The 57,671-nt window shown below is 43.0% G+C and carries 58 protein-coding genes (2 of these 58 cut by a window edge); 6 read left to right on the plus strand and 52 right to left on the minus strand.

What is annotated here, in order from left to right; translation table 11 throughout:
- The 44 genes from DESME_RS10700 to DESME_RS10915 form a co-directional block, all read right to left on the minus strand.
- Positions 1-212, minus strand: the 5' portion of a protein-coding gene (locus DESME_RS10700) for an aspartate-semialdehyde dehydrogenase (RefSeq protein ID WP_006718868.1). The gene continues 784 nt to the left of window position 1, outside the view; only the first 212 of its 996 coding nucleotides appear in the window; the start codon lies at positions 210-212; the stop codon falls past the left edge of the window.
- Between the two features lie 98 nt (positions 213-310).
- Positions 311-898 (minus strand): dipicolinate synthase subunit B, encoded by a 588-nt coding sequence (locus DESME_RS10705; protein WP_006718870.1) that lies wholly within the window; start codon positions 896-898, stop codon positions 311-313.
- 17 nt (positions 899-915) lie between these two features.
- Positions 916-1,830: a dipicolinate synthase subunit DpsA gene (dpsA, locus tag DESME_RS10710; protein WP_006718871.1), complete on the minus strand. Its 915-nt coding sequence runs from the start codon at positions 1,828-1,830 to the stop codon at positions 916-918.
- A gap of 85 nt (positions 1,831-1,915) precedes the next feature.
- Positions 1,916-2,719 carry a 4-hydroxy-tetrahydrodipicolinate reductase gene (gene dapB, locus DESME_RS10715; RefSeq protein WP_006718873.1) on the minus strand — a complete coding sequence of 268 codons (804 nt, stop codon included), beginning with the start codon at positions 2,717-2,719 and terminating at the stop codon, positions 1,916-1,918.
- A 116-nt stretch (positions 2,720-2,835) separates the two neighbouring features.
- Positions 2,836-3,117 (minus strand): YlmC/YmxH family sporulation protein, encoded by a 282-nt coding sequence (locus DESME_RS10720; protein ID WP_006718875.1) that lies wholly within the window; start codon positions 3,115-3,117, stop codon positions 2,836-2,838.
- 14 nt (positions 3,118-3,131) lie between these two features.
- Positions 3,132-3,434, minus strand: coding sequence for a hypothetical protein (locus DESME_RS10725; protein WP_006718877.1), 303 nt, complete (start codon positions 3,432-3,434; stop codon positions 3,132-3,134).
- Between the two features lie 83 nt (positions 3,435-3,517).
- On the minus strand, positions 3,518-3,976 hold the full coding sequence (dut, locus tag DESME_RS10730) for a dUTP diphosphatase (protein ID WP_006718879.1): 459 nt from the start codon (positions 3,974-3,976) through the stop codon (positions 3,518-3,520).
- 21 nt (positions 3,977-3,997) lie between these two features.
- A complete protein-coding gene (locus tag DESME_RS10735; protein WP_025248771.1) occupies positions 3,998-5,266 on the minus strand; it encodes a M16 family metallopeptidase in 1,269 nt (422 codons plus the stop codon).
- Between the two features lie 40 nt (positions 5,267-5,306).
- On the minus strand, positions 5,307-6,413 hold the full coding sequence (locus DESME_RS10740) for a D-alanyl-D-alanine carboxypeptidase family protein (protein ID WP_006718883.1): 1,107 nt from the start codon (positions 6,411-6,413) through the stop codon (positions 5,307-5,309).
- A 21-nt stretch (positions 6,414-6,434) separates the two neighbouring features.
- Entirely contained in the window at positions 6,435-7,190 is a 756-nt protein-coding gene (locus tag DESME_RS10745) for a polysaccharide deacetylase family protein (RefSeq protein ID WP_006718884.1), read from the minus strand.
- Positions 7,191-7,262: 72 nt separating this feature from the next.
- A complete protein-coding gene (locus DESME_RS10750; protein ID WP_006718886.1) occupies positions 7,263-9,461 on the minus strand; it encodes a polyribonucleotide nucleotidyltransferase in 2,199 nt (732 codons plus the stop codon).
- A gap of 272 nt (positions 9,462-9,733) precedes the next feature.
- Entirely contained in the window at positions 9,734-10,000 is a 267-nt protein-coding gene (gene rpsO, locus DESME_RS10755) for a 30S ribosomal protein S15 (RefSeq protein WP_006718889.1), read from the minus strand.
- 94 nt (positions 10,001-10,094) lie between these two features.
- Positions 10,095-11,057, minus strand: a complete 963-nt coding sequence (locus DESME_RS10760) for a bifunctional riboflavin kinase/FAD synthetase (protein WP_006718890.1) — start codon at positions 11,055-11,057, stop codon at positions 10,095-10,097.
- 34 nt (positions 11,058-11,091) lie between these two features.
- On the minus strand, positions 11,092-11,976 hold the full coding sequence (truB, locus tag DESME_RS10765; protein ID WP_006718892.1) for a tRNA pseudouridine(55) synthase TruB: 885 nt from the start codon (positions 11,974-11,976) through the stop codon (positions 11,092-11,094).
- A complete protein-coding gene (locus DESME_RS10770) occupies positions 11,960-12,940 on the minus strand; it encodes a DHH family phosphoesterase (RefSeq protein ID WP_006718894.1) in 981 nt (326 codons plus the stop codon). Before DESME_RS10770 ends, truB begins: the two co-directional genes overlap by 17 nt.
- Positions 12,930-13,307: a 30S ribosome-binding factor RbfA gene (rbfA, locus tag DESME_RS10775; RefSeq protein WP_006718896.1), complete on the minus strand. Its 378-nt coding sequence runs from the start codon at positions 13,305-13,307 to the stop codon at positions 12,930-12,932. Before rbfA ends, DESME_RS10770 begins: the two co-directional genes overlap by 11 nt.
- A gap of 22 nt (positions 13,308-13,329) precedes the next feature.
- Positions 13,330-16,269 (minus strand): translation initiation factor IF-2, encoded by a 2,940-nt coding sequence (infB, locus tag DESME_RS10780; RefSeq protein ID WP_025248773.1) that lies wholly within the window; start codon positions 16,267-16,269, stop codon positions 13,330-13,332.
- A gap of 46 nt (positions 16,270-16,315) precedes the next feature.
- Positions 16,316-16,612: a L7Ae/L30e/S12e/Gadd45 family ribosomal protein gene (locus DESME_RS10785; RefSeq protein ID WP_006718268.1), complete on the minus strand. Its 297-nt coding sequence runs from the start codon at positions 16,610-16,612 to the stop codon at positions 16,316-16,318.
- Complete coding sequence (rnpM, locus tag DESME_RS10790) at positions 16,609-16,875, minus strand: RNase P modulator RnpM (RefSeq protein WP_006718267.1); 267 nt, start codon at positions 16,873-16,875, stop codon at positions 16,609-16,611. Before rnpM ends, DESME_RS10785 begins: the two co-directional genes overlap by 4 nt.
- Positions 16,876-16,879: 4 nt before the next feature.
- The gene (nusA, locus tag DESME_RS10795) at positions 16,880-18,253 is read right to left on the minus strand and encodes a transcription termination factor NusA (protein ID WP_006718265.1); all 1,374 of its coding nucleotides are present in this window, start codon (positions 18,251-18,253) and stop codon (positions 16,880-16,882) included.
- A 17-nt stretch (positions 18,254-18,270) separates the two neighbouring features.
- The gene (rimP, locus tag DESME_RS10800; protein ID WP_006718264.1) at positions 18,271-18,729 is read right to left on the minus strand and encodes a ribosome maturation factor RimP; all 459 of its coding nucleotides are present in this window, start codon (positions 18,727-18,729) and stop codon (positions 18,271-18,273) included.
- Positions 18,730-18,967: 238 nt separating this feature from the next.
- A complete protein-coding gene (locus DESME_RS10805; RefSeq protein WP_006718261.1) occupies positions 18,968-20,689 on the minus strand; it encodes a proline--tRNA ligase in 1,722 nt (573 codons plus the stop codon).
- The gene (gene ispG / locus DESME_RS10810) at positions 20,690-21,775 is read right to left on the minus strand and encodes a flavodoxin-dependent (E)-4-hydroxy-3-methylbut-2-enyl-diphosphate synthase (RefSeq protein WP_006718258.1); all 1,086 of its coding nucleotides are present in this window, start codon (positions 21,773-21,775) and stop codon (positions 20,690-20,692) included.
- 12 nt (positions 21,776-21,787) lie between these two features.
- Positions 21,788-22,852 (minus strand): RIP metalloprotease RseP, encoded by a 1,065-nt coding sequence (gene rseP / locus DESME_RS10815; protein ID WP_006718255.1) that lies wholly within the window; start codon positions 22,850-22,852, stop codon positions 21,788-21,790.
- A gap of 50 nt (positions 22,853-22,902) precedes the next feature.
- Positions 22,903-24,051 carry a 1-deoxy-D-xylulose-5-phosphate reductoisomerase gene (locus DESME_RS10820; protein WP_025248774.1) on the minus strand — a complete coding sequence of 383 codons (1,149 nt, stop codon included), beginning with the start codon at positions 24,049-24,051 and terminating at the stop codon, positions 22,903-22,905.
- A gap of 18 nt (positions 24,052-24,069) precedes the next feature.
- A complete protein-coding gene (ytvI, locus tag DESME_RS10825; protein WP_006718251.1) occupies positions 24,070-25,176 on the minus strand; it encodes a sporulation integral membrane protein YtvI in 1,107 nt (368 codons plus the stop codon).
- A 6-nt stretch (positions 25,177-25,182) separates the two neighbouring features.
- Positions 25,183-25,971: a phosphatidate cytidylyltransferase gene (locus DESME_RS10830; RefSeq protein ID WP_006718249.1), complete on the minus strand. Its 789-nt coding sequence runs from the start codon at positions 25,969-25,971 to the stop codon at positions 25,183-25,185.
- An 11-nt stretch (positions 25,972-25,982) separates the two neighbouring features.
- The gene (uppS, locus tag DESME_RS10835) at positions 25,983-26,750 is read right to left on the minus strand and encodes an undecaprenyl pyrophosphate synthase (RefSeq protein WP_006718247.1); all 768 of its coding nucleotides are present in this window, start codon (positions 26,748-26,750) and stop codon (positions 25,983-25,985) included.
- Positions 26,751-26,815: 65 nt separating this feature from the next.
- The gene (gene frr / locus DESME_RS10840; RefSeq protein ID WP_006718245.1) at positions 26,816-27,373 is read right to left on the minus strand and encodes a ribosome recycling factor; all 558 of its coding nucleotides are present in this window, start codon (positions 27,371-27,373) and stop codon (positions 26,816-26,818) included.
- Positions 27,366-28,094 carry a UMP kinase gene (pyrH, locus tag DESME_RS10845; RefSeq protein ID WP_006718243.1) on the minus strand — a complete coding sequence of 243 codons (729 nt, stop codon included), beginning with the start codon at positions 28,092-28,094 and terminating at the stop codon, positions 27,366-27,368. Before pyrH ends, frr begins: the two co-directional genes overlap by 8 nt.
- Before the next feature lie 103 nt (positions 28,095-28,197).
- Positions 28,198-28,851: a translation elongation factor Ts gene (gene tsf, locus DESME_RS10850; RefSeq protein ID WP_006718241.1), complete on the minus strand. Its 654-nt coding sequence runs from the start codon at positions 28,849-28,851 to the stop codon at positions 28,198-28,200.
- Between the two features lie 161 nt (positions 28,852-29,012).
- Complete coding sequence (gene rpsB / locus DESME_RS10855) at positions 29,013-29,753, minus strand: 30S ribosomal protein S2 (RefSeq protein ID WP_006718239.1); 741 nt, start codon at positions 29,751-29,753, stop codon at positions 29,013-29,015.
- A gap of 191 nt (positions 29,754-29,944) precedes the next feature.
- On the minus strand, positions 29,945-30,391 hold the full coding sequence (locus tag DESME_RS10860) for a hypothetical protein (RefSeq protein ID WP_006718237.1): 447 nt from the start codon (positions 30,389-30,391) through the stop codon (positions 29,945-29,947).
- A 20-nt stretch (positions 30,392-30,411) separates the two neighbouring features.
- Complete coding sequence (gene codY, locus DESME_RS10865) at positions 30,412-31,200, minus strand: GTP-sensing pleiotropic transcriptional regulator CodY (RefSeq protein WP_006718234.1); 789 nt, start codon at positions 31,198-31,200, stop codon at positions 30,412-30,414.
- Between the two features lie 35 nt (positions 31,201-31,235).
- Positions 31,236-32,618: an ATP-dependent protease ATPase subunit HslU gene (hslU, locus tag DESME_RS10870; RefSeq protein WP_006718232.1), complete on the minus strand. Its 1,383-nt coding sequence runs from the start codon at positions 32,616-32,618 to the stop codon at positions 31,236-31,238.
- 11 nt (positions 32,619-32,629) lie between these two features.
- Positions 32,630-33,160 carry an ATP-dependent protease subunit HslV gene (hslV, locus tag DESME_RS10875; RefSeq protein ID WP_006718230.1) on the minus strand — a complete coding sequence of 177 codons (531 nt, stop codon included), beginning with the start codon at positions 33,158-33,160 and terminating at the stop codon, positions 32,630-32,632.
- An 88-nt stretch (positions 33,161-33,248) separates the two neighbouring features.
- Complete coding sequence (xerC, locus tag DESME_RS10880; RefSeq protein ID WP_006718227.1) at positions 33,249-34,145, minus strand: tyrosine recombinase XerC; 897 nt, start codon at positions 34,143-34,145, stop codon at positions 33,249-33,251.
- A 48-nt stretch (positions 34,146-34,193) separates the two neighbouring features.
- Positions 34,194-35,501 carry a methylenetetrahydrofolate--tRNA-(uracil(54)-C(5))-methyltransferase (FADH(2)-oxidizing) TrmFO gene (trmFO, locus tag DESME_RS10885; protein WP_006718225.1) on the minus strand — a complete coding sequence of 436 codons (1,308 nt, stop codon included), beginning with the start codon at positions 35,499-35,501 and terminating at the stop codon, positions 34,194-34,196.
- A gap of 12 nt (positions 35,502-35,513) precedes the next feature.
- Entirely contained in the window at positions 35,514-37,604 is a 2,091-nt protein-coding gene (gene topA, locus DESME_RS10890; RefSeq protein WP_006718223.1) for a type I DNA topoisomerase, read from the minus strand.
- A 107-nt stretch (positions 37,605-37,711) separates the two neighbouring features.
- Entirely contained in the window at positions 37,712-38,851 is a 1,140-nt protein-coding gene (gene dprA, locus DESME_RS10895) for a DNA-processing protein DprA (RefSeq protein ID WP_041483984.1), read from the minus strand.
- 76 nt (positions 38,852-38,927) lie between these two features.
- Complete coding sequence (gene ligD, locus DESME_RS10900) at positions 38,928-39,839, minus strand: non-homologous end-joining DNA ligase (protein WP_006718219.1); 912 nt, start codon at positions 39,837-39,839, stop codon at positions 38,928-38,930.
- Between the two features lie 21 nt (positions 39,840-39,860).
- The gene (locus tag DESME_RS10905) at positions 39,861-40,793 is read right to left on the minus strand and encodes an ATP-dependent DNA ligase (protein WP_006718216.1); all 933 of its coding nucleotides are present in this window, start codon (positions 40,791-40,793) and stop codon (positions 39,861-39,863) included.
- On the minus strand, positions 40,790-41,722 hold the full coding sequence (gene ku, locus DESME_RS10910; RefSeq protein ID WP_025248775.1) for a non-homologous end joining protein Ku: 933 nt from the start codon (positions 41,720-41,722) through the stop codon (positions 40,790-40,792). The genes DESME_RS10905 and ku overlap by 4 nt, the downstream gene beginning before the upstream one ends.
- Positions 41,723-41,876: 154 nt before the next feature.
- On the minus strand, positions 41,877-42,497 hold the full coding sequence (locus tag DESME_RS10915) for a DUF3786 domain-containing protein (RefSeq protein WP_006718212.1): 621 nt from the start codon (positions 42,495-42,497) through the stop codon (positions 41,877-41,879).
- A 292-nt stretch (positions 42,498-42,789) separates the two neighbouring features.
- Here DESME_RS10915 and DESME_RS15720 point away from each other — a divergent pair, with 292 nt between their 5' ends.
- The gene (locus tag DESME_RS15720) at positions 42,790-42,963 is read left to right on the plus strand and encodes a small, acid-soluble spore protein, alpha/beta type (RefSeq protein ID WP_006718210.1); all 174 of its coding nucleotides are present in this window, start codon (positions 42,790-42,792) and stop codon (positions 42,961-42,963) included.
- Positions 42,964-43,064: 101 nt separating this feature from the next.
- Here DESME_RS15720 and DESME_RS10920 read toward each other — a convergent pair whose 3' ends face one another.
- The 4 genes from DESME_RS10920 to DESME_RS10935 all read right to left on the minus strand — a co-directional run bounded on the left by DESME_RS10920 (position 43,065) and on the right by DESME_RS10935 (position 47,104).
- Positions 43,065-43,496, minus strand: coding sequence for an Hsp20/alpha crystallin family protein (locus DESME_RS10920; protein ID WP_006718209.1), 432 nt, complete (start codon positions 43,494-43,496; stop codon positions 43,065-43,067).
- Positions 43,497-43,606: 110 nt separating this feature from the next.
- Positions 43,607-43,804 (minus strand): CopZ family metallochaperone, encoded by a 198-nt coding sequence (locus DESME_RS10925; RefSeq protein ID WP_006718208.1) that lies wholly within the window; start codon positions 43,802-43,804, stop codon positions 43,607-43,609.
- A 98-nt stretch (positions 43,805-43,902) separates the two neighbouring features.
- A complete protein-coding gene (locus DESME_RS10930) occupies positions 43,903-46,800 on the minus strand; it encodes a heavy metal translocating P-type ATPase (protein ID WP_006718207.1) in 2,898 nt (965 codons plus the stop codon).
- Positions 46,801-46,816: 16 nt separating this feature from the next.
- Positions 46,817-47,104, minus strand: coding sequence for a metal-sensitive transcriptional regulator (locus DESME_RS10935; RefSeq protein ID WP_156922809.1), 288 nt, complete (start codon positions 47,102-47,104; stop codon positions 46,817-46,819).
- Between the two features lie 398 nt (positions 47,105-47,502).
- Here DESME_RS10935 and DESME_RS15925 point away from each other — a divergent pair, with 398 nt between their 5' ends.
- The 5 genes from DESME_RS15925 to DESME_RS10955 are packed head-to-tail and all read left to right on the plus strand — an operon-like array spanning position 47,503 to position 52,407.
- A complete protein-coding gene (locus DESME_RS15925; protein ID WP_006718204.1) occupies positions 47,503-47,760 on the plus strand; it encodes a hypothetical protein in 258 nt (85 codons plus the stop codon).
- Positions 47,733-48,596 (plus strand): 3-hydroxybutyryl-CoA dehydrogenase, encoded by an 864-nt coding sequence (locus DESME_RS10940; protein WP_202962881.1) that lies wholly within the window; start codon positions 47,733-47,735, stop codon positions 48,594-48,596. Before DESME_RS15925 ends, DESME_RS10940 begins: the two co-directional genes overlap by 28 nt.
- A gap of 52 nt (positions 48,597-48,648) precedes the next feature.
- Entirely contained in the window at positions 48,649-49,827 is a 1,179-nt protein-coding gene (locus DESME_RS10945) for a thiolase family protein (RefSeq protein ID WP_006718200.1), read from the plus strand.
- Positions 49,828-49,881: 54 nt separating this feature from the next.
- Positions 49,882-51,018, plus strand: a complete 1,137-nt coding sequence (locus DESME_RS10950; RefSeq protein WP_006718198.1) for an acyl-CoA dehydrogenase family protein — start codon at positions 49,882-49,884, stop codon at positions 51,016-51,018.
- A gap of 60 nt (positions 51,019-51,078) precedes the next feature.
- A complete protein-coding gene (locus DESME_RS10955) occupies positions 51,079-52,407 on the plus strand; it encodes an acetyl-CoA hydrolase/transferase family protein (RefSeq protein ID WP_006718196.1) in 1,329 nt (442 codons plus the stop codon).
- Positions 52,408-52,548: 141 nt separating this feature from the next.
- Here DESME_RS10955 and DESME_RS10960 read toward each other — a convergent pair whose 3' ends face one another.
- The 4 genes from DESME_RS10960 to DESME_RS10975 form a co-directional block, all read right to left on the minus strand.
- Entirely contained in the window at positions 52,549-54,093 is a 1,545-nt protein-coding gene (locus DESME_RS10960) for a YifB family Mg chelatase-like AAA ATPase (RefSeq protein WP_006718193.1), read from the minus strand.
- Positions 54,094-54,213: 120 nt separating this feature from the next.
- A complete protein-coding gene (locus tag DESME_RS10965) occupies positions 54,214-55,419 on the minus strand; it encodes an MDR family MFS transporter (protein WP_025248777.1) in 1,206 nt (401 codons plus the stop codon).
- Between the two features lie 158 nt (positions 55,420-55,577).
- Positions 55,578-57,413, minus strand: a complete 1,836-nt coding sequence (locus tag DESME_RS10970) for an ATP-binding protein (RefSeq protein WP_006718190.1) — start codon at positions 57,411-57,413, stop codon at positions 55,578-55,580.
- Between the two features lie 21 nt (positions 57,414-57,434).
- Positions 57,435-57,671 carry the end of a response regulator transcription factor gene (locus DESME_RS10975; protein WP_006718188.1) on the minus strand. Its footprint extends 456 nt past the window's final position, so the window shows 237 of its 693 coding nt (coding positions 457-693); its start codon lies off the right edge, out of view; the stop codon is at positions 57,435-57,437.

The following is a 57,671-nucleotide window of genomic DNA, read 5'->3' on the forward strand; positions in this document are numbered from 1 at the left end:
CCCGCGAATAAAGCGATATCGATATTTTTAAAGCTCTGATGAGTGGTCTCTTCCACCTCAATTTCTCGACCTTGCCAATTGATTTTTTTCCCGGCTGAACGTTTTGTTGCCAGAAGACGTAATTCATCAACTGGAAAATTTCTTTCTGCAAGGATTTTTAAGAATTCTTGTCCAACAGCTCCTGTGGCTCCGACAATAGCAACATTTGGCATGTAAGCCCCTCCTTAAGTATTATGTTCATATCTAGTGAAAAGGGTGCCGTGCTCTTATAAAAGCATGGCACCTATAAAATTAACCCTACCCTTAGATATTAATGATAATCGACTAATAGTGGTTGAATTTGTTTTCCTTCACACGCTAAGAGAATCGTATCTGGAACCATATTCATATGCGCTACTAAAGAATTCGCTTTATTGACCGGGCTATCCTGCCCAAATGGAACTAAATATACATTTTTTGTATTAAGTAAAGTTCCAATATTACGGGCATTTAGTCCTAAACCATCATTAGTTGATATGGCAATAACTAACGGACGCAAATTCCGCAGATGTGCTTTTGCCGCCATTAGAACTGGCGTATCGATAATTCCATTGGCTAATTTTGCAATGGTATTTCCAGTACAGGGCGCAATAACCAAACAATCAAACTTTTTCTGTGGTCCAATCGGTTCTGCACCTGGAATCGTGTGGATCAGCTCTTTGTTCGTAATTTCGGAAAACTTTCTTTTCCAATCTTCTGCTTTACCAAAACGAGTATCCATAGTTTCGACAGCATACGAAATGATTGGGGTAACATCTGCCCCTTCATCCACTAAGTGTTGCAAGACCCCTGTAATTTCGTTCAATGTACAATGAGAACCTGTGATCGCCATTCCAATTTTTAACCCGTTAAACTTCATCCCTTCGCACCTCCACTTCAAGCCTTAAACGAAGTGTTCATCATCGTGGTCAAGTGGCGAAGAATAAGCTGCGGGTAGATTTGAGCAAGAATCTTACCAGCCGATTTTGGAGCAACCATCCCCGGGAGACCAGGCGCCAACTGAGCTTTGATTCCCAGTAACTCCGCATATTCAAAATCCGTTCCCCCTGGAATTGAGGCAATATCAATGATCACTGCATCCTTAGAGACGCGCTCTAACATTACCTTATCGAGGATGAGCTGAGGAACCGTATTAAAAACAAATTCCGCTCGGCTAATCTCATCCTCCAGATCGGCGAAATGAACCGCTTTTATTCCCATTTCATTTGCCCGAGCCAGATCTGCAGCTTTTCGGGCTACCCCTGTTACCTGCGCCCCCATTCCCTTTAGGGTTCGAGCAATAGTCCATCCGTTACGTCCCAAGCCTAAGACAAAACTTTGGCTTCCATGAATTGTAATCACAGATGAATCCATTGCCATTGAAATCGCGCCTTCGGCAGAAGGTATCGAATTTAGGATTGCGATTTCATCAAGAAATGCAGTCTCAATGATTCGTATTCCCATCATGTCAGCCGCAGATTTTAAAGCGGGTCGAGCCCAACCGATCAAAAGCGGAACATGAGGTGGAATAACTTGCAGTACTTCCTTATTAAGGATAATCGGAGAATTTGAATACTTTGCTTTGACGACGCCTCGATCATCAGTTCCATACATTGGGAAAATCAAAACATCCGCTTGTTTAACCGCTTCAATTAGAGATGAAGCATGATTTAGCCCTTCGGTCGGTGCTGCTTTTTCAAAGCCAACTCCGACTATGTAGGCCCCCAATTTAGTTAGTTCGGGGATTAAATATAGCTCCCGATCATCCCCTCCGATCACGGCCAGTCGAATTCCTTTCAGACCCGCACTCATCTTTATGCCCCCTTCGAGACTAGTGTCCCATGACTACTAACCAGTATATGAGGGCGGGATGAAGGCGGTTACCTAGTGGAATTTCCTATTCAAGGAAATTTTCCAGTCCTATTACCAGTGACGTAAGCCCGAGTGATTTTCGGATCGCCAGCATAACCCCCGGCATATAGGTTTCTCGGGAATATGCATCATGACGAATAGTTAAGGCTTGACCCAATCCTCCAAAAAGAACTTCCTGATGAGCAATAAGACCAGGTAAGCGAACAGAATGAATATGAATCCCATCCACATCCCCTCCGCGAGCACCTTGAATTTTTTCGTATTCGTTGGGATTCCCTTGAACCATCGGTTTGCGAACCTCGGAGATCCATTCAACCGTTTTAAGCGCTGTGCCTGAAGGAGCATCTAATTTCTGGTCATGATGAAGCTCAATGATCTCTACATTTGGAAAGTACTTTGCAGATTCTTGAGCAAATCGCATCATGAGAATGGCTCCAATTGCAAAATTTGGTGCAATAAAGACACCCGACTTTTCCGAATCTACAAGGTCACGGATTTCAGCAGTATCCGTTTCATCTAAGCCAGTCGTTCCAATAACAGGAACTACGCCCTCACTAATTGCCAATTTCGCATTCTTTAAAACGGATTGGGGATTTGTAAAATCGACAAGGATATCAGCTTGACTCGTACGCAATAAATCAGCATCTAATGGGCCAGACATATCAAGTCCGATTCTTGCAGTCCCGATCGCATACCCCACATCTACTCCCGCTTGACGCGTATCTGATGCGCCAACTAATTGCATATCTTCCTGCTTAAGGATGGTTCTTACAACTTCTTGACCCATTTTGCCGCCTGCGCCAGCAACATATACACGTATCTTTTTCAACTTAAAACGCCTCCAATTAAAACTCATGAAGATATGGCAAAACCCCGTTGCAAAAAAAATCAGCAAGGCGGGGTCAATGTAAGTTCCTTTTATTGTAGTAAATTGTTAAAGTTGTGTCAAACTGAATATTTATTCATCCGGTCTGCTCTATTCTCCATATCGACGATGATCACTTCAGAGCCCACCTTTTTAACCGCTTGCCACGGAATAACCAAAGTATCCCGCTCTTTCTCCCCCATATTTCCCCAAAAGCTTCCAAAGCCCGATCGTGAAGTTAAAATAATGGCTTCGATCGTACCCCCTGAAGAGATCGCTAAGTCCGCATCCCCGATTTGTCCGAGCTTTGCTCCATCGTAAAGGTTGATAATTTCTTTCCCTGCCAAATCGCTGAGAAGCATTACAATTCCTCCTTTTATTTGCGAATCTTGAGCCACGCTCGTATCACAAAAGGCTGAATAATTGCTAAAACTAAGGAAACTAACGCAAGAGGCTCAACAATGAACTCTGTTTCATTCCACCAATGTTCTGGAATCTTTAAGAAGGAGAACAATAATTCGAAAGAAAGATAAATTCCCCCTGCTGTACCCACAAGTTGAGTGATCGAACTTGAAAGCAAACTTTGTTTAGGTTCGGAGCGCCACATCTTAAGATAAGCCCTGGATCTGATTGAGGCTATGATTCCAAGTCCTAAACAAAAAAGCCCTAAGGTCTGCATCCTTATACCACCCCTCTATGGGATAGTATGACAAGGTTAACATCCCTAGAACTTTTTCAAACTCAATCTAACTCTTAAGTTCTTTAGTCACGGATTCCCGTTGATCCAAATCCTTCCTCACCACGGTCACTTTGCGTAAGTTCTTGCACCGGAATGAACTGGGCCAGAAAGACTGGCATAAAAACCATCTGCGCAATGCGGTCCCCTGAATGAAGGGTGAAGATTTCTTGACCGAGATTAATCATGGCCACTTGAATTTCTCCTCGGTAATCGGAATCAATCACGCCTACTGCATTCACTAAAGTAAGGCCATTTTTTGAAGCAAGTCCACTTCGAGCAAATATCAAAGCAACAATATCGGGCTGGGATAACTCGATTCCGATTCCCGTAGGGATCTTTACTATTTGCCCTGGAAGAAGCTTTAAATCCCGTTCTAAGACCGCATGGAGATCTACTCCAGCAGCCCCTTGAGTTGCATACTCAGGAACGGCAAGCTCACGCTCCGGTCTCATGTTTTTAATTTTTACCGGAATATAATTCATGTTTCTCCCCCACGTTAGGTGTTAATTCCAATTGACCTTTTGAAATAATCTTTCTAAATCAACCGCATGCCCTGCAGGACCCATCATAACTAAACTGAATTTATCCTTAACCCAAAGGCGATTCATCACCCTTTTGACGTCTTCTAAGGTCACTTTCTCCAATTTTTCAACCATCTCTTCTGGAGAAATGACTCGATTATAACTCAGTTCTGTCTTACCCAAACGACTCATACGGTTGCTTACAGATTCCAGTCCCAAATAAAGACTTCCTTTCACTTGGGCTACCGTCTTCGCCAATTCATCTGCCGTTATTCCTTCGTTCTTCATCTTCTGAAGCTCAGCCAGGATACATTCGACAACTTCCTGAGTATTATCCGGTGTTGTTCCCGCGTAGATGGCAAACATTCCAGAGTCAACATAGGTCGAGTGATATGAATAAACTGAATAAGCTAGACCTCTTTGCTCCCTCACTTCTTGGAACAATCGTGAGCTAAGCCCTCCCCCAAGAACATTGTTAATAATATGCATCGGATAGATATCCTCGTCATCTTGTCCTAACCCAGGTACCCCCATGACAAGATGCATTTGCTCCGTATCCTTGGTGTTATAGCGATGAATCGTTTGTCCCTTTGGAGTTCCTTCAAGAATGCGTATTCCGCCTCGCTTAAATTCACCATAAATTGGGGCTAATTTCTTAATAATATCTTCATGGTCAATTTTTCCGGCCACAGCGATAACCAAATTTTCAGGAGCATAATGATGCCCAAGATAATCCATAATTTTTTCTCGGCTTAGACCATGAATACTCTCTTCTGTACCTAAAATAGGCTTACCTAAAGGATGGTCGTTCCAAACGTACTCAGAAAAGAGATCATGAATCAATTCATCTGGAGAATCTTCATACATTTTGATTTCTTCAATGACAACCTTTTTCTCCTTTTCAATTTCCTTTTCATCAAATAGAGAGTTAAAAAACATGTCACTCAAGACATCATTCGCTAGATCCATGTCTTCGTCTAAAACTTTAGCATAAAAACACGTATATTCTTTTGTTGTAAAAGCGTTTAGCTGTCCGCCTACGCTTTCTAATGACTCGGCCAACTCACGTGCGGTCCTGTTCTTCGTTCCTTTAAACAACATATGCTCAATAAAATGCGATATTCCCTCATACCCTTCCCGCTCATCGCGAGAACCGGCACCAACCCATAATCCTACGGAAACTGAACGGACGTAATCAATTTCTTCCGTGATAATTCTTACACCATTAGGTAAAACAGTCTTCTTAAACACTGTCTTCACATCCCCTCAGAAATCTAATGTTAAAAGCGGTTTAAAATCTACGAAAAAACGGTTTGAGTACCTTGAACTCGCGTTCCGCCACCAAGGGAACACTTGTTATTTTCTGTCCATTTAGCCAGACTTCAAAAACTCCGAGTTCTTCACCGGCTTGAATGGGTAAATGGGTTGAACGCGTCCACTGAACTCTCTTTTCAATTTTATCTTTATCTATTTTAGCAAGACTGACTACCACAGAATACTTAGCCAAGCCTTTTAATGGCTCTGGACTTTCCAGGGGAAATTCCGCCACCATTTCTCCTGCCTTTACCACTGAAACGCTCTCTGTTTGAGCGAATCCCCATTCCAGCAGTTTTTGCGCATCTCCGAAGCGATCCGGGGCATGAAGTACAACCGCAACCAATTGCCGTCCATTTTTCGTTGCAGAAGCTACCAAACATTTTCCCGCTGCGTTAGTCGTCCCCGTTTTGACTCCATCTGCAAAGGGGTAGTTCCAAAGCAGTTTATTCGTGTTGCGCAAATCCATCATAAAGTCGGGCTCCAAGAAATGAATTTCTGTTTCTTTTTGCCGAGTAATTGAAGAAAAGGCAGGAAGTTGCATCCCATAGCGGGCAATTAAAGCCAAATCATACGCAGTCGAATAATGATTTTTATGGGGTAAACCGTTAGTATTTTCAAAATGTGTATCCTTGGCCCCAATGAAAAGCGCTTTTTGATTCATCATCCGAACAAATTGAGCTTCACTTCCTGCGATTTGTTCTCCTATCGCAACACAAGCATCATTGCCTGACTTAACTAAAGCCCCAGTAATCAGCTCATAAAGTGTAGCCCTTTCTCCCGGGTCAAGATGAATGGTCGATTCCCCTACCGCTGCAGCTTTAGGGCTCACCGTCACAACTTCATCCGGTCTCCCCAGTTCAAGCCCTAAGATTGCTGTCATCATTTTTGTCGTGCTTGCTGGCGCTCGTCGCTTATGAGCTTGTTTATCAAAAAGAACATCCCCTGTGATTACATCCATAAGCACTGCTGCATCCGCTGTTACAGCGGGACGAGATTGATTTATCGCTTGTACTGGCTGAACTCCCAATACAGCGATCAGCACAGCGCAGACACAGGTAAACATCCACTTTGGCCTGAACATTAAACCACCTCACATTTGCTATTATGAGGTAGTATTTCCGACAGAGTTCAATGTTATCAATTCTGATAATTTTATCATTCTAAAACCTTGATTATTCAACTCATTTAAAATCTTCGGCAGAGCTTTTACTGTATTTGCTTTCGGGTGCATTAAGACAATAGCCCCTTCTTTTTTGGGCTTCACTCCAAAGCGAACAGAAGGGTTTACGATACGTTGGGCAATCAAATCAGGCGAACTTTCTGGACGCCAATCGACGGTATCCAAAGTCCACAATATCGTTTGATAATCTAAATTTTGTGCAGCTTTCAGACCCGATACTCCTTTTTCGCCATAAGGAGGTGCATAATACCGAGTTTTCTGTCCAGTCAGCTCTTGAACTATTTTTTCAGTTTTGATAATTTCTTGCTCATTCGCCGCGACAGACAAACGATCTGGATGCGGATGAGAATAGCCGTGATTTTCGATTTCATGTCCACGGGCTAAAATATCCTTGACTAATTCCGGATTCTTATTGGCCCAGCGCCCGGTTAAAAAGAAGGTTGCTTTCGCTTGACCCTTATCTAATGCATCGAGTAAGCCTGGAATGTACTCTTCTCCCCAATCCACATTGATGGTTAACGCAATCACTTTTTCTTCAGTTTTGATTTGTTCAATGGGTTCAGGTACAGAGGCTAGAGTTGCAACAACCTTCTGTTCGACGAAGAATCCTAAAAACAATACAAAAACGAGAGCCAAGATTTTTAATCCCCGGTGCGAAAGTTTAAAGTAGAGATACATCGGCCTACCCCCTTACATTACAGATGTATGCATGGGGCGGCCGATGCAGAAGTTACGGGTCTTTTATTCGAATTATCTATTTCTCGAAAAATGATTGGGCTGAGGATTGTTGCTTGAATTTGAATTAGCAGTCGCATTCGGATTTGGATTTGGGTTTGGAATTGCTTCTTTCCGTGAGAGATTGAGACGACCTTGCTTGTCAACTCCCGTTGCTTTAACGAGAATCTCATCTCCTACTTTGACCACATCTTCGACTTTTTCAACCCGAGTATGCGCCAGTTGAGAAATATGGACCAATCCCTCTTTCCCGTTTAAACCTAGGACCCCTGGAATCACTTCGACAAAAGCTCCGAAGTCCATAACTCGGGTAACTCGTCCGGTATAAATCTTCCCGACTTCAACATCTTGAGTTAAATTCCGGATGATTTTGAGTGCCTTCTCACCGGCTTCACCGTCAATCGCCGAAATAAAGACGCGTCCATCATCTTCAATATCAATCTTGACTCCAGTCTCATCAATAATCTTCTTAATCGTCTTTCCACCCGCTCCAATGACATCACGAATCTTATCCGGGTGAATTGATGCCGAAATAATGCGAGGTGCAAACGGAGAAAGTTCGGTTCTAGGTTTATCAATCACGTTTGTGATTTTATCAAGGATGAAGAGCCGTCCTTTTTTAGCTTGTTTTAATGCCTTATCCAGAATTTCACGGGATACCCCTTTGATCTTGATATCCATTTGAAGTGCAGTGACACCGTCGCTTGTTCCTGCAACTTTAAAGTCCATATCACCGTCATGGTCTTCAAGTCCCTGGATATCCGTGAGAATTGCAATCTGATTTTCTTCGTTAATCAACCCCATAGCAATACCTGCTACAGGTGCTTTAATCGGTACTCCAGCATCCATTAAAGCAAGGGTGCTACCACAGACTGAAGCCATCGAACTCGAACCATTGGATTCCAGGACTTCCGAAACCAGTCGGATTGTATATGGAAACTCCGTTTCATCCGGAATAACTGCGAGAAGTGCACGCTCAGCTAATGCTCCATGTCCAATTTCACGGCGCCCAGGTCCTCTCATCGGTCGAGTTTCACCCACACTAAAAGGTGGGAAATTATAATGATGGATGTAGCGTTTTGACTTCTCAAGTCCTAAACCATCGAGGATCTGTTCGTCACCAACAGCTCCTAACGTGGCCACAGTCAAAACCTGAGTTTGGCCACGTGTAAACAACCCTGTACCATGCGTTCTAGGAAGTACACCGACTTCGATGGTGATCGGGCGTATTTCATCTAGAGCACGACCATCAGGACGGATATGTTCTACAGTAATTAAACGACGAACGATTCTATGAACCAAATTTTCAAGAGCACGATCCACATTTTTGAGTTCCTCGGGAAACTCTTCTGCGAAATGCTCTAAGGCTTCATCTTTAACCGCTTTGACAGCTACTTCACGCGCCTTTTTCTCTTCTGTACGAACAGCTTGGTCCATTTTTTCAAAAGCATACTTATCGACAGACTCAACAATTGCATCAGGAATCCGATTGATTTTAAGTTCTTGTTTTTCTTTAGCTAATCCTAACTCTAAAGCTTCTGCACGGAAGTTCTCGATGAATTCGCAAATTTTCTGAACTTCTTGATGTCCAAACATAATGGCTTCAAGCATTTGGTCTTCAGGGACTTCTTGAGCACCCGCTTCAACCATCATCACTGCATCTTTAGTTCCAGAAACCGTTAAATGCATGATACTTTTTGCCGTTTGTTCAACCGTAGGATTTATGTAAAATTCATTATCAATCAAGCCTACAGTAACAGCGGCTACAGGTCCTTCAAAAGGAATATTTGAAATGGTTAAGGCTGCTGAAGCAGCATTAATTGCAGTAATATCTGAAGCGCAATCTTGGTCAACCGACATGACCATAGCTACAACCTGCACATCATTGCGATAGCCTTCAGGAAATAACGGACGAATTGGACGGTCAATAAGCCGTGCAGACAAAATCGCCTTTTCGCTCGCACGTCCCTCCCGTTTTATAAATCCACCAGGAATTTTTCCTGCAGCGTATAATCGTTCCTCAAACTCAACGGTTAACGGGAAGAAATCAATTCCATCTCTGGGTTCAGCGCTTCCTGTAGCGAAGGCTGAAATTACTGTTTCTCCGTACTGACAAAAAATTGCCCCTCCGGCCTGTTTTCCAATTTTCCCGGTCTGTAGTGCCAGTGTTCTTCCCCCGACTTGAATAGACCGTTCTAATACTCCATGTTGCACTATGGAACCTCCTTAATTCAATCCATCTTCTTAACTTGTTTCCTCTTCGACATGTTATTATTATTTCCTGCATTTTGGATAAAAAATCTAATAAATCTAATGAATTTCACGATTATTGATATATTTAGGATATAAATTATAAATATTATTCAAAATCGCACTGGTAATATAAGGTTTTTTGTTGCAATTAAATCATTTTTTTTATTTAGAATAAAAATGAGAAGCAGACACCATTCTGCTTCTCATTTTTCTCCGTTATATTAAATCATGAATTAGTGGCGTAAGCCAAGAGCTGTAACGATTGCACGATAACGATTAAAATCAAGATCTTTTAAATAATTAAGGAGCGCACGACGCTGTCCAACCATTTTCAAAAGACCGCGACGGGAATGATGGTCCTTTTTATGCATTTTGAAATGTTCATTCAAATAAGCAATTCGCTCGGTCAAAAGTGCGATCTGGACTTCTGGCGAACCTGTGTCCCCTTCATGTTGTTGGAACTTCGTAATAATTTCTTTTTTCTTTTCTGGTGTTAACATTTTTGAAAACCTCCATTTTTTTAAATCGCCTACTGCCCAGATGGTGCCGGAGTACGTCCAGCCGAGTCAGCGGTTCACTCGATCCTAGTGTATTTTACCGAAAAACTGAGGATTTGTAAAGGCTGTTCTGAATGCCTTCATGTTCGAGGATTCTTTTCGCCTGGATCGCATCCTTTTGCAATTGGTCAAGCAACTCACTTACACCAGAGAATTTGCGTTCATCTCGTAAACGCTCGACAATATTTAAGCTTAACTCTTGGTTGTAGAGATCACTCTTAAAGTCAAAAAAATGAACTTCAACGGTGGTCATATACTCCTCATGGAAGGTCGGTTTCATCCCAATATTCATCATACCCATGATCATTTTCCCATTCAGCTCTGTCCAGACAGCATAAGATCCCCGTTTAGGAATCAACAGATCCTCATGAAATTCGAGGTTTGCTGTGGGATACCCTAAGGTTCTACCTCGTTGTTCACCTTTAACAACCTTACCAAATAAACACGGATACCGTCCCAACATATTTTGTGCCTCTCGGATATCGCCTTGAAGTAAAGCTTTACGGATAATACTAGAAGAAATGACTTTTCCTGCCATGGTTTGGGCCTGAAGAACACTGACACCGAACCTATATTTCTCTCCGAAGCCTTGCAAATCCTCGGGAGTCCCCTTCCCTTTTGAGCCGAAGGAATAATTAAAGCCGACCACTACATACCGCATTCCAAGTTGAAGAAGTATATCGGATACAAACTTTTCAGGCGTTGTGTCAGCCATTTGATGGGTAAAAGAAATCAGATATACCTTATCCACACCTAATTCCTCTAAAAGCTTCAATCGTTGCTCTGAGGTTGTTAATAACCCAATCATTTTTTCCGGAAAAAGAAGTTTTAAAGGATGCGGTTCGAAGAGCAACACACTTAATTCGATCCCCTTTTTCCGGGCTATTTCTAATCCACTCTCCAGCAAGCGCCGGTGTCCCAGATGTACACCATCGAAATTGCCTAAGGCGAGTACGCAATCTTTGTTCGGCTTTTCAGGTAACTGTCTGATAACCTGCACTGCGTTTAATACCTCCTCTAATAGCGCAATAGGCCTAAAAAAACACTTTATAAGGATAAAGGGATTGGTCGTTGCATTTACCGATCCCAATAAATTCATTTTCCATGAAGACTTGAACTTGTCCCGACTCAGGAAGCGTTGAGCCGGACAACCCCCTCTGGGATGTTGACAAGCCATGCCGAAATGCCTCAGCCCTTTCTGGAGTTAGTACTATCCTGGGTAAATCCAAAACACGATTAAACGGAATAAGAAAATCATCCCTTCCTTGTTCAATCGATTCGCTGAGTTGCTCTAAGGTCCAGCTTTCTTCTACGCGGAATGGACCTGAACGTAAACGAACTAATTTTGACATATGGGCGCCACACCCCATGGCATCTCCGATGTCCTGGCATAACGTTCTAATATAGGTTCCCTTCGAACAATCCACCTCAAAAACAGCCTTTGGATAGTCGCTCTCTTGCCATGAAATAAATTCAAGCCTTCGGATATTGATCGTGCGAGAAGCACGTACAACCTCTATTCCTTGCCTTGCCAAATCGTATAAATGCTTTCCCTGATGACGGACAGCTGAATACATCGGTGGGATTTGCTGAATAGAACCTAAAAATTGCGGGAGGATTTTCAAGAAATCATCCCCATTTACCTCGGGCGGGATCGAATGCAGGATTTCTCCTTGCGCGTCCTGGGTATCGGTTACAATACCAAACGTGATTTCGGCTCGATAAGATTTACCTTGATCAGTTAGATATTCTGCTAACCTTGTAGCTCTGCCCACACAAATGGGTAATACTCCATTCACTTCTGGGTCAAGCGTTCCAGTATGTCCCACCTTACGAGTATTGAGATGCTTACGCACCCAAACGACAACATCAGAAGAAGTCATGCCTACAGGTTTATGTACATTAATGACTCCGTCCAATGCGTAATTCCTCCTCAATCGCCTTAATGACAGATTGACTTGCCTCCTCCAAGGAGACCTCCATCGAACATCCAGCAGCTCTTTTATGCCCTCCACCGCCAAAACGGGCAGCTAATTCATTTACATTAAACCAGAGATTTGAGCGAAAACCGATTCGAATCTTTTGAGGTTCTATTTCTTTAAAAAGCACTGCGACTTCAACACCTTCAATACTTCGAGCATTATTTATAACGCCTTCACTTAAACCTTCAGCCGCACCTATCTCCTCGAAGTCTTCTTTGCGCAAAGTAATCACAGCAAGTTGTCCGTCACTATAAAGCTTAAGCTGGCTCAGCCCTCTTCTCAAGAGCTCAACCTGTGCTAAAGATTTCTGATCAAAAATACGGTGATGAATAGAAAGAAGATCGATTCCGCTTTCCATTAAATCAGCCGCAAGCCGATGAGTTTTAGGCTTCGTATTACTATACTGAAATGAACCGGTATCTGTAATGATAGCTGTATAGAGATTAGTCGCGATTTCTTGATCTAGAGGCACACCAAGTTCTTGAATGAGTGCCATCACAATTTCGCCACTGGCACTAGCTGTAGATTCCACACAGTTAAGTGTTCCAAAATTCTGGTTGGAAATGTGATGATCGACATTCAGTATAACCGCGTTTTCTGGGAGTTGACTAAGCTCAAGATTAACACGACGTAAATCCGTGCAATCAACAAAGCAAAGCGTTTGAGGGAGTTGCTCAGGCAACACATTAATAACTTGTGAAGCTCCCGGTAAGAAATCTAAATTATGAGGAACTGTGTCTGGATTATACAGAAAAACGCGCTTCCCCAATTTTTCTAAAGCTAACCCCAAAGCGAGCATCGAACCCAAACAATCGCCATCTGGCGAAATATGGGAGAAAAGCGCCACTTCCGGCGCTTTTCTTAATTCACTAGCAATGCGGTTTAACACATCATTCGCCATGAGAATCGTCCTCGTTATCAACTTTTTCAGTATGAACCTCATGCAAAAGTTCAGCGATATGAGCTCCGTATTCAATCGACGAATCATATTTGAAAACTATTTCTGGGACGTGTCGAAGACGAATCCGCTTACCGATTTCGCTACGGACAAAACCCGCAGCTCGATTGAGAGCAGTAAGTGAATCCTTACCTTGTTGAGAATCTCCAAGGACACTAACAAAAACTTTGGCATGTCCTAGATCTGCAGCAACTTCTACACTCGTCACTGTTACAAAACCAATCCGAGGATCTTTGATCTCCTCACGGATCATTTGAGATATTTCTTCTTTTAGTGTTTCTCCCAAGCGACTTGCTCGGTGTTTTGCCATAGTTCATTCCTCCGGGTTTGGATTAAAGTTCGCGTTTTACTTCTTCCATGATATAACCTTCGATAATATCGCCCTCTTTTATATCATTAAAGCTTTCCACGCCGATTCCGCACTCATACCCTTCCATCACTTCTTTGATGTCATCCTTGAATCGTCTGAGGGACTCTAAATTTCCTTCATGAACAACTACACCATCACGAATCACCCGAACTTTTGATGCGCGCGTAATTTTCCCTTCAGTTACATAGCTTCCAGCGACGCTGCCCACTTTGGGAACCTTGAATACTTGACGAACTTCAGCGCGGCCTTGGACAAGTTCTTTAAAGTCAGGATCGAGCATTCCCGTCATGGCTGCTTTAACATCTTCAATCGCGTCATAAATGACACGATAGAGGCGAATATCTACGCCTTGCATTTCAGCCGTGGCTTTCGTGTTGGAATCTGGTCGAACATTAAAGCCAATAATGATTGCATTAGAAGCAGCTGCTAACATAATATCGGTCTCAGTAATTGCCCCAACACCACCATGAATGGCGTTGACCCGAACTTCACTCGTGGATAATTTAAGCAAGGATTGTTTTAAAGCCTCAATTGAGCCTTGTACATCAGCTTTGATAATAACATTGAGTTCTTTAACTTCTCCTTCTTTAATCCGATCGAACAAATCTTCTAAGCTGATTTTTGACATCTGACGGGCTTCTTCAGCTTTTCTCACATTCGCACGCGCTTCAGCAATTTGACGAGCATGTTTCTCATCGATTATGACGTCGAAGATATCACCGGCAGCCGGCACCTCGTTCAGACCTTGAACTTCTACAGGCATAGAAGGGCCAGCCTTTTTCACACGTCGTCCTTTATCATCAACCATAGCTCGAACTTTTCCGAAAGCTGAACCAGCCAAGATCGAATCCCCTACATTTAATGTTCCCTTAGCGACCAAGATCGTTGCTACAGGACCTTTTCCTTTATCAAGTTCAGCTTCAATGACGGTACCCATAGCAAGGCGGTTCGGATTCGCTTTAAGCTCACGCATTTCAGCGACGAGTAAAATCATCTCAAGGAGTTGACCGATATTCTCCCTTCCTTTTGCTGATACAGGGACAGCAATCGTATCGCCTCCCCATTCCTCAACGACAAGGCCATACTCGGTCAATTCTTGTTTCACACGGTCTGGCTGTGCATTTTCCTTATCGATCTTATTGATCGCCACAATGATCGGTACTCCTGCCGCTTTGGCATGGTTAATCGCCTCAATCGTCTGGGGCATTACGCCGTCATCTGCAGCTACAACAAGGACTGCAATATCTGTTACTTGAGCGCCACGAGCACGCATCGCCGTAAACGCTTCGTGTCCAGGAGTATCAAGGAACGTGATCTTCTGTCCTTTAATTTCAACTTGGTATGCACCGATATGCTGAGTAATTCCCCCAGCTTCAGAAGCAGTTACATTCGTTGTACGAATAGCATCAAGCAATGATGTTTTACCATGGTCAACGTGACCCATGACTGTAACAACAGGCGGCCGTAGAATTAAATCTGCCGGATCATCAACAATTTCTTCGACTTCTGTCAGAGGCTTCTCGATTTTTACTTCTACAGTAACACCCATCTCTGTAGCTAAGATCGTAGCCGTTTCCGAATCAATTTCCTGGTTAATTGTAGCCATGACACCTAAATCCATAAGCTTTTTAATGAGTTCACCCGATTTTCTGCTCATGATTGAGGCTAAATCTTGGACCGTTAATGATTCAGGAACCACGATATGCTTCGGAGTGGTGTCACGAACCTCTTTCTGTTCATGACGGGTATTGCGTCGATGTTGATGTTGTCGAGAACGAATATCTTTCTCCATCTCTTTTTTTCGTTCAAAAGAGTGATCTTGCGTTTTCTTCTTAACCGGGCTTTGCCGTTTCGGTGGTTCGAGCGGCGTAGTTCCTGGTGTAGCTTGAGGACGAGGAGCTCCTGGACGTTGACCATAGGGACGATCTCCCATTCCTGGACGTTGACCATAGGGACGATCTCCCATCCCCGGACGTTGACCTTGCGGACGATCTCCCATTCCCGGACGTTGACCATAGGGACGATCTCCCATCCCCGGACGTGGACCTTGCGGACGATCTCCCATCCCTGGACGTGGACCTTGCGGACGGTCTCCCATCCCTGGGCGTGGACCTTGCGGACGGTCTCCCATCCCTGGGCGTTGACCATAGGGACGATCTCCCATTCCCGGACGTGGACCTTGCGGACGATCTCCCATTCCTGGACGTGGGCCTTGCGGGCGTGCTCCCATTCCTGGACGTGGGCCTTGTGGACGATCTCCCATCCCTGGACGTGGGCCTTGTGGACGATCTCCCATTCCTGGACGTGGGCCTTGTGGACGATCTCCCATCCCTGGACGTGGGCCTTGTGGACGATCTCCCATTCCTGGACGTGGGCCTTGTGGACGATCTCCCATTCCTGGACGTGGGCCTTGTGGACGATCTCCCATTCCTGGACGTGGGCCTTGTGGACGATCTCCCATTCCTGGACGTGGGCCTTGTGGACGATCTCCCATTCCTGGACGTGGGCCTTGTGGACGATCTCCCATTCCTGGACGTGGGCCTTGTGGACGATCTCCCATCCCTGGACGTGGGCCTTGTGGACGATCTCCCATTCCTGGACGTGGGCCTTGTGGACGATCTCCCATCCCTGGACGTGGGCCTTGTGGACGATCTCCCATCCCCGGACGTGGGCCTTGTGAAGCTTCAGTCTTGGTTTCCCCTGGGGCTACCGAGTGGGGCAATTCTTTGCCCTGTTCCTTACCCTTTGTCTGAGTAACTTGGGCACGGAGACGATCTGCGTCCCCCTTCTCTACTGCACTCAAATGATTTTTAATTTCAATTCCCATATTTTCTAATTTCGTCATAACATCCTTACTACTTAAATTTAATTCTTTTGCCAATTCGTGTACACGAATACTCAATACAACCACCCCCACATATTCAGCGCCCGATATTTATTCCAAGCCGTCAGCCCCTTACCTTTAAGATCGCTTTAGCAAACCCATCATCCATAACCAGAACGGTTGAGCGTTGAGATAATCCAATCGCTTTTCCCAGCTCTAATTTTTCACCAAAAATGAGAACGGGTATGTTTAAATCTCTAGCCCATTGTGAATATTTTTTATGCGTACCCGGTGCATCTTCCGCCAAAACCAAAAGACTTCCTTTGCCTTTCTTTAGCATGGCTTCAACTTGAGACTCTCCGGAGGTTATTTTCCCTGCTCCGCGGGCTATCCCCAATAAAGAATAAATCCGTTCTGTCACGAACCTGCCAGCTTTCCTTCTAATTCTTGAATCAACTCAGGAGAGAGTGCAATGTCAAATGCTTTTTGAAACCGATGCCCTTTTACAGCCGCCTTGAAACATTCCACTCGCGGACAGATGTATGCTCCCCGCCCATTTTGTTTACCCGTTGGATCAATTTCCACTATTCCCTCCGGCGTCCGCACGATTCGAACAAGCTCTTTTTTAGGTTTCATTTCTTGGCAACCTAAGCACATTCGCATCGGAACTTTACGCACCTTCATCTACTCACCGCTTCCCTTTTCTCTTTTTGTTCTCCTTAGAAGGAATGGACGGCTCCGTTTCTTTTAACTTACTAGGCTCGTCTATTTCAGTCTCCGGCTCATTTTGCTCATAGCCTTCATACCCTGCCTTGATGTCATATCCAGCACTTTCATTATACTCAATAGATTCATCACCGTAATCTGAGAATTCATCATATTTTTCGCTATTTGCGTCGGATTCTGAATTTTCCTCATACTCTTCGTAGTCTTCATATTCTTCATACTCATCATAATTTTCATCATAGGTTTCATACTCATCGTATTCCGTTGAATCTTGTTCGTTGTAGTCAGGAATAAGATTTTGTGCTAAAGCTTGAGATTCAGACTTAATATCAATCTTCCAGTTCGTTAATTTTGCAGCCAAGCGTGCATTTTGCCCTTCTTTACCAATAGCTAAAGAAAGTTGATAATCAGGGACTACAACAAGGGCTACTTTCTCATTAGGTTTAGTGTAAACACCAACGACCTTCGCAGGAGATAGGGCATTTGCCACAAATTCCTCAGGTTCAGTCGAATAATTGACAATGTCAATTTTCTCTCCCTTGAGTTCGGTAACAATCGTTTGAACCCGACTCCCTTTGGGTCCGACACACGCACCCACTGGGTCAACATTGGGATCCCGTGAATAAACTGCAATTTTCGAACGAGCACCAGCCTCACGAGATACTCCCTTAATCTCAACAAAACCGTCATGTATCTCTGGAACTTCCAGTTCAAAAAGACGTTTGATGAGTCCTGGATGAGTTCTTGACAACATAATCTGTGGTCCTTTGGTTGTCTTTTTAACTTCGACGACATAAGTTTTTATTCGTTCAAAGGACTGATATGTTTCCCCAGGTATTTGTTCCTGGGCAGCTAAAATAGCTTCGACTTTGCCGAGATCAACGATAACGTTTTTCTGGTCATAGCGTTGAACGACGCCTGTAACAATATCCCCTTCACGGTTAATATATTCATCATAGATCATTCCTCGTTCGGCTTCTCGAATTCTCTGAACGACGACTTGTTTCGCCGTTTGAGCTGCGATCCGTCCAAATTCGCGTGGAGTAACTTCATATTCTACAACGTCCTCAAGGTTATAATTAGGATCAATTCTGCGTGCTTCCTCTAAAGTTACCTGTGTACGATCATCTTCCACTTCTTCGACAATGTTTTTGCGCGAGAAGACCTTAAATTCGCCTGTCATCCTATCGATACTCACCCTTACATTTTGTAAAGATGCGAAATTCTTTTTGTAAGCTGAAATTAGAGCTGCTTCAATCGTCTCAAATAGAACTTCGGCAGAAATTCCTCTTTCTTTTTCCAGTTCATGTAAAGCCTCAATGAACTCCATATTCATTTTTAACTTTTCCTCCTCTAAAACTCTAACGCTAAATTCGCTTTTTCAATAATATTTCTAGGAAGTTGTACCTTCTCTTTTTCATATTCAAGAATAATCACATCATTTTCAAGTCCAGCTAAGTATCCAGTAAATTCATGATACCCTTGAAAGGGCTCTTTAGTACGAATATGAATCAACTTACCCTGGTAGCGAATAAAATCTTCATCCTTCTTTAAGGGGCGTTCCAACCCGGGAGATGATACTTCTAACATATATGCCTGTGGAATGGGATCGTTTTTATCTAAAAGGTCACTGACAGCATGACTTACATTCGTACAATCATCTAAGTCGATTCCATCCTCTTTATCAATATAAAGTCGGAGGTACCAGTGTGCGCCTTCTTTTATGTACTCAACGTCCACCAGTTCAAGTCCTAGTTCTTGGATAATTGGTGTAACTAAAACTTCAACTTTTTGCTCAATTGGCAGTCCCATGTGTATCTCTCCTTTTTTACGCCCCTTCGTATTTATAGTGTTGCGAAGGTATTACAAAGTTATACCGTAGAAAATATATACTTTCTGTTATTGCAAATGAAAGAGTGGGTTCAAAACCCACTCCTCAGTTCATTCCTTAAAATTCCTAATTTAACTATAGCATATCCGTTTATCGTTCGCAACACTCCAAGGAAAATAATGCTTTAGATGAAACTGAGATAGTTCTACTCAGAAAGTTTTACTTCAACGCTTCTGCAATAATACCCTGTACTTTGCTAGTCAGCTCCTCGACCTTCACAAGCTCCATCTCTCCCGTTTTACGCAACCGAAATTCAACTTGACCTTGTGCCAAAGTCTTGCTTCCAATGGTCACGCGAAGAGGATAACCAACGAGGTCTGCGTCTTTAAATTTGACGCCTGGGCGCTCATCACGGTCATCCATCATAACTTCAACGCCCGCCTGAAGGAGTTCTTCATAAAGTTTTTCCGCTGTCTCTACAACTTGAGAATCTTTCATACTCACAGGAACGACAATAACCTGGTAAGGAGCAATAGGTATCGGCCAAATGATCCCATCATTATCATTGTTCTGTTCAATTGCGGCCGCCATTGTCCGACTGACTCCAACACCGTAGCATCCCATAACACAAGGTTTTTCTTGCCCATTTTCATCTACGAAATTAGCACTGAGTGCTTTTGAATACTTCGTTCCCAATTTAAACACTTGTCCGACTTCGATTCCACGAGCCTCTTTTAATGCCCCTCCACATTTAAGGCATTTCTCACCAGCGACAATCATGCGAAGATCAAAAACCTGATCTAAGCGAAAATCTCGTTCAGGGAGAACATTGATATAATGCTGCTCAGCTTGATTGGCTCCACAAGCCGCTTTTTTCATTAAAGAAACTTCCAAATCAGCAACAATCTTGAGATCTTTGGGTGCATTAATCGGTCCCACAAAGCCTGGTTCGCAGCCTAAGGTCTGACGTACTACTTCGGGATCTGCTAACTGCAAATTTACAAAAGGTCCAAGCATATTATTAAGCTTAATTTCGTTGATTTCACGGTCACCCCGAACAAGGACTAAGAAAATTTGCTCATCCCCTTGGTATAACATGGATTTCACAAGTTCGTGTTGCCCTAATCCAAGAAAATCCGACACCTGTTCGATGGTCTTCATATGAGGAGTTTCAACTAAGCTATAATCCTCTCTAACCGTCTCACTCTTAATAGGTTGGGGTTGACATTCTGCTTTCTCGACATTAGCTGCATAATCACAGTCTGGACAATAAACAACAGCCGCTTCTCCAGAATCAGCAAGAACCATAAATTCGTGAGTTCCCCCGCTCCCGCCAATAGCGCCTGCATCAGCCTCCACTGGTCGGAACGTTAACCCACAACGTGAAAAGATACGCGTGTAGGCGTTATACATTTTTTGATAACTTTCAGCAAGGCCTGCTTCATCTTTATCAAAAGAATATAAATCTTTCATCACAAATTCTCGACCCCGCATTAAACCAAAACGGGGGCGACGTTCATCACGATACTTATTTTGAATTTGATAGAGGAGCAAAGGGAGTTGCTTATAGGAGCGGACCTCACCCCGGACTAAATCCGTTACAATCTCTTCATGAGTCGGTCCTAAGCAGAATTCGCGGTCATGTCGATCCTTCACGCGAAACATTTCCGGTCCATAAACATCCCATCGTCCCGTTTCACGCCAAAGTTCCGCTGGCTGGATGATGGGAAGCAGAACTTCTTGTCCCCCTTTAGCATCCATTTCTTCCCGAACAATCTGTTCAATTTTCTTAAGAATTCTTAATCCTAAAGGTAAATAAGTATAAACTCCTGCAGCTGCTTTACGAATCAGACCCGCTCGAAGCATTAGTTTCTGACTAACTACTTCAGCCTCGGCCGGAACTTCACGCAACGTGGGATTCAGAATTTGGCTAACACGCATTTAATGTTCATCCTTTCCATGCTCTTTTACGTAATTCTCAATTTCTTTCAATAAAGCAGGCAACAATTCATCTTCGGGTAAACGAGCAACGATCTCACCCTTCCGGAAGAGAAGCCCCATCCCTTTGCCACCAGCAATTCCGAAATCCGCTTCACGTGCTTCACCTGGGCCATTGACTGCACATCCCATAACGGCAACCTTCAAAGGCCTGTCCAAAGCAGGAAGACTAGAAAGCCTCGTTTCCACTTGTTCAGCGAGTTCCGCAAGATTGACCTGTGTTCGACCACAGGTTGGGCAACTGATCAAATCAACATTTCGTTCTCTCAGCCCCAAAGTTCTTAAAATACTTAGTGCCACTGGAATCTCCTGCACAGGATCTCCTGTTAAAGAGACTCGAATTGTATCTCCAATTCCTTCTGCAAGCAAGGTTCCTATGCCGACGGCAGATTTCACTAACCCAGAACGTACGGTTCCAGCCTCAGTGACTCCCACATGTAACGGATAATCTACAGTCTCCGACATTAAACGATATGCTTTAAGCATGAGCGGAACCTCGGAAGCTTTTAAAGAGACTTTTATTTTATCATATCCTTCATCTTCCAGCACGTGAATATGTTTTAAAGCGCTTTCAACCATGCCTTCGGCTGTAACTCCTTGATATTTTTCCCGAATTTCCTTTTCTAGGGACCCTGCATTTACGCCGATGCGAATGGGGATTTCTCTTTCCTTAACCGCATGAACAACTTCTTGAACCTTCCATCGGGCACCAATATTTCCCGGATTGAGCCGGAGTCCATGAATACCTTGTTCAATTGCAATAAGAGCTAAGCGATAATCAAAATGAATATCAGCGATTACTGGGAGTATGCTTTGAGCTGAAATCGCTTTTACAGCGTATGCAGCATCCTGATCCAGGACTGCCACTCGAACAACCTCACAGCCGACTTTCGCTAAGGCTTCAATTTGTTGCAACGTCTCTTTGACATTGCGGGTATCTGTATTTGTCATGGATTGGATAACAACAGGTGCTCCCCCGCCAATAGTTACATGTCCGATTCTAACCGCTTTCGTTTCTTTTCTTGACACAGCCTTGGCCTCCTACCCTTTTCCCACAAAAAGTTTAAGAATATCTTGATACGTAACCGCGATCATTAACGCAAACAATAATACAAAACCGATAAAGTGAATAAAGTTTTCACGTTCAGGGTTAATCGGTTTTCCACGCAGTCCTTCAATTAGAAGGAACACTAAACGGCTACCATCGAGTGCTGGAATCGGAAAAAGATTAAGAAGTCCGAGTTGTACGCTTAACATTCCAGTTAAACTGAGCAAATTAGCAAATCCTTGCTTTGCCCCTTCCCCAATAACCTGAGCAATGGCAACAGGACCTCCTAATTCGGCTGAAGTCTTACCGGTAATCATCTGGGTTAATGAAACAACAATGAGCTTTGTTAAATCAACGGTTTGCTGCCACCCATACTTCACTGAATCGACAAGGGACGTTTTTTCATAAATAACTTGAGGGGCAATTCCCACCATGCCGAACCCCGTTTGTTCATCCTTTTCTGTTTGTAACGTAACGGTTTCCTGCTTACCTGCTTGCTCAAGCGTAAGGGTAACCTTTTGATTCGGCTTAGAATGAATAGCATTCACACAATCGTCCCATTCGGGAGTAGCTATTCCATCAATCGCGAGGATTTTTGCTCCGGCTTGAATTCCAGCCTGTGCAGCAGATTTTCCTTCGACTATAGATCCAATAGCATTTCCGTTCGCTGCTGTTGGAATACCATAGTAAGCAAAGACAAGCACGAAAAGAAAAATGGCCAGTACAAAATTCATAATTGCACCAGCAGCAATCACCGCCATCCTCTGCCAAACCTTTTTGTTCGTAAAGCTTCGCGGGTCATGCGAAGGTGCTAGCTCTTGTTCTCCGTTTTCATTAACTTCAGGGTCCATTCCATATAAGCGAACGAATCCACCCAACGGAATAACTCGAAGGTTATATTCAGTTTCCTTACCTTTATAACCCACAATTTTTGGGCCAAAACCAAAAGCGAATTCTAGAACTTTGATCCCATTCAAGCGTGCTACAATATAGTGTCCAAATTCATGAATCATCACAAGTAGCCCGAAAACAAAAATAACGGCTAAGGCATTAGTCATCTCGCAACCCCTCCTCATCACTCGCTACATCTGAACGTGAGTGTCCCACTTTAGCAGTTCTGAATTCGTTCTTGCGTACGTTTGCGAGCCCAATCATCTGCCTCTAATATGCTTTCCAAATCCGTGGCGTCTAACACCTCATGTTCCGCACAGATGTCCTCCACAATTTCAACGATTTGTAAATAGCCAATCTTCTGTTGAAGAAAAGCATAAACAGCAACCTCATTGGCTGCATTCATGACCGCAGGAAGAGTACCTCCCCGTCTGCCAACTTCATAAGCAAGTGCCAAAGCCGGCGTCTCTTTTAAATTTGGTTCCTGAAAAGTCAACGTTTTTCCTCTTAAATCTAGCCTTTCAAAAGGGCTTGACCAGCGTGTAGGATAACTTAACGCATATTGAATAGGTAACCGCATATCTGGGCGACCTAATTGCGCTAAGATACTTCCATCTTGATATTGCACCATAGAATGAACAATACTCTGGGGATGAACTAATACTTCAATCTTATCATAAGTCAAGCCAAAAAGATGGTGTGCTTCTATGACTTCCAATCCCTTATTCATCATCGTGGCCGAATCAATCGTAATCTTAGCTCCCATACTCCAATTCGGATGTTTCAATGCCATTTCCGGCGTAACTTCGCTTAATTGCTCACGGGACCACCCTAGAAAAGGTCCTCCCGAAGCCGTAATTAAAATTTTTTCAAGCAGCCCGTTCGGCTCTTCCAAACACTGAAAAATTGCCGAATGTTCGCTATCGACTGGGATAATCGAACGGCCAAGGCGCTTTGCCGTCTCCATTACAAGTTCTCCACCTGCAACCAGCGTTTCTTTATTGGCTAATGCAATATTCTTGCCTGCCTTTAAGGCGGCCAACGTTGGCTCTAAACCAATACGTCCACTAATTGCAGTAACAACCGTATCCGGTTCCTTGGCGGTTACCGTGCGAATAATTCCGTCCATGCCTTGTTCAACCACGACGGGCAGATCACGTAAGCGAGCTTTTAACTCTCTTGCCCCTTTCTCGTCCATCATAGCCACGATCTGAGGCTTAAATTCACGAACCTGACGTTCTATTTCGTCCACGCGAGTACCTGCCACGAGGGCATAGACTTGAAGCTGCTCGGGATTTTCCCGTACAACATCTAACGTCTGTGTTCCAATCGAGCCTGTTGAACCAAGGACTGTTAATCTCTTCACACCAATCACACTTTCATCCTAATTTTTAGGGTCTGTAAAAATTCCCGCTTTTCTTAGTGCTTCATATAGGATAACTAAACCAGGGCCCAGCACTAAACCCACTCCCCCCAGTAAATTCAAACCGACATACATCGAAATTAGTGTGGGTAAAGGGTGGAGTCCGATGCCCTTCGACATAATCTTAGGTTCTAAAATCTGACGGATTACCAATGCCACAACCCAAATGATAATAAGTTGAATAGCCTTAGGAGCGGCCCCGATAATGAGCAATATAATAGCCCATGGAACAAAAATAATACCCGTTCCAACAATCGGTAAAAGGTCTAAAAATGCGGAAATAAAACCAATCGTAAAAGCATAAGGATTTCCCATCAGCAGTAATCCAAACGTCAACGTCACTCCTGTAATGGAGATTAAGATCGTCTCTGAGCGCACAAAACCGACAATTGCTGAACCGAGATCTTGGCCTACAGATTGAGCTCCCGTATGCCATCTTTGGGGAACAAATCCGTGAAAAAAGCGTTTAACTCCTGGAAAGCTTGCACTCATCATATAGGTCGCTACAACTGAGATCACTAAAATAATAAAGAAACCAGGTACTGCCGCTAAAAAATTCAAAAGTGCTAAACTCGCAGAACCTGCCCCGTTTTGTAAAGATGTAACAATCGTGCTCACTGAGGAGTTCAAGGTTGCTTGAATTTGGGGATTAATCACTACAAATTTTTCAACGCTATCGATAAGCTGATTGATCAAACTCATAAAATAACTATAATCAGGTAGAGTTAATGAAAGAGCCGATAATTCATTATAAAGTCTAACGACAATGAGTGTAACAAAAAGAACAATTCCCGCGATCACTAGAATAAGAGCGAGTATTGACGCTAAGGGACGTTTCATTTTCATGCCCCTCATCAATTGGGTAACTAATGGCTCCATTAAAAGGGCAATTAAAAAAGCAAGAATAAAAGGCAAAAAGGCATAGAACAATGTATTCATAGCCTTCCCAAAGACGGGTAAAAACTCTTGCACAAAATATGTAAAAAGCTTGAGTAAAACAAGCACACTTGTCACTACTACCAAACGATTTAGGTTAGCCCTTAATTTATTTCTTTGAGGATTATTCAAAACTTATCACCTCGCTGCCAAAAGCAGAACTATATAATACACAATGGGGAAAGCAAAGAGCATACTATCAAAACGATCTAAAAAGCCGCCATGACCTGGGATTAAGTCTCCTGAGTCCTTTACTCCAGCACTTCGCTTTAATGCTGACTCAAAAAGGTCTCCTATTTGAGCACTGATTCCCACAATGAAACTCAGCCCCAGAAAGAAAGGCAAAGGCATCCCCCCCATTACCTGAGAGGCGATCAGCCCCATCAAGATAGCTCCAATAAGTCCACCAATTGAGCCTTCTATCGTTTTATTCGGACTGACATGAGGTGCGAGGGGATGTTTTCCAAAAGCCCTCCCTACAAGATATGCAAATGTATCCGTCGTCCATACCAAAAAAAACGCTAAAAGAGTCCAGGACCTTCCTTGCTCCAAAGAACGTAGTAAATACAAATGTGAACTAAGAACGACCGTATATATAATGCTTAGAAAATTAAGAGCAACCTCAGGAATGAGAACATCAGGATATAGGAGCCCCATTCGTCCCAGGCTTATAAGTAACCAGAAAATCAAAAATGGAAACATCCACTCTCTTAAATCAAGCGTGATGAGCAATAGCCAAACGATTGCACCGATAAAAGTGGCCTTCATCCAAATTTTTACTTTTAACTTATGTGCTATCTCCTGAAATTCGTGGAGTGCTAGTAATCCAATCACTGCAGCCAAAAACGCCGTATAAGGCCCCCCAAGGTAAGTTAAGATAAGCAGGAGTGGTGCTCCGATTAAAGCGCTTATAGATCTAAGTAACATAGATAACTCCCTTATTCCTTATTGATGCCGCCAAAGCGGCGTTCCCGTAGTTGATACGTTTTAATGGCATCAAGCAATGTTTCTGGAGTGAAATCCGGCCAAAGCTGTTCAGTTATCACAATCTCAGTATAGGCCAATTGCCAGAGCATAAAATTACTTAAGCGCATTTCACCAGAGGTACGAATCAATAGATCGGGGTCGGGTAAACCCACAGTAAATAATGAGGAGCTAATCCGTTCTTCGTTAATTTCCTCAGGTGCTAATTTCCCTTGCTGGATTTCTTCGCCCAATATGCGTAAAGCCCTCGTAACTTCAGCGCGTCCCCCATAATTCAAAGCCAAATTAAGGATCAAACCAGTGTTATGCTCGGTTTGCTTAGTCGCTCTGGATAATTCTTTCTGTGCTTCAAGCGGCAGAAGGGTTAGATCACCCATGGTCATAATTTTGACGTTATTTCCATGGAGCTCATTAAGCTCAGCCCGCAAATATTCTGTAAGTAAACGCATCAAGATACCGACTTCATCTTTGGGTCTTCGCCAATTTTCAGTTGAAAAGGCGTAAACCGTTAATACTTCGACTCCCAAGTTTGAACAGGTCTTGACCACTTCACGAATAGCTTCTACCCCTGCACGATGCCCCATTGTACGAGGCAGCCCTCTTTTTTTCGCCCACCGGCCATTCCCATCCATGATGATTGCGATATGGCGAGGTAAACGTTCTAGATCAATCCCCTTCGGAGAGAATACTTTTTTATCCTTATTTCTAAAGCTAAGCCACATCTTATCCACCTCCATTTGGCCGGCTATAGGTGGTCAAAGACCCCCTTAAATGAGGGGGTCATCTGTTAAACTTCCGTAATTTCCCGTTCTTTGGTATCCATTATTGTATCAATCTCTTTAATGAACTTATCCGTCATCTTTTGAACATCATCTTGAGCCCGTTTTACTTCGTCTTCAGAGGATGTATGATCTTTCTCTAGTTTTTTGAGCTGATCATTAGTATCTCTCCGAATGTTTCGAATCACAACTCTTGAATCTTCCGCTTTTTTCTTCACCGTTTTAACAAGCTCAGTTCTCCGTTCAGCGGTCAACTGCGGAATAATAAGGCGAATTACATTACCATCACTCGAGGGGTTTAGTCCCAAATCCGACTTCATGATCCCCTTCTCAATCGCAGGCAAAGCGGTCTTATCCCAAGGTTGAAGGAGGAGCATTCTTGCTTCAGGTACCGAAATATTCGCCAGTTGGTTAACCGGAGTCGGAGTTCCGTAATACTCAACCATCACCCGTTCTAGCATACTCGGATTAGCCCGTCCCGCACGAATAACCGTATATTCCTTCCGCAAGGACTCTACTCCTTTACGCATGCGATCTTCCGCGTCCTTTAAGACATCACTAATCATTAATTTCCCTCCCTACATAAGTACCAATGGGTTCACCCATGATCGCTCTATAAATGTTCCCCTTATCCTTCAGATTAAAAACAATGAGAGGAATATTGTTATCCATACATAAAGAGGTTGCCGTTGAATCCATGACTTTTAAGCCACGACTTAAAACCTCTAAATAACTCAGTTTATCAAACTTAACGGCGTTAGGATTTTTTACCGGATCAGAATCATATACACCATCAACTTGCTTCGCCATAAGAATGGCTTCCGCCTCAATTTCAGCCGCTCTTAACGCTGCTGTAGTATCTGTCGAAAAAAACGGATTCCCTGTGCCTGCAGCAAAGATCACAATCCGTCCCTTTTCCATATGACGAATTGCTCGCCGACGAATATAAGGTTCTGCCACTTGCCTCATTTCAATAGCCGATAAAACTCGGGTTGCCATTCCCGCATTTTCAAGAGCATCTTGTAACGCAAGAGCATTCATCACTGTCGCTAACATCCCCATATAATCTGCAGTTGCACGATCCATACCTTGGGAACTTCCCGAAATTCCTCGCCAAATATTACCCCCTCCAACAACCAGAGCAAGTTCCACTCCAAGTTTACGAATTTCAGAGACTTGTTCAGCAACCGTTGCGAGCATTTCATGAGCAATTCCAAAGCCTTGACTTCCTGCCAAAGCTTCACCACTCAGCTTTAAGATGACTCTGTGATATCGTGGTGTATCCATCGTTAACCTCCCTTATATAATACTACATTTCCTCTGGAATTTCCTTTTTGAAATTTCTACGGTTCGAAAAAGAGAACACCTAAGTGTTCTCTATACGCTTTCCTTAGCGGTTCATTTCCTTTGCAACTTCAGCTGCAAAATCTTCTTGTTTTTTCTCAATTCCTTCGCCTAATTCATAGCGAGTAAAGCGTCGAATGACAATCCGCTCGCCAATCTTCGCGGTTTTTTCCATGACTATATCGCTGATCGTTTTATCTGGATCCTTCACAAATTCTTGGTCCATTAAGCAAAATTCTTTGTAGAATTTTGAGATTCGTCCTTCAACCATTTTTTCAATAATTTTTTCTGGTTTTCCTTCATTACGGGCCTGGGCTTTTAAGATGTCTTTCTCATGCTGTAGAACATCTTCGGGAACATCTTCTTTGTTCAAATACTCAGGCTTCGCTGCAGCAATATGCAAAGCAATATCACGAACAAAAAGTTTAAAATCTTCGGTATTTGCTACAAAGTCAGTCTCACAATTGACTTCAAGAAGAACACCGATTCGACCGCCACCATGAATATATGAATACACAATTCCTTCAGCAGCAATTCGGCCTTCTTTTTTCGCAGCAGCCGCTAAGCCTTTTTCACGTAATAAGTCAATCGCTTTTTCAATGTCACCGCTAACTTCCGTTAAAGCCTTTTTACAATCCATCATACCTGCGCCAGTACGCTCACGAAGCTCTTTTACCAGAGCTGCAGTTATTTCAGCCATTTCAAAAACCTCCAACTATATGTATATTAAATTTAAATATAAAATTTGATTTCATAAAAACTTAATTAAAAAAGGGCAGGATGAGCATCAGGGAAGTTTAGCCAACCCTTCTTCACCCTGCCCCCTCTTTTTATTCCCTATCTTTAATCTCTGAGGGATAATTATTCAGCACTAACTTCCTCAGCCGCACTTTGTCCTTCGGCAGCTTCTTCATCAAGGCTACCTTGTTGAGCTTCGATAATAGCGTCAGCCATTTTTCCAGTTAAGAGTTTAACTGCACGAATAGCATCATCATTAGCCGGAATTACAACATCAATCTCATCCGGATCGCAGTTCGTATCAACGATACCTACGATAGGAATATTCAAACGACGTGCTTCGGCAACTGCGATACGCTCTTTACGTGGATCAACAATGAACAAAGCATCTGGGAGTTTCTTCATCGTCTTGATTCCGCCTAAGAAACGTTCTAGTTTCTCCATCTCATGACGAAGATTAGCAACTTCTTTTTTAGGAAGAATTTCAAAGACTCCTTCAGCATCCATCCGTTCCAATTCCTTAAGGCGATTTACGCGCTTTTGAATAGTTTGGAAGTTTGTCAGCATACCACCGAGCCAACGCTCGTTAACAAAATACATTCCGCAACGTTCAGCTTCTTCTTTCACTGACTCTTGAGCCTGCTTTTTGGTGCCGACGAATAACATCGTACCCCCATCTGCAGCAAGATTACGCACGAAATTGTAGGCCTCGTCAACTTTCTTAACGGTTTTTTGCAAGTCAATGATATAAATACCATTGCGCTCCGTAAAAATGTAGCGAGCCATCTTAGGATTCCAGCGACGTGTTTGATGACCGAAGTGAACACCGGCTTCAAGTAATTGTTTCATAGAAATTACAGCCATTGTGTTGCACCTCCTCTCCTTGTTTTTTTCCTCCGCAGGTTCATCTTCCAATTCACCCTGAATACAGGGAACTTGAATCGAAAATCCCACTGCGTGTGTAATACACCTTTAGTAGAATACCATACCGTGTTTTTCTTTGCAACAAAATCTGATCAGTTTTTCAGGAATATCTGCGGCTATCTGCTACTTCATCAACTCATATTCGAACGAATCGCATGATTTGCAACAAATTGCTCTAGATCACTCATCAGTTCCGGAAAAGGAAAGTAGAGTTCAGAAATGTAATACAACTGATTATGGCTGGTTTTAATCTGCACCACTTCTTCACCTTTAGGCGAGGTATAAAGCGCAACCCGCCGGATATCCTCGGGAGCAAGCAGATGCTCTCCTGCTAACGAATAAAAGATAATACGATCCTCGTCAATCCGCAGGTGTTTACTTCGGCCATAAATCCACAAGACGAGTATTCCCAGAAGAGTTGCGATATAAAGTCCTGACAAGATGTAGCGTTCAAGGATCGATATTTTGAAAGCGAGAACTATAAGCAAGATCATCACCGGGTACCCTATTAAAAATAGTATTCCTGGAAAAATCAAGGGTTTAAGCTGATAATGATATTCATGCTCCTCTTCCTGCATAAACATCCCACCCTTTTGCTCTACTTGTTATGTTTCATTTTGTCAAGCTCATCTAACAAATAATCATTGAGAATACGGATATAGGTCCCTTTCATACCTAGGGATTTAGATTCGATTACGCCCGCAGATTCAAATTTGCGAAGAGCATTAACAATTACTGAGCGAGTGATTCCTACTCGGTCCGCAATTTTACTGGCTACGAGTAACCCATCGCCACCACCTAATTCAGCGAAGATATGTTCAACTGCTTCAAGCTCGGAGTAAGAAAGCGTTCCAACTGCAATCTGCACAGCCGCTTTTTTGCGAGCTTCCTCTTCTGCACGTTCCGCTTTCACACGTAAGATTTCCATCCCAATTACAGTACCCCCGTATTCAGCCAAAACGAGGTCTTCATCCGTGAATTCTTCATCAAATTTAGCTAGAACGAGAGTACCGACTCTTTCACCGCCTCCAAGGACTGGAACAATTGTTGTAATCTTATTATTAAAGTGACAACGTTCCTGTCCATTGAATACGCAACCGTTAGCAACTTGAGTTGTGTTTGACGTTGTTTCGGAAACCTTCATCAATCCCTCATTATAGCTTTCAGGAAAGCGTTCTGAATGAACCACGATCTCTTCCATTGCATTACACGTAAAATCTGTCATAAAGCTGTATCCCATAATTTTTCCCCGGCGTCCTACGATATAGCAATTGGCAACAATTGCTTCACTTAAGACTTTTGCCATTTCTTCAAAATCTACAGGATGACCTGCTGCCCGTTGAATAATTTTGTTAATTGCGCGTGCTTTTTCTAATAAAGTTTTCATGATAAATTTCCTCCTTAATATAGATGATTATCATCCTACAAAATATAGCGTGAAAGATCTTGGTTACGAGCAACATCCCCCAAACGATGCTGTACATACTCACGGTTAATCGTTACCATGTAATCTTCAGGCAACTCTGAAGCCTCAAATGAAAGCTCTTCTAAAACCTTCTCAACAATCGTATGAAGCCTTCGCGCCCCAATATTCTCTGTATTGGAATTAACATCAAAAGCAACTTGCGCCAGCTCTTCAATAGCATTCTCGGAAAATTCCAGCTTTATGCCTTCTGTTTCCAATAATGCACTATATTGCTTAATCAGTGAAGATTGAGGTTCAGTTAGAATCCGTTTAAAGTCTTCAACACTTAAAGATTCAAGTTCCACCCGAATAGGGAAACGCCCTTGCAATTCTGGAATCAGATCGGAAGGCTTGGTGATATTGAACGCACCAGCAGCAATAAATAAAATATGTTCTGTCTTAACTGGACCATATTTCGTAACAACGGTTGACCCTTCAACAATTGGAAGAATATCGCGTTGCACTCCGCCTCTTGATACGTCAGGGCCCGAGGAACCCTCACGGCCTGCAATTTTGTCAATCTCATCTAAGAAAACAATACCTTCTTGTTCGGCACGGCGAATTGCTTCCTGAACCGCTTCATCATGATCAATCAAGTTCTGAGCTTCTTCCAAAGTCAGAATCCGGCGTGCTTCTTTCACCGTAACTTTGCGTTTCTTACGTTTTTTCGGTAGCATACCTGCCATCATATCCTGAAGATTCGAGTTAAGTTCCATCCCGTTATTTCCCATTAGATCGGGTAGTAGTGGTTGGCTATCCTCGACCTCAATTTCAAGGACCTTATCTTCAAGTTCTCCGCGCCGAAGTTTTTCGGCCACTAGCGAACGGTTCTGCTCAATTTCTGGTGTGACGTTTTCAGGTTGTTTCTCCTCATTTTGGTTGAAAAGAAACTGAAAAGGATTAGAAGATTGAGATTCCGAGCGTTTACCCGGAACAAGTAACGCCACAAGTCGTTTTTCGGCGGCTATTACAGCTTCACTTTCAACGACGTTCATTCGTTCCACTTTAACCATACGTAGAGCAATCTCTACGAGATCGCGAATCATCGATTCGACATCCCGTCCGACGTAACCGACTTCAGTAAACTTCGTCGCTTCAACCTTAATAAAGGGAGCACGAACTAACTTCGCCAGTCTTCTCGCAATTTCGGTCTTGCCTACTCCTGTTGGACCGATCATTAAAATGTTTTTAGGGAGTACTTCCTCCCGCAAACCTTCAGGGAGTAAAGATCGACGATAGCGATTTCGTAAGGCAATCGCAACTGACATTTTCGCTTGTTTTTGTCCGACAATGTCCCGATCTAATTCACGGACGATTTCCCGTGGTGTGAGTTGTTCCATGTGCTCACCCCTTATAATTCTTCGACGATAATTTGATCATTAGTATAAACACAGATTGCTGATGCAATCTTCATCGCTTCCCTGACCGCGTCAGCTGGTTCTAAACTCGAATGATTAACTAATGCTCTTGCCGCAGCCAAGGCATAATTTCCGCCTGAACCGATCGCTACAACTCCATCATCTGGCTCAATCACTTCCCCTGATCCAGATATCAGAAGTAAACTTTCCATATCGGCTACAAGCAATAATGCTTCCAAATTGCGAAGCATCTTATCCATACGCCATTCTTTAGCTAACTCTACGGCAGCTCGTTGAAGGTTACCATTGTATTGTTCAAGCTTTTGTTCGAATTTATCGAAGAGAGTAAAGGCATCCGCTACTGAACCTGCGAACCCGGCAAGAACTTTTCCATGAAACAGCCGGCGAACCTTTCTAGCCTTATGTTTCATAATTGTGTTTTCGCCAAAAGTGACCTGTCCATCTCCAGCCATAGCCACTTTATTTCCTTGTTTAACAGCTAGGATGGTTGTTGCATGAAACATTGGAAATCCTCCTTCTAATGGGAGTTTACTGTTTTATTGAAACAGAGTCAAGTGGAATTGTATGAAATTGTTGTGAATTTATGAATATTTAGTTGGATTTCGCATGGGGATGAGTTTCATCATAAACTTGACGCAGGTGTTCCCGGGTTAAATGCGTATAAATCTGGGTTGAAGAAAGCTTGGCATGACCTAAAAGTTCCTGAACACTTCGCAAATCCGCTCCACCGTCAAGGAGATGCGTAGCAAACGAATGACGCAGCATATGGGGATGGATGTGTTGGGGCAATCCTGCTTCGAGAGCCAGCTTATCTAGAATGCGCCGGATCGACCGAACAGAAAGTCGAGAACCTTGATAGTTTAACAATAACGGTCTTTGTGAATGCTCTCTCATGTCTAAATATACTTGAATAGCTTTGAGCGCATATTCTGTCATCGGAACAATACGTTCTTTTTTTCCTTTACCCCGGACGCGAAGAAGCATCTGGTCCTGATCCACATCTTCTTGATTTAGTCCCGCTAATTCACTCACCCGTAAGCCTGAACCGTAGAGAAGTTCTAAAACGACTTGGTCTCGAGCTCCTAAAACAGTAGCACAATCAGGGGTTTTTAGGAGCTTTTCCATCTGTTCCAAATATAAAAAATCCGGAAGTTTTTTTCCTAACTTAGGACTTGAGATGCGTTGAACTGGATTATGGTCAAGATATCCCTCTTTGCACATAAGTTTAGAGAAGGAGCGAAGAGCTGCCAATTTTCGCGCCATACTTTTCCTCTCCAATCCTTGATCCGTGAGGTCCCCTAAAAAGCTACGAACCCACTCCACCGAAATCTCTTCCAATGAAATTTCTCCAGGATCACAACTCTTCTCTTGACCTAAATAATTTAAGAATTGGGCAATATCATTATGATAAGCAATCACTGTATGCTCTGAACGATTTTGCGATTTCAGTTGTCCATCAAAAAGCGCAAGCGCCTGATCTGCTAACATAAACCAAGCCTCCAAATTCACAGTTAGAGAGTAATACACCCCTTTAGCTTACTGATATTCTTGAAGGAACTCGTCCAATCTTGCCAGCGCTCTCTCCGAAATCCGTTGATTCTTTTCTCGTTTCGCTTTAATCCGCTCCCCTAAGGGAGGAAGTAACCCGAAATTGATATTCATCGGTTGAAAATGGGTACTCGGGGAACCCTCAAGGTGGAGGGCTAAAGCTCCAAGTGCCGTTTCAGCTGGAAAACGTAAGGTTGATTTATTTCTTAACAACCGTGATGCGTTAATTCCTGCGATAAGACCACTGGCAGCCGACTCAATATATCCTTCTACACCCGTCATTTGGCCCGCAAAGAAAAGTTCTGGACGGTTTTTCAAACTAAAATCCGCCTTAAGAACCTGTGGGGCATTAAGGAACGTATTACGGTGCATGACACCATAGCGAACAAATTCCGCGTGTTCAAGACCTGGAATCATACGAAACACCCGTTGCTGTTCTCCCCATTTTAAGTGGGTTTGGAAACCCACTAGATTAAAGAGTGTCCCCTCACGGTTTTCTTTACGAAGCTGAACAACAGCATACGATTTTTTCCCCGTTCGAGGATCAACCAAGCCGACAGGCTTTAACGGGCCAAAGGTAAGTGTTTGTTCACCGCGACTTGCCATCACTTCAACAGGCATACACCCCTCGAAAACTTTCCCTTTTTCAAAACCTTTAACCTCAGCTGTCTCTGCCTGTACCAGTTCCGCGTAAAAATGCTTATATTCATCCTCAGTCATTGGACAATTCAAATAGTCTGGATCTCCTTTATCATAACGCGAGGCCCAAAATGCTTTCGTTAAATCAATCGATTCAAGCGTAACAATAGGGGCTGCTGCATCATAGAAGGATAGCGCATCTTCACCGGTTAGCTTTTGAATTTCTTGGGCGAAGTCATCCGAAGTGAGAGGACCGGTTGCAATAACAACGACTCCTTCTTCCGGAATTTTCTTGATCTCATCGCGTCGAACCTGGATATTGGCATGCTGTTCAAGCCGTTCAGTAATTTCATTAGCAAACAATTCCCGGTTAACGGCAAGTGCCCCTCCCGCTGGAACAGCATGGTGATCGGCTGCACTCACGATAAGTGAATTCAAGCGGCGCATTTCTTCCTTTAACAAACCGGCGGCATTGTCTAACCCTACCCCCTTCAAAGAGTTGCTGCAGACAAGCTCAGCAAAATTCCCAGTATGATGAGCCGGAGTCATTTTTCCCGGACGCATCTCATAAAGCGTAATCGAGATTCCCCTCTCGGCTAACTGCCAAGCTGCTTCTGCCCCCGCTAATCCTGCCCCGATCACGGTCACCTCTGCCATATCTATTCTCCTCTATTCTTGCTCCTCCACCGGCTTATCATAGCGGCATTCTGGATTTATACACGTATAATGCTTACCCTGTTTCGAACCTTTGATAACCATCATCCCCCCACATTCCGGGCAAGGCTCGGGTGCAGGTAACTCCCAGGATACAAAATCACACTCTGGATAAGTGCTACATCCATAAAATCTTCGACCTTTTTTACTACGCCGTACTACTAAGGGGTTCGCGCATTTCGGACATTTGGCTTCAATCTGTTCTAGCAAAGGTTTTGTATTCCTACACTCTGGAAATCCTGGACAGGCGAGGAATTTCCCATAGCGCCCCATTTTAATAACCATATTTCGTCCACAGTTCTCACAGATCTCATCAGAGACCTTATCTTCTATCTGGACTTTGCCGATCTTTTCCTCTGCTTCTTCTAAGCTCTTGGCAAACGGAGTGTAGAAATCATGAATTACTCTCCGCCAAGGCACAGTCCCTTCTTCGATCTCATCAAGCTCCTCTTCAAAATTCGCAGTAAACTCGAGGTTTACAATGTCTGAGAAATTCTCCTTAAGCAAGGAGATCACGATCTCTCCTAATTCTGTCGGTAAAAGTTGTTTTCCTTCTTTAGCAACATAGCCTCTGCTTTGAATCGTTCCAATCGTAGGCGCATATGTGCTCGGCCTACCGATTCCTTCTTCTTCCATTTTGCGAACTAATGAGGCTTCAGAATAACGAGCTGGGGGTTCAGTAAAATGTTGTTTCTCCTGAAGACTCATCTTTTCTAAACTTTCCCCTTGCACGACCTGGGTCGCCAAAGAACCTTCCTCAGACTCCTTGTTTGCTTCATCCTGACTTTCTTCGTAAACTGCTAAAAATCCTGGGAATCGAACAGTCGATGCATTCGCACGAAAAAGAAATGTTCCCGCACTAACATCCACTGTTAACGTATCTAACAACGCAACGCTCATCTGGCTGGCAAGAAAACGCCCCCAAATTAACCGGTACAAACGAAGTTGATCTCGACTTAAGAATTCCTTCAGCGAATCGGGGGTTCGCAGAACAGACGTTGGACGAACCGCCTCATGGGCTTCTTGGGTCCTCCCTTTACTTGTATATTCTCGAGTTTGTGGAGGATAATACTCAGCACCATATTGTTGAATAATCCATTCCTTAGCTTCCGCTTGGGCAATCTCTGAAATTTTTACAGAATCTGTACGCATATAAGTAATAAGACCAACTGACCCTTCTTTACCTATATCCAATCCCTCATAGAGTTGTTGTGCAAGCATCATCGTTCGTTTAGGAGACATATTCAGTTTACGATAAGCTTCCTGCTGTAGCGTACTTGTCGTAAAGGGTGGAGCGGGTTGCTTCTTTTTTTCTTTTTTGCGAACCTCTTGAGCCGAATAATTCACTTTCTCCAACTCAAGAAAGACCTTTTTCATTTCCTCTTCATTTGCAACGGCAATTTTTTGATTCTCTTTTTTAACCAGTTTAGCACTGAACGTCCCTCCAGCCGCCTTTAGCTGGGCGGTAAGACTCCAGTATTCTTCTGGAATGAAATTACGTATCTCCTCTTCCCTCTCACAAATAAGACGAACCGCAACAGATTGAACCCGACCGGCACTAAGCCCCTTTTTCACTTTTCTCCAAAGGAGCGGACTTAACTGGTACCCTACTAAGCGGTCAAGAACACGACGCGCTTGTTGCGCATCGACACGATGGGTATCTATCTGACGAGGTTGCTTTACTGCAGCAAGAATGGCGGGTTTCGTAATCTCATGAAATTCAATCCGGCACTTACTACTAATATCTACTCCCAATAAATGCCCCAAATGCCATGCGATTGCTTCTCCTTCACGATCCGGGTCAGAGGCAAGCAATATCCTATCAGCGGATTTAGCTGCGACCCGAAGTTCTTTAATTAAATCTCCGCGGCCACGAATGGCTATATATTTGGGCTCAAAATCATTTTCAATATCGACTCCCAATTGGCTTTTGGGCAAATCTCGCAAATGTCCCATGGACGCTTTAACCGTGTATTGCTTACTTAAAAATTTGCTAATTGATTTTGCCTTGGCCGGAGACTCGACGATGACGAGTGTCTTTGCCATAATTCACCTCAAGTATCCTCTCTATCCTTCATTATGTACAGTCCTTAAAAAGTTAAACCTCTTAATCCTAAAACTAGCCTAATCTTAACGTCTTTTCTAAAGTATGTCTAGCACTTATGAGCTAATACATAGCGTTGACCCGAAAGTTGCTCGATTTCTCCAGCAAGTTGCAATTCAAGAAGAAGGAGCGCAACCAGTGACGGATTTATCGAAGATTGCAAAACGATCTGGTCTATATGCAGGGGAAGATCACTCAGAATCGACAAAATTTCCGATTGTTCAGGCGAGGATTTGTTTTGCTTTGAATCCAGAATAGTGGGGTGTTTTGAGTCCTCATTACCAAGCATCTCGTGACATCTATCACTAAATTCAGCCGAAACTTCAGAAAGAATATCTCCCACTTCCTCAACCAATTTTGCTCCCTGACGAAGCAATTGATGACACCCTTTGCTCTGTTCACTAAAAATAGGCCCAGGTACCGCAAAAACTTCACGCCCTTGTTCTAGGGCAAAATCAACAGTAATTAATGCTCCACTGCGTATTGCCGCTTCAACAACGATAACGCCACTAGAAACGCCACTAATTATGCGATTTCGCATAGGGAAAAACTGCGGTTCAGGCGGAACTCCTGGAGCGAATTCACTAATAAGCGCGCCCTCAAGCATAATCTGCTCTGCTAATTTTCTATTCTCGGGTGGATAAAAATGATCCAAGCCGCTGCCTAAAATAGCCCAAGTCTTACCTTTTCCCTCTAAAGCTCCTTTATGCGCCGCCGTATCAATACCTCGAGCTAAACCGCTAACAACGACAAACCCATGTTGCGCTAACGCCTTTCCCAAGAACTCAGCTGCAGCCCTTCCATAGGGTGTCGCTTTACGTGATCCTACAATGGCTATTCCCTGCTCACCTGGCTCAAGTTTCCCTTTATAATACAGTAAGGGAGGTGCATCTGCCAATTCCCGTAGCAAGACTGGATAATGATCTTCTTCCGGAATTACCGTCTCAATCTCTTTTTGAGTTAATTCTTTTTCCATTTGAACAGGATCACATTGAGAACGATGTTGAATCAGAGCCTGGACCCAAGATTCGTTTCCTAACTTTCTCAACTCTTTCTCCGGAGCCTGCCAAGCGTTAAGCGCACTTCCAAAAAAGGCAATCAAATTCCGTAACCGTCCACTGCCTACTCCCGGAATTGAATGAAACGCGATTCGAATCAATTTTTCGTCACGTATATTATTCTCAGTCATACCAATCCCTCCCCGAGTCCACATTCGGTGTCCTGGGAGAGTTTTCCTTCCTCAAACGATGTCAGTATTTACCGAATTAGGTGAAATAGTGTAGGATTTTATTAAAGTCCATCTTTTCTTTCATAATCCGGCTCAAATCTCCGACTTTATCAATCCGTTTCTTTAAATTTCTCACGGTAAACTGCGATGGATCTTCCCCTGCCAGGACTTCTTCCCTGAGCAGCGGCGTCGAAACCTGACCTTGAATAGTCGGGCGAATGCTATAAATTCCTGCCATCGTTCTCCCTCGACCATTTTGTATATAATCAAGATAGATTTTTCCCTCCCGTTTGAGAATACTCCGTTCTAGCGTACAAGCTTCTGGGCGCTGTCTTAACAAAAATCGGCAGACACCTTCTACACCACGCTGGACCTCCTCATACGAGAATTGGGGAATAAGAGGCACTAATATGTGGATTCCTTTTGAACCAGACGTTTTCACCAAAAAGTTAATTTTGAGTTCATTTAGAATTTCCCCTAGCCAACGAGCCACCTGATAAGCCTCTGTTATCCCCGAGGGAGGATCTGGATCGAGATCAAATACTGCCCACTCCGGTCGATCGGGATAATCAATCGTCGAAGCCCAAGCATGTATTTCGATGCACCCCAGATTGATCAAATACATTAGCGTCGATAATTGATCACAAACAACATAGGTCAAACCGGATTGAGAGAACGGATCCTCAAAGCGGGTTACCCATTCTGGAGCTTGTGCTGGACACTCTTTTTGATAAAAAAATTCGCCGTGAATTCCTTCAGGAAAGCGTACCATAACAAAAGGGCTACGCGCTATATGGGGTAAGATATACGGAGCCATATCCGTATAATATTTCAGAATTTCTCCTTTTGTAAGGCCTATTTCTGGAAAATACACTTTAGTTAAATGACTTACGGACAAAATATGCCCGTCGACTTTCACGGGAAAAGTGTCTTGCTTTAGATCGGGCATGTTGACCTCCATTACTTCGCTTCACTCCAGTAGGCACTCGTGAGGAGAAACTCGGATTAATGCCTGAATACTCGGTTGTCTAAGTGTTCCTCCCTCGGTCCATTCCATAAACTTCACTTTAACCGTAAACTGAGGTTCAAGCCAAAATGCGTCTTGTAGTCGCGACGGTTGATTGATAAAAGGACTGTTCTTCTGCTTAAGATTTAGGAGCTGTCGGGTCAACTCGTTCCATTCCGCTCGTGTAAATTTGCCGCTTCCGGCATGTCCAATATACCAAAGCCTTCCCTCGGGATCATAAGCACCCAGCAACAGGGCATTAACCTGATTTTCGCGTAAGGTTACTCCCCCAATGACGGCTTGAAGATCTCGATAATTCTTGATCTTTTTCCAACGCGCGTCCTTGCCTCCTAAAACATAAGCAGATTGAAGGTTCTTACATACAACGCCTTCCATTTCTTGTTCCTGAATCGCCTGGAATAAAGAAGCGCTATTCGAAAAATTATCTGCACTGTAAATTCCTTCCGCTGGCCGCAGGATCTTCTGGAGTAGATGTTGCCTTTGTTCGAGTGTTCGTGAAATAATCCACTCTCCATTGTAAAAGAGAACATCAAATACGATGTAATTTATCTCAACGTTGCGACGCGCCCAGTTCAGATTTTCCATACTTCTTAAACCATCCCTCTTCATTACTTTATGAAAGGATGGTTTGCCTTTCTCCAAGGCAATCACTTCTCCATCTAAGATTAAAGAAGCAGCATGGCAATACGTGTTGATTTCAGTCAGTTCCGGATATTGTACCGTCCGTTCATTCTTTTTGCGATTAAACAATCGAACTGAATTTCCATCCCAGTAGGTTAATATCCTTACCCCATCCCACTTGACCTGAGCTATCCAGTTATCACCTACTGGGAATTTTTCCGTTCGTACTGGCTCAAAAGGATGGATAGGCTTCATGCTCCTTTAGCCCGACTGACTCTCCGTCGACGTGGAGTTAACGTCGATTTCTCTTTGATGGGTTCATCTGTCATCGGCTCCTCCTTCGCTGAGTTCACAGCATTGACATAATTTACAGCCTGCTTTTGCTTCTCTTCATCCTCTACTGTAGACAAGGGTTTCCCTTTTTCTTGTTCTGTAACAGCCAGACTTGCGCGCAGTGCTTCCATCAAGTCAACCACTTTACCCGGTTCAGGGGCAGCGGTAAACTTGAAGCTTTCCCCAGCAACCTTCCGTTCGATCATTTCTCGCACCTGTTCATGCAACTCATCTCGATAATTTTCAGGCTCAAAAGGTACGGCTAGATTGTCGATCAATTGCCTCGCCATTGCAATCTCCGTCTCCGTCGGGGTAACCTTGTCCCATGTCACCTCAAGATTGCGAATCTCTGCCGGATAATACATTGTCTCCAAAACGAGTCCGTCTTTAAGTGATCTTAGGCAGGCTAAATATTGTTTAGAGCGCATAGTAAAACGCGCTATGGCAATTTTACCCGTATCCGACATGGCTTGGTAGAGGAGACGGTAAGCTTTTTGGGCCGTATCTTCTGGCGTTAAATAATATGACTTTTGAAAATAAATTGGATCGACTTCTTTAATATCAATAAAGTTAAAGATATCGATTGAGCGACTCATCGGCTGCTCTATTGCAGCTAAATCCTCATCTTCCAAAATAACATACCGTTCTTTTTCATACTCATACCCTTTAACGATCTCTTCGGGTTTGACTTCAACATCGCAATGAGGGCACTTTTTAATATAGCGGACTCGATTATGACAAGCTTCGTGGAGATAATTAAAATGAAACTCCTGTGTTTCAGTCGCCGCATGCATTTTAATGGGCACATTGACTAAACCAAAACTAATAGATCCTTTCCATAACGTATGCAATGAAGAAACACCTCCTTCAGGATTTAGTGTAAACCAGATGAATTTGTTCCATACAAAAAAAATCCACTGCTCCAAATGTTATGCTCCTTTCTTACTTAAGAAACATAGCAAAGGAGAAAGTGGATTTCTAAATGATCTATATTGGAAGCTCTTATTACCTGTCAGCACTGTTTATTTGCTCTCCATATTTTTTCAGTGTCATCACTACAAAACTGGCTAAGACCGCATAATCCTCAGTGGGAAGAAATTCTGGAGCAGAACCATCAAAGAGAATATTCCCTGAAGCCGAGAATTCCTCGTCTGCGCCCCATAGCACAAGTGTCACAGGTACTTTGGGAAACACTTTAAGAGTTACCCCAGCATCACCTAATTTCGCTGGAAGTCCCCCCATGGGTTTAGCAACGTCGATTAGCCTTTCTGGTCGTTCTCCAAAAAACTGAATCATCGGGCGAATTGCTCTATTGGTAAAGGGTTGAATATATATTCCACCACCGGGAAGTTCTTTATAGGAAATAAATTTCCCGTTCTCACTTGCCGGAGACTTATTCGCTAAATAATGTAAAATAAGAATCCGTGCGAAGATCGGGAGTTCCCCTTCTAATTGGGGTTCAGGTTCGAATCTTCCTGAGGGATGTTCCACCGTAAATTGTTGACCAAGAAAGTTCACCTGAATTTGATGGTCTAGCACAGGATACCCTGAAAATTGAGCAATTTCTTCAATCGAAGTTTGTTGGAAACAAGCCAAGGAGGTTTCATAGGCTGCAGAATAATTCATCTCTTCTCACCACCTCTTCTATATCATTATTTCCCATCCGGGATGAATCTTTATTAGAGATAATCTCCTTAAAATTCAGATTTAATATGTAGAATATTCTTTATATTAAATAAATGTCCTTCTCTTTGCAACCCTTTTCTAGGAAATAATAGATAAATCTTCAATTACTTCGTATAGCGTAATTTCCTTTGATGTGCATATTATGCTCTTTAAAATATCAAACTAAAGTTGCTTTGTAAAACGACAAAGTTAATTACAATTTACTTTCCTGCAAATGAAAGGAGGAGACTTAATGTCTAAGCGTAGCCAGAATACAATGTCTGAAGGCCTTAAACAACAGATTGCCCAAGAACTTGGCTTTGGTGATACCGTAAGACAAGAAGGTTTTGGAGCGGTTTCTTCAAGGGATTGCGGGAATATGGTGAAAATGGCAATTCAAATGGCTGAGCGGAACATGTTACAATAGTCTTCTTAATACAGAAGCAAAACAAAATCAAAGGGCCGATAAGGTAAACTTAAGTTTTCCCTATCGGTCCTTCTATTTTGTCGTCTTAATCGTCATCTTAATTAATGAAAATCAACTTCAATGCTCCGTGCTGCTGGATGACGGTCTTTTAAAAGAGTAAGCTCCAAAACGCCATTCTTATACGCAGCATGTGCACCATCCGCTTTTACCACAGCAGGCAACGTGATCGTGCGATTAAATCGACCGAAGAAACGTTCTGAGTGATGTGAAAATCGCTCCGTTTCTGTCGTGTTCCGTTTGATCTCCCCATGTATCGTGAGCTTGTTTTCATCAATCTCAAGATGCAAGTCTTCTTTATTTTCGATCCCGGGAATCTCTGCCGTAACGATCACGTTTTCCACTGTCTCTTCGACGTCCACACGATATAACCACTTCGATAGAGCTTCTTCTCCCCGACCTGGGTGAAAATGCCGATCCATCTCTTCCCAAATGGGTTCAAACATACGAAAGGGCTCATAAGGAACTAAAGCCATTGTCATCACCTCACTACGATTTAAATAAAGAAACTTCAGATAGAGTTTTGTACTCCACCTGAAGTTTCCCTATCCATAGCTAAGTATGGCAGTTTAGCGAAAAATTATTCTTATTGGGCACCGTATCCGGCTTCAACAACAGCTTTTACTAAATCTTCGCGACTCGCTGCTCCAGAAACAACTGCTTCACCTTTAGCAAGGTCTACTTGTGCTCCTTCGACGCCATTAACCCCGAGAAGCGCCTTCTCAACATGCATTTTGCAGTGATTACAGGTCATTCCTTCAACTTTTAAAGTGGTTTGACTCATCTTTTTCACCTCCAAAGACACTATCTATATTTCTCTCCAAGTCAAATCATTTTCAACCTGAAGAAATCCAACAAAATTGATTTAATTGATTATCCAGATCAATCCACTAGTTTTTTATCATAGCGCTTAAGCAAGAGGGAACTGGTTACGACTGAAACTGAAGAGAACGCCATGGCTAATCCAGCCCATTCAGGGGGCAATAACTCCCCGGTAATTGGGTAGAGCACACCGGCAGCAATCGGAATGCCAATCGTATTGTAAATCAACGCCCAAAACAGGTTTTGCTTGATTTTATTTAAGGTTTTCCGTCCTAAACGAATCGATCGCTCGACATCGAGCAAATCATTCCGCACTAAGACAACATCCCCAGTCTCTTTTGCTACATCTGTTCCAGAACCGATAGCAATTCCAATATCAGCCTGAGCTAAAGCGGGTGCATCATTGATACCATCACCCACCATTGCAACTTTTAGCCCCTGTTCTTGATATTTTTTAACGATATTGATTTTATCCTGAGGTAAAACCTCAGCAATCACTTCGTCAATTCCTACTTGTGAACCGACGACGTTCGCCACCTTTTTATTATCCCCTGTAATCATAAAGGTCTTAATTCCCAAATGATGTAAACGCGTAATGGCTTCTTGGGTGGTTTCCTTCAAAACATCGGCAAGCGCGATTAAACCAATGACTTCACCTTTCAAAGCCACTAAGCTGGTAGTTTTACCTTCCTCCGCTAAACGTTGAAAATCTTGATTAGCATTACCTAAGCTCACATTGTGCTTCTGCATCAATTTCATATTTCCAATCAAAAGTTGCTGGCCTTCGTAGTTACAAATCGTTCCATGACCACTCTCTTCTTGATAATTTTGAACTTCGTTAATCGTGAGCTTATCCGCTTTTGCTTTCGCGACAACGGCTTGAGCTAAGGGATGAATAGATGGATTCTCACCTGCGGCTGCGATCTTTAGCAAATCCTGCGTCGAATATCCGTTATAGCTCACGAGATCGGTCACCTCAGGTTTTCCTTTAGTAAGGGTGCCTGTCTTATCAAAACCAATCGCTTGAACTTTTGAGATTTCTTCTAGAACCGCTGCCGATTTAAATAGAATTCCTCGATTTAAACCCACCCCACTTCCGACCATAATCGCTGTCGGCGTGGCTAAACCCAATGCACATGGACAAGCAATGACTAGAACTGCAACGGCAGCGGTAAATGCGAACACAAAGTTGCTGTGAAGCAAGAAATACCAGATTAAAAACGTGAGCAATGAAATGGAAACAACCGTTGGAACGAAATAGTTAGAAATGGTATCCGCTAAACGTTGAATCGGGGGTTTAACACCTTGGGCATCTTCAACCATTTTGATAATTCCTGAAAGCATTGTGTCCTTACCCGTTTTCGTCGTTTTGATTTTAATGCTTCCAGAAGTGTTAATTGTCGCACCGACAACCGGATCCCCAACGCCTTTATCAACTGGAATCGATTCCCCAGTGATCATCGCTTCGTCAATGCTCGCTCGTCCCTCAATGATTTCTCCATCAATCGGAATCTTTTCGCCCGGTTTAACAACGACGATATCTCCTATTTTGACACTGGAGGCAGGAACTTCTTTTTCTTGGCCATCAATTAGAATTCTAGCCTTATCAGCCTGTAGCTCCAACAACCGTTTTAACGCTTGTCCAGCACGACCTTTTGCTTTGGCCTCTAGATATTTTCCAAAACGGACAAAGGTGATCAGCAAAGCAGAGGTATCAAAAAAAGTTGGTCCTTCAAAGAAAATATTGGGAAAAGTCGTCATGAAACTATATCCATAAGCTGCCGTAATTCCTAAAGCAACGAGCACATCCATATTTGCCGAACGATTTTTCAAGGCATGATAGGCTCCTCGATAAAACGTCCAACCTGATGTAAATTGGACAATCGTTGCTAATATAAGCATGGTGTACATCGTCGTCTTGCTCATAGGCAAATACATGAGCGGCATGAGTGGGAGAGAGAGAACAGCACTAAAGATCAACCAAAAGAGCTGCTTTCTAACTGCTTTATCCTCCCGGTTCTCTTCTTTATTCTCAATCGGAATATAACCTGCATCTTTAACCTGTTCAAAAATTCCATCGAGATTAACGATACTCGGGTCAAACTCCACACTTACCGTTTCAGTCGCAAAATTGACGTTAGCTAAGCTGACTCCTGCAGTATTCTTTAATTTCTTCTCAATCGTCAACGCGCAATTAGCACAGCTCATTCCACTGACTTTAAATTGTTGCTTTCCCTCTTCTTGAGATTCAGTGTAAGCTCCATAACCGAGGTCCTTAACCTTCGCCAAGACGTCTTCTGCCTTTACAACCTCCGGGTCATATTCTAAGGCCAACTTTTCGGAGGCAAAATTCACCGCAGCTAGCTTTACACCAGGCATTTTCGCTACACCTTTTTCAATGGTTAAAGCACAATTAGCACAGGTCATGCCCGTTAATTTAAACTGTTGTTTTTCACTTGCCGGAGAACTATTTATCGTTTCTATCTCTTCCTGACCTTCTTCAAGAAGCGGTGTTGTTAAATAACCTGCCTCCTCAATTGCCTTGCGGATATCCTCCACCGGAACTTGATCTGGCTTATACGTAAAATTCGCCTTTGAATCTTGTAAAGACACGTTTACATTTGTTAATCCGGGGAGCTGTTCTAGTGCCTTACGCACGCGATTTACACAATGCTCACAAGTCATTCCATAGACAGAAACTTCACCCGTAACATTAGACAAATCCTCCTTGGATTCAGGATCATCCACTTCATAGCCTGCTTCTTCTATCGCATGATGTATCGATCGACGATCGGTCAGTGATGAGTCCCAATTAAAGCGAGCTTTCTCTTCAGCGAGTGATACCTCTACCTTCTCTATCCCAGGGAGACTCTCTAGGGCCTTTGTTACACGTCGTACGCAATGTTCACAAGTCATTCCCAGAACCTTTAATTCGACACTTTGGACTTCATTTTCCATAGTACTCACCTCGCTCTTACTTCATCATTTTAAAAATTGTTTTCAATACTTCATCAATGACTTCTTCGTCACCCTCTTGAAGTTGCTCCCGTACACATGACTTCATGTGCTTTTCCAATAGAAGTTTGGAAACTCCATTGAGTGCCGATTGCACTGAAGCAATTTGATTAAGGACATCATCGCAATAGACATGCCTTTCGATCATCCCCTTAACACCTCGGACTTGGCCCTCAATCCGATTCATTCGATTGACTAAGTCTCGGATCGTTTTCTCACTATGATGACTTGTCCGTTCATCTCCCATAGCTATTTCAGAATGGCAGCTCGGACAAGATTTGTTATCTGTATTTTCATCCACTGGACATCACTCCTTTAACATCTATATAGTATACCCCCCTATACTATAAGTCAAATAACTATCCAATATAATGATTATAATATCTGTTTATTTTAATTTCTAAACGTAAAGCTATTTAGTATCGACTCCATCGCGTTAATCCAAAACCCTGAATAATGAATATTTCATCCATATTTACGAGTTCTCTGAGTCGTGAATCGAGCGAATGTCGACAAACGAGGAATTTTAAGTTTCCATAAATAGACATAGTTTACAAATTGCACAAGGTTTGTATGGCAAGATGTGCGGGCCTTTTGGTACAAAAAGCCACATATTTCCTGTCTATTCCAGGAGACAAGGTTTAAATGGATTATATTGCTAAAATTTTTCACTCAAGAATTTTGATTGGAGAAAAAATACTTGAATTTAGGGCATTTTATTTTTCCTATAATATGAATATAAATAATTTTCTGAAGATTGGCACGATTGTTGCATTAATTTCTTATATCTTTAGATGGATTGAGGTGGATAAAGAAAAAACTAAAAAAAGACGGTTTTTTAACTGGGAAAGAAATGAGAGAAGGGGTAGAACTTGGTGGGAATTAGTAAAATTGGTGTTTTAGGCGCTGGAACAATGGGAGCCGGAATTGCTCAAGCCGTGGCTCAGAGTGGATTCGTGATCATCCTGATTGATGTCAGTCAAGTGTTTGTTGATCGTGGTCTTGAGCGGATCAGTAAAGCCCTTCAAAAACTTGTGGAAAAGGGAAAATTGCCCATAGAAGAAAAAAAGAATATCCTTGCCCGGATTGAAGGAAAGGTCGGCCTTGAGAACTTTAGGGATGTAGATATTGTTATTGAAGCGATTGTTGAAAATATGGAGCTTAAGAAAAAAGTATATGCAGAACTTGATCAGGTTTGTCCAGAACAGACGATTTTAGCCAGTAATACATCTTCACTCTCAATTACGGAGATAGGGGCTGCAACTCAACATCCGGGTCGAGTAATTGGCATGCATTTCTTTAATCCCGTCCCCGTTATGAATTTGGTGGAGGTCATTCCGGGAGTTGAGACGACTGAGAAGGTTGTGGGTTTAGTCATGGAATTGGCTCTGCATTTTGGAAAGGTTCCGATTAATGCTAAGGAATCTCCAGGGTTTATTGTAAACCGGATTCTCGTTCCTATGATCAATGAAGCTATTCAAGCCTATCAAGAAGGGGTCGGTTCTGCAGAAAATATTGATACTGCGATGAAATTGGGGGCTAATCTTCCGATGGGACCGCTTGCCTTAGCTGATTTGGTTGGGATTGATATCGTTTTGGCGGTGATGGAAGTTTTATATCAAGAGTTTAATGATCCAAAATATCGTCCAGCCCTTTTGCTCAAGCAGATGGTTAGAGCTGGGCATTTGGGGATTAAGACAGGAAAAGGATTTTATGATTATAGACAAGCGAAAGCTTAATTTTAGAGAGATTAAAACACAAAAGATTAGTAGTCAGAGAGGAGAAATAATGATGCAAGAGGTTGTCATTGTAAGTGCTCAGCGTACCCCAATTGGAGATTATCTGGGTGCTTTAAAAGAGGTTTCAGCGATTGAGCTTGGGGTGATCGCTTTAAAAGCAGCGCTTGAAAAAGCAACCATAGATGCTTCTCAGATTGAAGAAGTGGTGGCAGGTAATGTTTTTCAGGCCGGGTTAAAGGGAAACCCAGCACGTCAAGTTGCTCTAAAAGCGGGTTGTTCCATGGAAACAGTAGCTGTTACGATTAATCAATTATGCCCTTCATCCATGCGTGCTACGGAAATTCTCAGTCAGGAGATCGCCTTGGGCAAGGTGGATATTGGTGCTGCAGTCGGTATGGAAAGCATGTCAAACATTCCCTATCTTTTACCGAAGGTCCGGAGCGGCTATCGAATGGGGAATAATGAAGTCCTGGATGCCATGTTGCATGATGGCTTGTTTGACGCATTCTATGACTATCATATGGGCATGACAGCAGAAAACTTAGCAGAGCAGTATGAAATTTCCCGTGAGGAACAGGACGAGTTGTCATACTTAAGTCATCAAAGAGCACTGCAGGCAATACAAACAGGAAAATTCAAGGAAGAAATCGTCCCTGTTGAATTCAAGACCAAAAATGGAACCGTAGTAATTGATACCGATGAGCATCCTAACGCTAAAACGAGTCCTGAGATCTTAGCAAAGCTGAAACCTGCTTTCAAGAAAAATGGAACCGTAACCGCAGGAAACTCGTCCGGCCTCAATGATGGGGGCTCAGCATTAATCTTAATGTCAGCGAAAAAGGCAGTCGAGCTTGGGATTAAGCCTTTAGCCAAAATCCTTTCCACCGCATCCGCTGCAGTGGATCCTAAGATTATGGGGATCGGCGTTGTCCCCGCCGTGAAGAGAGCTTTAAAGTTTGCTCAATTAAGTCTGGAAGATATTGATTATTGGGAACTGAATGAAGCCTTTGCTGCCCAATTTCTGGCGGTTAACCGTGAATTTAAACTGAGTATGGAGAAAGTGAATGTGAATGGTTCAGGCATTTCCTTGGGGCATCCTGTTGGAAATTCTGGAGCTCGTTTAATTGTCTCTCTATTGTATGAAATGCGGCGTCGTGGAGCGCGCTACGGCTGTGCCTCCCTTTGTGCTGGTGGTGGACCTGCCGTTGCTACCGTGGTTGAACTTCTTTAGGAATATACCCTAGGATAAATTTTTAGTAGAGGCAAATTTGAGGGAGGAATTACGATGGATTTCAAATATACCGAAGAACAGGAAGTGATGCGAGCAGTAGCTCGTAAATTTTCGGAGAAAGAAATTGCCCCAGTAGCTGGAGAATATGACGAAAAGGATGAGTTTCCCTGGGAGATTGTGCATAAGCTTCACGAAGTTGGGCTTTTAACGATTGGGGTTCCAGAAGAATACGGTGGTCCGGGGTTAGATCCAATCACCCAAGCTTTGATTGCAGAGGAACTTGCGTTTGGAGATGCAGGCCTGTCTACTACAGTAGTCGCTAGTAACTTGCTGGCTGCGAATCCCGTTTTAGTCGGTGGTAATGATGATCAGAAGAGACGCTTCTATAATGTCATGAATGAAGGAAAATTAGCAGCCTTCTGTCTAACCGAGCCAGGTAGTGGTTCAGATGCAGCAAGTTTATCCACATCAGCCCGTCGGGAGGGTGACTACTATATTCTCAATGGGACGAAACAGTTTATAACCAATGCAGGTGTTGCTGATATTTTCACGGTCTTTGCTACAACAGATAAATCGTTGCGCCATAAAGGGGTGATTGCGTTCATGGTTGATGCGCATACCCCGGGAATTACTATTGGAAAGAAAGAAAATAAAATGGGAATTCGGACTTCCGACACGTGTCAGATCAGTTTTGAGGATGTAAAGGTTCCGATCACCAATCGTCTAGGAGAAGAAGGCGAAGGCTGGACAATTTGTATGAAATCCTTGGATATCTCCCGTCCGTTTATTGCCGCGATGGCGGTTGGAATTGCTCAGGCAGCCTATGAAGCTGCTGTGAATTATGCAAAAGAGCGAGCTGCCTTTGGAAAACCAATTGCTACGTTTCAAGCGGTACAGTTTATGTTGGCAGATATGGCCATAGAAATTGAAGCTTCTCGACTGCTTGTGCATAAAGCTTGCTACTTAAGAGAACAGGGTCAACCGTTTACCCAAATGGCTTCCTTTGCTAAAGCTTTTGCCGGGGATACAGGGATGAAGGTTACCACCGATGCAGTACAAATCTTTGGTGGCTATGGTTACATTAAAGATTATCCAGTTGAAAAATATATGCGGGATGCCAAGATCATGCAGATTTATGAAGGGACGAATCAAATTCAACGGGTTGTCATTGCTAGTAACATTTTAAGGTAATGTTTAAGTATTCTGTTAAGCACGTGAATGGGAAGAAAAAACGTTCTGAGGAGGAGCTTTATGAGTTACAGTGGTGAATATCAAAAAAAGCTAGTCACCCCTGAGGAAGCAGTCCGTGTTGTCAAGTCTGGAGACTGGGTCGATTATGGTGCTTTTGCCGGGCAAGTTGTTGCGCTTGATAAGGCGTTAGCGGCTCGTAAGGAAGAACTTTTTGATGTGAAGATTCGCGCAGTTACCGCGTTGCGAGCTCCAGAAGTCGTCAAAGCTGATCCTGAGGCCAAACATTTTATTTATAATAACTGGCATTTTAGTGGTATCGATCGTAAGCTTCATGACAAAGGACTTTGCTATCATATTCCCTTGCTCTATCATGAACTTCCCGGTTATTATCGACGTTTTGCTGATGTTGATGTGGCAATGCTTCCAGTTACCCCGATTGATGAGCACGGATTTTTCAACTTTGGCCCCCAAGTATCTCATGCAAAGGCAACTTGTGAAAAGTCAAAAGTGATTATACTTGAGGTCAACCCAAATATTCCGCGTTGCTTAGGAGGAAAAGAAGAAAGCATTCATATCTCACAAGTGGACTATATTGTTGAATCAAACTGGACCTTGCCTCAGATTCCGAGTGGTGCTCCGACGGAGATTGAATCTAAGATCGCCTCTTATATCATGCCTGAGCTTGAAGATGGAAGCTGCATTCAGCTTGGTATTGGAGGTATGCCGAATGCTGTAGGTCAGATGATCGCTCAATCTGATCTCAACAATCTTGGGCTTCATAGCGAGATGTTCACCGAGTCCATGGTTGATATGGTGGAATCCGGGCGTGTAACTGGAGCAAATAAGACAACGGATCGGTATAAGATTGCTTATACGTTCGCCTTCGGAACCCAAAAGACGTACAATTTTTTAAACAATAATCCGATGTGTGCGATCTATCCCGTCGATTATGTCAATGATCCGTTTATCATTGCACAAAATGAGAAGGTTATTTCCATTAACAACTGTATTGAGGTGGATTTAACCGGGCAAGTCTGCTCAGAATCCTCAGGAACACGTCAAATCAGTGGAACGGGAGGACAGTTCGATTTTGCCTTTGGTTCATATCGTTCAAAAGGTGGAAAATCCTTTATTGCTATGGAGTCGACCTTTAAAAAGGGCGATGAGCTTCGCTCGAGGATTAAGCCGAGCTTAACTCCAGGAGCGATCGTCACAACGCATCGCGCGATAGTCCACTACCTCGTCACCGAGTATGGAATTGTAAACTTAAAAGGAAAATCGACCTGGGAACGAGCTGAAGCTTTGATTTCGATTGCTCATCCTAATGTTCGCGAAGATTTGATCAAAGAGGCAGAAAATCTTGGGATTTGGCGCCGAAGCAATAAATAATAAACATAGAGTGTATAAATGCCTCAGCTTAACCGCTGGGGCATTTATCATCTTAATTCTGAGCATTTTAAGCTACTTACCCGCTGCGAGAGTCGTTCCAATGGGAAAATTAAACGAATGGAGTTCAATCCTAATAGTATCTCAACCTCCTACCTCTTGATCCAAAGCCCTGAATTGCAACGCTTCCGCAAGGTGCCTTGTCTGAATCTCGTCCTCTCCTTCTAAATCCGCAACTGTTCGTGCAACACGTAAAATTCGATCATGACCACGTGCGCTTAAATTCCGCTGTTTAAAAACCATTCTCAACAGTTGCTCGCCTTCAACTTCTACTTGACAAAACTCTTGGGTTTCTTCAGCCGTCATTTCTGCATTCGTTCGTGTTTTTCCTAAACGCTGCCACTGCCTTTCTCGTGCTCGCAATATGCGTGTTCTAACTTCTGCAGAGGTTTCCCCTTGCGTCCGTGAATGCAACTCTTCGTACTCCACTCGAGGCACTTCGACTTGGAGATCAAAGCGATCCATTAATGGACCTGATACTCTCCCCCGATAGGCCTCGACCTGTCTTGGAGTGCAGGTACACGACCGCTGCCCATCTCCATACCAACCGCAAAGACACGGATTCATACTTGCGATCAAACTCAGGCGAGCAGGATACTTGATGCTTCCCTTCTGTCGAGTTACTGTGAGTTCCCGATCTTCTAAGGGTTGTCGTAAGGATTCCAATACACCTCGTGAAAATTCGGGGAGTTCGTCCAGAAATAGCACCCCATGATTTGCAAGTACGAGCTCTCCAGGCTTCATGTCTCGGCCCCCACCGAGAATCCCCGCCGCCGTTGCTGAATGATGAGGTTGGCGAAAAGGACGGCTTGTAATTAGGTTTCCATTATGACCAAGTAACCCTGCGATACTATAAAGTTGAGTCACTTCCAAACTTTCGCTTCGACTTAAGGGCGGTAGAATTCCTGCATAAGCTTTCGCTAAAAGTGTCTTTCCCGAACCAGGAGGACCGATCAACAGAAGGTTATGCCCTCCAGCCGCAGCTACTTCGAGAGCTTTTTTGGCTTGTTGCTGTCCATGGATGGAAGAGAAATCAACACTTAATCTTTCCTCGGGATGATCAGCTCTTCGATCCCATTCTCTTTTAGGGACATTTTCTATGGAAGGGCGATAAAAAGGAACCTCTCCTCGGAGCGTTCGTACTAAACTTTGAAGAGTAGGTGCGGTCTCACTACGAATCTCATCAATTAAGGATGCTTCCTCCCAGTTCTCTGGTGGAACAATCAATGCGTGTTTCATCCCCGCAAGGGAAACAGCCATAGCAAGAATCCCCGGAATCGGACGTAATACCCCTTCTAATGAAAGCTCTCCTACAAAAACATAGTCTTGGATTTTACTTTCTGCGCATTGGCCTGTCGCCGCTAAGATTCCCATCGCTATCGCTAAATCCAAACCCGATCCGTCTTTTTTGATATCCGCAGGGGCTAAATTAACGGTAATCCGTTGTAACGGAAATTCATAGCCGGAATTTCTTACGGCTGAACGAACTCGTTCCCGAGATTCTCGAACTGCTGTGGCAGGTAAACCGACGATATCAAACACTGGCAACCCGTTAGCCACATCCACCTCAACTCGAATGAGGTGAGCTTGGATCCCAGAAACCGCCATTCCGTAAACTGCTGCAAACAAGAAAATCCCTCCTTACTAGAGGGATTCGACTCGTTTCCTTATTATCCTTCCCATTTTCTCCAAAGTATTCCAATGGAGGAACTTATTTAAGACCGTTATTAACCAGATGCAGTCAAGAAACTAACTTTGATATTCTCTACTCGTTAGAATAGATAGTGAAAACATTAGAATTGCTGAAATACATGAGATTAAAAAGGTAACGAACCATACAGCATTTATACCCATAAAACCAATGTATACACCCATAAGTGAAGTTCCAAGAGCCCCACCAAGTGAATTGGTTAAGTTACCTATAGCACTAAGTCTTGCTCTATAATTTCTCGGACTATTATTAGCAATATATACCCCAAAATTAGTGGCCATTAGTATTTCTCCAATTGTCCACAATATGGTAGATACTATGTACAAGGAAAACGTATTAATTTCTCCTATCATACCAAATCCAATAGCATAGAGAACCCCCGCAATACCCATATTAGTTAGGGACTTAAACCTTTTTGTAATATTAGTAATCCACATTGTTAATATTATTACCGTTAAAGCATTGATACTCATAAGCAATCCGAATTTTTCAGGACCCTGAACTAAGAATCTATTATCTAGCATTATGGGTAGGGAAAATCGATGTTGTATATAAACGAAACTATATATTATATAAATGAGTAAAAGGATAATTATCCGAGGTCTTCTCAAAAGAACCTTAAGTACATTCCCAGATTCATCATTTTCCTCTTCAGCGATAGCAACTTCTGAGCTTATTGGATTAACTTCGGTGACGTGCATTATAACAAGGCTGACTGCAATAAATGATGTTAAAGCATCTCCTATAAAAAGTGAGGGTAGAGAATGATTAAACAAAAAGCCAGCGACTATCGGGCCTAAAGCTACTCCGATATTTATCCCTAAGTAATTAAGTGAATAACCCAGCTGCCTTTTATTGGGGGGTAATATGTCCGCAATTATTGAACTTATTGAAGGTCTTACAGCTGCATTAAAAAAAGTAGCTAAAAGGATGCCTATTACGATGAAAGAAGGGGTGTTGAGAAAAGCACAGGGTATTAGTAATATTCCTGCAATTGATTGTGCTACTATATATACTTTTCTTTTGCCTAGTTTATCTGCAAATTTACCCCCTAAGAGAGAGCCCGGAATACTTATTAACGACGCAACCATTACTATTACGCCTGTCGTTGCAAACGATAAATTCAGCTTACTTGTTAGGTATAACGTTAAGAATGGAAACACAAAATCTCCAAACCTGTTAATTATTTGAACTACGAAAATAATATAAATATTTTTAGGAAGCCCTCTATAATCACTTATCATTTATTTTAATATGACACCTTACTTTCAAAACTAAACAAATTACTCCGTAATAATGAAAAACTGAAAATGAGTCAAATCCCTCCTTACTAGAGGGATTCGACTCATTTTCTTATTATCCTCCCCATTTTATCCAAAGTATTCCAATAACCAAATCAAGCTTAATTTTCGTGATCTATCGGAATGGAAAAGACAAACTCAGTTCCCTTTCCCACTTTGCTATCCACTTTGATGTTCCCCCCATGGGCGTCAACAATCTGCTTAACAATAGACAGACCCAAACCCATCCCGCCATCTTTTCGTGAGCGTGCTTTATCTACACGGTAAAATTGATCAAAGATATGTTTGATCGCCTGCTCTGGAATCCCCTCTCCTTCATCTCGAATGACAAATTGTATCTTGTCTTTTTGCTGACTTGCATCGACTTGGATTTTCTTTCGCTGCGGCGTATGGCGGAAAGCATTATCAAGCAAATTAATAAACACTTGGAGCAAACGATCCCGATCTGCAAGGATTTCACCTTGCATTGACATGATTTCTAAATCAACTTCTTTTTCCTCAGCTAAACCCTGATAACGGTGTTTTAGCTCTTCCATAAATTCCTTAAGATCAATTGATCGAAGTTCTAAGGTTTTCCACCGTTCCAATCGATTCATCTCTTGTAACTCATTGACGAGTTTAGCCAAACGACGTGCCTCATCAAGTACGAATTCGATTTGCTCAGCTTCTTCTTCTTGAGGAATAACACCATCTTGAATCGCTTCGAGATATCCTTGAATAAGATGAAGAGGGGTTCTCAATTCATGAGTTACACTCGCCATGAAATCACGTCGTTCCTTCTCTGCCCTTAAAGATGCTGTAATATCTCGAAGCACAGCGACATAACCCTCAACCCCATTCTGCGCAGAAGTCGAAGCTAAAGCCACCTGTAAAACCTGGGTATCAAGAGTGAGATTTTTAACTTTTTCCGGTATTATAGGTTGAAGTAACATCTGCTGGAGGAATTTAAGAATTTGCAGTTTGCGGCCTGATACTTTACCCTCACTTTCCATCCAAAGCACCTTAGCGGGCTCATTGGTATAAAGAATCTCGCCTCCTGCATTGAGCATAATTACAGCATCGCTCATACCTTCAACTATTCCCTCCAGCAGGTTTCTCTCCTGAGATAACCAGTCCATATGGTTCTGTAAGCTTTCACCCATCGAATTAAGTGCACCAGCCAATTCACCAATTTCGTCACGGCCATTAACCCCTGTAATTTTTTGAAAGTCACCTTCAGCCATACGACTAGCCGCCCTTTGCATGATAAGCAAAGGGCGAGTGACAAAACGTGCAAGAAAGAGACTCACAAGAGTTGCTAAAAACACTGCAAATAGTGAAGAGTAAAAAATAATCTTACGAAAAGTAGAGATACTTTCTTGCACCGGAGCAGGAGAACTTCCTAGCAAAAGGACCGCTTCTGCCGGGTCCCCTATAGGTGTTGCAGCGACCAACATGGCCTGCCCACTATTATTATTCGGCAAAGCCTCGATAGTCAGTGTTTTCCCTGATAATACTTGTTGCAGATTTTCCTGAGAAAAATAATAATTGGGGAGAAGAGGATGAACCCACCATCCAGTGGTTCCTGACCCCCCTGATCCATTTAATCCCATTCCACCGTTCCAAGGAACGATGTTGCTAATCATTCCTCCAGCCGATATATTTCCTCTAATCGTAATTAGCTCGCCGGTGCGATTTAGAAGTACCAATTGATTTCCCGTCTTAAGCTTCGTATTTTGCACTGTCGTCAATCTTTGCGCCCAACTCGATTGGCTCGTCAACTGATTCGAAATATCAACTACATCATTCCCTAGCTCACCCAACTTCTGATTTACGTAGAAGTCTCCAAATAGCCAAGTAATCGCGATTCCTAGGCCACCTAATACGCCTAAAATGAGAATCATCATAGCAGCCCATAATTTTATTGCAATACTCCAGTTTCCCTTTCTGGGCTTCATTTTTAATTTCCTTCCCAATGATTAATTCCCTTTTACTTCGGGATCAAATTTATAGCCAACGCCCCAAACTGTTGCAATCATACTTTTTACTTCAGGATCAGCTAGCTTCTCCCGAAGTTTTTTCACATGCGTATCGACAGTACGTGCATCTCCATAGAAATCGTATCCCCAAACCGTTTCCATCAATTGTTCTCGAGAAAAAACACGACCCGGATTTTTTGCTAAGAAATATAATAGCTCAAATTCCCTGGGGGTAAG

Source organism: Desulfitobacterium metallireducens DSM 15288 (assembly GCF_000231405.2).
GTDB lineage: Bacteria > Bacillota > Desulfitobacteriia > Desulfitobacteriales > Desulfitobacteriaceae > Desulfitobacterium_A > Desulfitobacterium_A metallireducens.

What these genes read in the sequence shown, in the direction of transcription:
- DESME_RS10705 (WP_006718870.1), bottom strand. Translation starts at nt 898, where the DNA reads ATGAAGTTTAACGGGTTAAAAATTGGAATGGCGATCACAGGTTCTCAT.
- dpsA (WP_006718871.1), bottom strand. Translation starts at nt 1,830, where the DNA reads ATGAGTGCGGGTCTGAAAGGAATTCGACTGGCCGTGATCGGAGGGGAT.
- DESME_RS10720 (WP_006718875.1), bottom strand. Translation starts at nt 3,117, where the DNA reads ATGCTTCTCAGCGATTTGGCAGGGAAAGAAATTATCAACCTTTACGAT.
- DESME_RS10725 (WP_006718877.1), bottom strand. Translation starts at nt 3,434, where the DNA reads ATGCAGACCTTAGGGCTTTTTTGTTTAGGACTTGGAATCATAGCCTCA.
- dut (WP_006718879.1), bottom strand. Translation starts at nt 3,976, where the DNA reads ATGAATTATATTCCGGTAAAAATTAAAAACATGAGACCGGAGCGTGAG.
- DESME_RS10740 (WP_006718883.1), bottom strand. Translation starts at nt 6,413, where the DNA reads ATGTTCAGGCCAAAGTGGATGTTTACCTGTGTCTGCGCTGTGCTGATC.
- DESME_RS10745 (WP_006718884.1), bottom strand. Translation starts at nt 7,190, where the DNA reads ATGTATCTCTACTTTAAACTTTCGCACCGGGGATTAAAAATCTTGGCT.
- rpsO (WP_006718889.1), bottom strand. Translation starts at nt 10,000, where the DNA reads ATGTTAACACCAGAAAAGAAAAAAGAAATTATTACGAAGTTCCAACAA.
- DESME_RS10770 (WP_006718894.1), bottom strand. Translation starts at nt 12,940, where the DNA reads ATGGCGAATGATGTGTTAAACCGCATTGCTAGTGAATTAAGAAAAGCG.
- rbfA (WP_006718896.1), bottom strand. Translation starts at nt 13,307, where the DNA reads ATGGCAAAACACCGAGCAAGTCGCTTGGGAGAAACACTAAAAGAAGAA.
- rnpM (WP_006718267.1), bottom strand. Translation starts at nt 16,875, where the DNA reads ATGAAGGTGCGTAAAGTTCCGATGCGAATGTGCTTAGGTTGCCAAGAA.
- nusA (WP_006718265.1), bottom strand. Translation starts at nt 18,253, where the DNA reads ATGAATATGGAGTTCATTGAGGCTTTACATGAACTGGAAAAAGAAAGA.
- rimP (WP_006718264.1), bottom strand. Translation starts at nt 18,729, where the DNA reads ATGGGACTGCCAATTGAGCAAAAAGTTGAAGTTTTAGTTACACCAATT.
- DESME_RS10805 (WP_006718261.1), bottom strand. Translation starts at nt 20,689, where the DNA reads ATGCGTGTTAGCCAAATTCTGAATCCCACGTTGCGTGAAGTTCCGGCC.
- rseP (WP_006718255.1), bottom strand. Translation starts at nt 22,852, where the DNA reads ATGACTAATGCCTTAGCCGTTATTTTTGTTTTCGGGCTACTTGTGATG.
- DESME_RS10830 (WP_006718249.1), bottom strand. Translation starts at nt 25,971, where the DNA reads ATGTTACTTAGATCTATAAGCGCTTTAATCGGAGCACCACTCCTGCTT.
- uppS (WP_006718247.1), bottom strand. Translation starts at nt 26,750, where the DNA reads ATGTGGCTTAGCTTTAGAAATAAGGATAAAAAAGTATTCTCTCCGAAG.
- frr (WP_006718245.1), bottom strand. Translation starts at nt 27,373, where the DNA reads ATGATTAGTGATGTCTTAAAGGACGCGGAAGATCGCATGCGTAAAGGA.
- pyrH (WP_006718243.1), bottom strand. Translation starts at nt 28,094, where the DNA reads ATGGATACACCACGATATCACAGAGTCATCTTAAAGCTGAGTGGTGAA.
- tsf (WP_006718241.1), bottom strand. Translation starts at nt 28,851, where the DNA reads ATGGCTGAAATAACTGCAGCTCTGGTAAAAGAGCTTCGTGAGCGTACT.
- rpsB (WP_006718239.1), bottom strand. Translation starts at nt 29,753, where the DNA reads ATGGCTGTAATTTCTATGAAACAATTACTTGAAGCCGGTGTTCACTTC.
- DESME_RS10860 (WP_006718237.1), bottom strand. Translation starts at nt 30,391, where the DNA reads ATGCAGGAAGAGGAGCATGAATATCATTATCAGCTTAAACCCTTGATT.
- codY (WP_006718234.1), bottom strand. Translation starts at nt 31,200, where the DNA reads ATGAAAACTTTATTAGAAAAAGCACGCGCAATTAACAAAATTATTCAA.
- hslU (WP_006718232.1), bottom strand. Translation starts at nt 32,618, where the DNA reads ATGGAACAACTCACACCACGGGAAATCGTCCGTGAATTAGATCGGGAC.
- hslV (WP_006718230.1), bottom strand. Translation starts at nt 33,160, where the DNA reads ATGTTTCATGCAACAACCATCCTAGCTGTTAAACAAGGAAATAAAGTG.
- xerC (WP_006718227.1), bottom strand. Translation starts at nt 34,145, where the DNA reads ATGTTAGCAGATCAGGCGCTTGCGCTTTTTGATGGACAACTGAAATCG.
- trmFO (WP_006718225.1), bottom strand. Translation starts at nt 35,501, where the DNA reads ATGGCAGAGGTGACCGTGATCGGGGCAGGATTAGCGGGGGCAGAAGCA.
- topA (WP_006718223.1), bottom strand. Translation starts at nt 37,604, where the DNA reads ATGGCAAAGACACTCGTCATCGTCGAGTCTCCGGCCAAGGCAAAATCA.
- dprA (WP_041483984.1), bottom strand. Translation starts at nt 38,851, where the DNA reads ATGACTGAGAATAATATACGTGACGAAAAATTGATTCGAATCGCGTTT.
- ligD (WP_006718219.1), bottom strand. Translation starts at nt 39,839, where the DNA reads ATGCCCGATCTAAAGCAAGACACTTTTCCCGTGAAAGTCGACGGGCAT.
- DESME_RS10905 (WP_006718216.1), bottom strand. Translation starts at nt 40,793, where the DNA reads ATGAAGCCTATCCATCCTTTTGAGCCAGTACGAACGGAAAAATTCCCA.
- DESME_RS10915 (WP_006718212.1), bottom strand. Translation starts at nt 42,497, where the DNA reads ATGAATTATTCTGCAGCCTATGAAACCTCCTTGGCTTGTTTCCAACAA.
- DESME_RS15720 (WP_006718210.1), top strand. Translation starts at nt 42,790, where the DNA reads ATGTCTAAGCGTAGCCAGAATACAATGTCTGAAGGCCTTAAACAACAG.
- DESME_RS10920 (WP_006718209.1), bottom strand. Translation starts at nt 43,496, where the DNA reads ATGGCTTTAGTTCCTTATGAGCCCTTTCGTATGTTTGAACCCATTTGG.
- DESME_RS10925 (WP_006718208.1), bottom strand. Translation starts at nt 43,804, where the DNA reads ATGAGTCAAACCACTTTAAAAGTTGAAGGAATGACCTGTAATCACTGC.
- DESME_RS10930 (WP_006718207.1), bottom strand. Translation starts at nt 46,800, where the DNA reads ATGGAAAATGAAGTCCAAAGTGTCGAATTAAAGGTTCTGGGAATGACT.
- DESME_RS10935 (WP_156922809.1), bottom strand. Translation starts at nt 47,104, where the DNA reads ATGGGAGATGAACGGACAAGTCATCATAGTGAGAAAACGATCCGAGAC.
- DESME_RS15925 (WP_006718204.1), top strand. Translation starts at nt 47,503, where the DNA reads ATGGATTATATTGCTAAAATTTTTCACTCAAGAATTTTGATTGGAGAA.
- DESME_RS10945 (WP_006718200.1), top strand. Translation starts at nt 48,649, where the DNA reads ATGCAAGAGGTTGTCATTGTAAGTGCTCAGCGTACCCCAATTGGAGAT.
- DESME_RS10950 (WP_006718198.1), top strand. Translation starts at nt 49,882, where the DNA reads ATGGATTTCAAATATACCGAAGAACAGGAAGTGATGCGAGCAGTAGCT.
- DESME_RS10955 (WP_006718196.1), top strand. Translation starts at nt 51,079, where the DNA reads ATGAGTTACAGTGGTGAATATCAAAAAAAGCTAGTCACCCCTGAGGAA.
- DESME_RS10965 (WP_025248777.1), bottom strand. Translation starts at nt 55,419, where the DNA reads ATGATAAGTGATTATAGAGGGCTTCCTAAAAATATTTATATTATTTTC.
- DESME_RS10970 (WP_006718190.1), bottom strand. Translation starts at nt 57,413, where the DNA reads ATGAAGCCCAGAAAGGGAAACTGGAGTATTGCAATAAAATTATGGGCT.